General features: G+C 36.8%; 77 protein-coding genes and 1 tRNA gene. 70 read left to right on the forward strand and 8 right to left on the reverse strand.

All coding sequences use genetic code 11. The features are described 5' to 3' along the window. Positions 1-190: 190 nt before the first annotated feature. The 25 genes from bgsA to AB3I72_RS11325 all read left to right on the forward strand — a co-directional run bounded on the left by bgsA (position 191) and on the right by AB3I72_RS11325 (position 20,584). Positions 191-1,195, forward strand: a complete 1,005-nt coding sequence (bgsA, locus tag AB3I72_RS11205; protein ID WP_002356269.1) for a cell wall glycolipid biosynthesis glucosyltransferase BgsA — start codon at positions 191-193, stop codon at positions 1,193-1,195. A 46-nt stretch (positions 1,196-1,241) separates the two neighbouring features. Then, entirely contained in the window at positions 1,242-2,465 is a 1,224-nt protein-coding gene (gene bgsB, locus AB3I72_RS11210) for a cell wall glycolipid biosynthesis glucosyltransferase BgsB (RefSeq protein WP_002389260.1), read from the forward strand. A 72-nt stretch (positions 2,466-2,537) separates the two neighbouring features. Then, positions 2,538-3,428 (forward strand): NAD(P)-dependent oxidoreductase, encoded by an 891-nt coding sequence (locus tag AB3I72_RS11215; RefSeq protein ID WP_002359377.1) that lies wholly within the window; start codon positions 2,538-2,540, stop codon positions 3,426-3,428. A 100-nt stretch (positions 3,429-3,528) separates the two neighbouring features. Next, positions 3,529-3,759: a YkuJ family protein gene (locus AB3I72_RS11220; RefSeq protein ID WP_002379802.1), complete on the forward strand. Its 231-nt coding sequence runs from the start codon at positions 3,529-3,531 to the stop codon at positions 3,757-3,759. Positions 3,760-4,148: 389 nt separating this feature from the next. Then, entirely contained in the window at positions 4,149-4,589 is a 441-nt protein-coding gene (locus tag AB3I72_RS11225; protein WP_002362455.1) for a MarR family winged helix-turn-helix transcriptional regulator, read from the forward strand. A 15-nt stretch (positions 4,590-4,604) separates the two neighbouring features. Next, positions 4,605-5,570, forward strand: a complete 966-nt coding sequence (locus AB3I72_RS11230) for a beta-ketoacyl-ACP synthase III (protein ID WP_002359378.1) — start codon at positions 4,605-4,607, stop codon at positions 5,568-5,570. A gap of 52 nt (positions 5,571-5,622) precedes the next feature. Beyond that, entirely contained in the window at positions 5,623-5,850 is a 228-nt protein-coding gene (locus AB3I72_RS11235; protein WP_002356278.1) for an acyl carrier protein, read from the forward strand. A 136-nt stretch (positions 5,851-5,986) separates the two neighbouring features. Next, entirely contained in the window at positions 5,987-6,943 is a 957-nt protein-coding gene (fabK, locus tag AB3I72_RS11240; RefSeq protein ID WP_061100631.1) for an enoyl-[acyl-carrier-protein] reductase FabK, read from the forward strand. A 32-nt stretch (positions 6,944-6,975) separates the two neighbouring features. Then, positions 6,976-7,905, forward strand: a complete 930-nt coding sequence (gene fabD, locus AB3I72_RS11245) for an ACP S-malonyltransferase (RefSeq protein ID WP_061100630.1) — start codon at positions 6,976-6,978, stop codon at positions 7,903-7,905. A 3-nt stretch (positions 7,906-7,908) separates the two neighbouring features. Further along, a complete protein-coding gene (gene fabG / locus AB3I72_RS11250; RefSeq protein ID WP_002356283.1) occupies positions 7,909-8,646 on the forward strand; it encodes a 3-oxoacyl-[acyl-carrier-protein] reductase in 738 nt (245 codons plus the stop codon). An 18-nt stretch (positions 8,647-8,664) separates the two neighbouring features. After that, a complete protein-coding gene (fabF, locus tag AB3I72_RS11255) occupies positions 8,665-9,900 on the forward strand; it encodes a beta-ketoacyl-ACP synthase II (protein ID WP_002356284.1) in 1,236 nt (411 codons plus the stop codon). 1 nt (position 9,901) lies between these two features. Beyond that, positions 9,902-10,390, forward strand: a complete 489-nt coding sequence (gene accB / locus AB3I72_RS11260) for an acetyl-CoA carboxylase biotin carboxyl carrier protein (protein ID WP_002397489.1) — start codon at positions 9,902-9,904, stop codon at positions 10,388-10,390. Between the two features lie 3 nt (positions 10,391-10,393). Further along, positions 10,394-10,819: a 3-hydroxyacyl-ACP dehydratase FabZ gene (gene fabZ, locus AB3I72_RS11265; protein WP_002356286.1), complete on the forward strand. Its 426-nt coding sequence runs from the start codon at positions 10,394-10,396 to the stop codon at positions 10,817-10,819. Between the two features lie 7 nt (positions 10,820-10,826). Then, positions 10,827-12,197, forward strand: coding sequence for an acetyl-CoA carboxylase biotin carboxylase subunit (locus AB3I72_RS11270; RefSeq protein ID WP_002367303.1), 1,371 nt, complete (start codon positions 10,827-10,829; stop codon positions 12,195-12,197). A 94-nt stretch (positions 12,198-12,291) separates the two neighbouring features. Beyond that, positions 12,292-13,158 carry an acetyl-CoA carboxylase, carboxyltransferase subunit beta gene (accD, locus tag AB3I72_RS11275; RefSeq protein ID WP_002356293.1) on the forward strand — a complete coding sequence of 289 codons (867 nt, stop codon included), beginning with the start codon at positions 12,292-12,294 and terminating at the stop codon, positions 13,156-13,158. A 1-nt stretch (position 13,159) separates the two neighbouring features. Continuing rightward, on the forward strand, positions 13,160-13,948 hold the full coding sequence (locus AB3I72_RS11280) for an acetyl-CoA carboxylase carboxyl transferase subunit alpha (protein WP_002362363.1): 789 nt from the start codon (positions 13,160-13,162) through the stop codon (positions 13,946-13,948). Between the two features lie 221 nt (positions 13,949-14,169). Further along, the gene (locus AB3I72_RS11285; protein WP_002356296.1) at positions 14,170-14,697 is read left to right on the forward strand and encodes a YqeG family HAD IIIA-type phosphatase; all 528 of its coding nucleotides are present in this window, start codon (positions 14,170-14,172) and stop codon (positions 14,695-14,697) included. Next, entirely contained in the window at positions 14,694-15,803 is a 1,110-nt protein-coding gene (gene yqeH, locus AB3I72_RS11290) for a ribosome biogenesis GTPase YqeH (RefSeq protein WP_002381381.1), read from the forward strand. The genes AB3I72_RS11285 and yqeH overlap by 4 nt, the downstream gene beginning before the upstream one ends. A gap of 23 nt (positions 15,804-15,826) precedes the next feature. Next, entirely contained in the window at positions 15,827-16,138 is a 312-nt protein-coding gene (gene yhbY / locus AB3I72_RS11295; protein WP_002356298.1) for a ribosome assembly RNA-binding protein YhbY, read from the forward strand. Positions 16,139-16,155: 17 nt separating this feature from the next. Further along, positions 16,156-16,815, forward strand: coding sequence for a nicotinate-nucleotide adenylyltransferase (locus AB3I72_RS11300; RefSeq protein WP_002365150.1), 660 nt, complete (start codon positions 16,156-16,158; stop codon positions 16,813-16,815). Further along, the gene (gene yqeK / locus AB3I72_RS11305) at positions 16,793-17,383 is read left to right on the forward strand and encodes a bis(5'-nucleosyl)-tetraphosphatase (symmetrical) YqeK (RefSeq protein WP_002380850.1); all 591 of its coding nucleotides are present in this window, start codon (positions 16,793-16,795) and stop codon (positions 17,381-17,383) included. The genes AB3I72_RS11300 and yqeK overlap by 23 nt, the downstream gene beginning before the upstream one ends. 46 nt (positions 17,384-17,429) lie before the next feature. Beyond that, positions 17,430-17,768, forward strand: coding sequence for a ribosome silencing factor (gene rsfS, locus AB3I72_RS11310; protein ID WP_033072556.1), 339 nt, complete (start codon positions 17,430-17,432; stop codon positions 17,766-17,768). Between the two features lies 1 nt (position 17,769). After that, complete coding sequence (locus tag AB3I72_RS11315) at positions 17,770-18,510, forward strand: class I SAM-dependent methyltransferase (RefSeq protein ID WP_002356302.1); 741 nt, start codon at positions 17,770-17,772, stop codon at positions 18,508-18,510. Positions 18,511-18,590: 80 nt separating this feature from the next. Then, on the forward strand, positions 18,591-19,778 hold the full coding sequence (locus tag AB3I72_RS11320) for a nucleotidyltransferase (protein ID WP_368023928.1): 1,188 nt from the start codon (positions 18,591-18,593) through the stop codon (positions 19,776-19,778). Between the two features lie 86 nt (positions 19,779-19,864). Beyond that, positions 19,865-20,584, forward strand: coding sequence for a YebC/PmpR family DNA-binding transcriptional regulator (locus AB3I72_RS11325; RefSeq protein ID WP_010827749.1), 720 nt, complete (start codon positions 19,865-19,867; stop codon positions 20,582-20,584). A gap of 18 nt (positions 20,585-20,602) precedes the next feature. Here AB3I72_RS11325 and AB3I72_RS11330 read toward each other — a convergent pair whose 3' ends face one another. Next, positions 20,603-20,746: a hypothetical protein gene (locus AB3I72_RS11330; protein ID WP_368023929.1), complete on the reverse strand. Its 144-nt coding sequence runs from the start codon at positions 20,744-20,746 to the stop codon at positions 20,603-20,605. A gap of 74 nt (positions 20,747-20,820) precedes the next feature. Between AB3I72_RS11330 and AB3I72_RS11335 the strand changes: the two genes are divergently transcribed. Continuing rightward, positions 20,821-21,651 (forward strand): DUF6287 domain-containing protein, encoded by an 831-nt coding sequence (locus tag AB3I72_RS11335; RefSeq protein WP_368023930.1) that lies wholly within the window; start codon positions 20,821-20,823, stop codon positions 21,649-21,651. A 426-nt stretch (positions 21,652-22,077) separates the two neighbouring features. On the opposite strand, the gene AB3I72_RS11340 is transcribed toward AB3I72_RS11335, so the two are convergent. Together AB3I72_RS11340 and AB3I72_RS11345 are read right to left on the reverse strand one after the other, a co-directional pair. Next, positions 22,078-23,022: an endo-beta-N-acetylglucosaminidase gene (locus AB3I72_RS11340; RefSeq protein ID WP_002382461.1), complete on the reverse strand. Its 945-nt coding sequence runs from the start codon at positions 23,020-23,022 to the stop codon at positions 22,078-22,080. A 157-nt stretch (positions 23,023-23,179) separates the two neighbouring features. Further along, entirely contained in the window at positions 23,180-23,761 is a 582-nt protein-coding gene (locus AB3I72_RS11345) for a YdcF family protein (RefSeq protein ID WP_002359392.1), read from the reverse strand. A 121-nt stretch (positions 23,762-23,882) separates the two neighbouring features. On the opposite strand from AB3I72_RS11345, the gene AB3I72_RS11350 reads away from it, so the two are divergent. The 6 genes from AB3I72_RS11350 to rpmG all read left to right on the forward strand — a co-directional run bounded on the left by AB3I72_RS11350 (position 23,883) and on the right by rpmG (position 31,593). Beyond that, complete coding sequence (locus tag AB3I72_RS11350; protein WP_368023931.1) at positions 23,883-24,746, forward strand: aminoglycoside 6-adenylyltransferase; 864 nt, start codon at positions 23,883-23,885, stop codon at positions 24,744-24,746. 146 nt (positions 24,747-24,892) lie between these two features. Further along, positions 24,893-26,338, forward strand: a complete 1,446-nt coding sequence (locus AB3I72_RS11355; protein WP_010817630.1) for a L,D-transpeptidase family protein — start codon at positions 24,893-24,895, stop codon at positions 26,336-26,338. A gap of 165 nt (positions 26,339-26,503) precedes the next feature. Further along, positions 26,504-26,683 (forward strand): 2-hydroxymuconate tautomerase, encoded by a 180-nt coding sequence (locus AB3I72_RS11360; RefSeq protein ID WP_002356318.1) that lies wholly within the window; start codon positions 26,504-26,506, stop codon positions 26,681-26,683. 396 nt (positions 26,684-27,079) lie between these two features. Further along, positions 27,080-29,017 (forward strand): threonine--tRNA ligase, encoded by a 1,938-nt coding sequence (gene thrS / locus AB3I72_RS11365; RefSeq protein ID WP_002359397.1) that lies wholly within the window; start codon positions 27,080-27,082, stop codon positions 29,015-29,017. Between the two features lie 165 nt (positions 29,018-29,182). Further along, positions 29,183-31,318 carry a peptidoglycan D,D-transpeptidase FtsI family protein gene (locus tag AB3I72_RS11370; RefSeq protein ID WP_368023932.1) on the forward strand — a complete coding sequence of 712 codons (2,136 nt, stop codon included), beginning with the start codon at positions 29,183-29,185 and terminating at the stop codon, positions 31,316-31,318. A 125-nt stretch (positions 31,319-31,443) separates the two neighbouring features. Next, positions 31,444-31,593: a 50S ribosomal protein L33 gene (rpmG, locus tag AB3I72_RS11375; RefSeq protein WP_002356321.1), complete on the forward strand. Its 150-nt coding sequence runs from the start codon at positions 31,444-31,446 to the stop codon at positions 31,591-31,593. Between the two features lie 102 nt (positions 31,594-31,695). Here rpmG and AB3I72_RS11380 read toward each other — a convergent pair whose 3' ends face one another. From AB3I72_RS11380 to AB3I72_RS11395, 4 genes are all read right to left on the reverse strand, one after another. Then, positions 31,696-32,877 carry a site-specific integrase gene (locus AB3I72_RS11380; RefSeq protein ID WP_002400775.1) on the reverse strand — a complete coding sequence of 394 codons (1,182 nt, stop codon included), beginning with the start codon at positions 32,875-32,877 and terminating at the stop codon, positions 31,696-31,698. Between the two features lie 129 nt (positions 32,878-33,006). Then, positions 33,007-33,912: a DUF4352 domain-containing protein gene (locus AB3I72_RS11385; RefSeq protein ID WP_025194231.1), complete on the reverse strand. Its 906-nt coding sequence runs from the start codon at positions 33,910-33,912 to the stop codon at positions 33,007-33,009. A gap of 92 nt (positions 33,913-34,004) precedes the next feature. Then, a complete protein-coding gene (locus AB3I72_RS11390) occupies positions 34,005-34,430 on the reverse strand; it encodes an ImmA/IrrE family metallo-endopeptidase (RefSeq protein WP_002365134.1) in 426 nt (141 codons plus the stop codon). Between the two features lie 17 nt (positions 34,431-34,447). Continuing rightward, on the reverse strand, positions 34,448-34,768 hold the full coding sequence (locus tag AB3I72_RS11395) for a helix-turn-helix domain-containing protein (protein WP_002365133.1): 321 nt from the start codon (positions 34,766-34,768) through the stop codon (positions 34,448-34,450). Between the two features lie 296 nt (positions 34,769-35,064). Here AB3I72_RS11395 and AB3I72_RS11400 point away from each other — a divergent pair, with 296 nt between their 5' ends. The 30 genes from AB3I72_RS11400 to AB3I72_RS11545 all read left to right on the forward strand — a co-directional run bounded on the left by AB3I72_RS11400 (position 35,065) and on the right by AB3I72_RS11545 (position 48,961). Further along, positions 35,065-35,247 carry a hypothetical protein gene (locus tag AB3I72_RS11400; RefSeq protein WP_002365132.1) on the forward strand — a complete coding sequence of 61 codons (183 nt, stop codon included), beginning with the start codon at positions 35,065-35,067 and terminating at the stop codon, positions 35,245-35,247. Positions 35,248-35,259: 12 nt separating this feature from the next. Further along, a complete protein-coding gene (locus AB3I72_RS11405) occupies positions 35,260-35,529 on the forward strand; it encodes a hypothetical protein (protein ID WP_002365131.1) in 270 nt (89 codons plus the stop codon). Positions 35,530-35,563: 34 nt separating this feature from the next. After that, positions 35,564-35,734 carry a hypothetical protein gene (locus tag AB3I72_RS11410; protein WP_016618969.1) on the forward strand — a complete coding sequence of 57 codons (171 nt, stop codon included), beginning with the start codon at positions 35,564-35,566 and terminating at the stop codon, positions 35,732-35,734. Next, positions 35,735-36,151 carry a hypothetical protein gene (locus AB3I72_RS11415; RefSeq protein WP_368023933.1) on the forward strand — a complete coding sequence of 139 codons (417 nt, stop codon included), beginning with the start codon at positions 35,735-35,737 and terminating at the stop codon, positions 36,149-36,151. Between the two features lie 86 nt (positions 36,152-36,237). After that, positions 36,238-36,537 (forward strand): hypothetical protein, encoded by a 300-nt coding sequence (locus tag AB3I72_RS11420; RefSeq protein WP_368023934.1) that lies wholly within the window; start codon positions 36,238-36,240, stop codon positions 36,535-36,537. Continuing rightward, complete coding sequence (locus AB3I72_RS11425) at positions 36,534-36,758, forward strand: hypothetical protein (RefSeq protein WP_002358104.1); 225 nt, start codon at positions 36,534-36,536, stop codon at positions 36,756-36,758. Before AB3I72_RS11420 ends, AB3I72_RS11425 begins: the two co-directional genes overlap by 4 nt. Before the next feature lie 2 nt (positions 36,759-36,760). After that, positions 36,761-37,117: a hypothetical protein gene (locus tag AB3I72_RS11430; RefSeq protein WP_010774955.1), complete on the forward strand. Its 357-nt coding sequence runs from the start codon at positions 36,761-36,763 to the stop codon at positions 37,115-37,117. A 92-nt stretch (positions 37,118-37,209) separates the two neighbouring features. Further along, complete coding sequence (locus AB3I72_RS11435) at positions 37,210-38,181, forward strand: recombinase RecT (protein WP_142668136.1); 972 nt, start codon at positions 37,210-37,212, stop codon at positions 38,179-38,181. Continuing rightward, on the forward strand, positions 38,144-38,959 hold the full coding sequence (locus AB3I72_RS11440) for a PD-(D/E)XK nuclease-like domain-containing protein (RefSeq protein ID WP_002371605.1): 816 nt from the start codon (positions 38,144-38,146) through the stop codon (positions 38,957-38,959). The genes AB3I72_RS11435 and AB3I72_RS11440 overlap by 38 nt, the downstream gene beginning before the upstream one ends. A gap of 14 nt (positions 38,960-38,973) precedes the next feature. Beyond that, complete coding sequence (locus AB3I72_RS11445) at positions 38,974-39,753, forward strand: DnaD domain-containing protein (protein ID WP_010707146.1); 780 nt, start codon at positions 38,974-38,976, stop codon at positions 39,751-39,753. 11 nt (positions 39,754-39,764) lie between these two features. Further along, positions 39,765-40,616: an ATP-binding protein gene (locus AB3I72_RS11450; RefSeq protein ID WP_368023935.1), complete on the forward strand. Its 852-nt coding sequence runs from the start codon at positions 39,765-39,767 to the stop codon at positions 40,614-40,616. 138 nt (positions 40,617-40,754) lie between these two features. After that, positions 40,755-41,024 (forward strand): hypothetical protein, encoded by a 270-nt coding sequence (locus AB3I72_RS11455; protein WP_368023936.1) that lies wholly within the window; start codon positions 40,755-40,757, stop codon positions 41,022-41,024. Positions 41,025-41,172: 148 nt separating this feature from the next. Next, positions 41,173-41,643 carry a DUF1064 domain-containing protein gene (locus tag AB3I72_RS11460; protein ID WP_368023937.1) on the forward strand — a complete coding sequence of 157 codons (471 nt, stop codon included), beginning with the start codon at positions 41,173-41,175 and terminating at the stop codon, positions 41,641-41,643. A gap of 19 nt (positions 41,644-41,662) precedes the next feature. After that, entirely contained in the window at positions 41,663-42,271 is a 609-nt protein-coding gene (locus AB3I72_RS11465; RefSeq protein ID WP_368023938.1) for a hypothetical protein, read from the forward strand. A gap of 5 nt (positions 42,272-42,276) precedes the next feature. After that, positions 42,277-42,669, forward strand: a complete 393-nt coding sequence (locus AB3I72_RS11470; RefSeq protein ID WP_141410318.1) for a hypothetical protein — start codon at positions 42,277-42,279, stop codon at positions 42,667-42,669. 9 nt (positions 42,670-42,678) lie between these two features. After that, entirely contained in the window at positions 42,679-42,885 is a 207-nt protein-coding gene (locus AB3I72_RS11475) for a hypothetical protein (protein WP_002395701.1), read from the forward strand. A gap of 17 nt (positions 42,886-42,902) precedes the next feature. After that, entirely contained in the window at positions 42,903-43,304 is a 402-nt protein-coding gene (locus AB3I72_RS11480) for a YopX family protein (RefSeq protein WP_368023939.1), read from the forward strand. Then, the gene (locus AB3I72_RS11485) at positions 43,305-43,613 is read left to right on the forward strand and encodes a hypothetical protein (RefSeq protein ID WP_368023940.1); all 309 of its coding nucleotides are present in this window, start codon (positions 43,305-43,307) and stop codon (positions 43,611-43,613) included. It begins immediately after the preceding gene. Then, the gene (locus tag AB3I72_RS11490) at positions 43,613-43,852 is read left to right on the forward strand and encodes a hypothetical protein (RefSeq protein ID WP_368023941.1); all 240 of its coding nucleotides are present in this window, start codon (positions 43,613-43,615) and stop codon (positions 43,850-43,852) included. The genes AB3I72_RS11485 and AB3I72_RS11490 overlap by 1 nt, the downstream gene beginning before the upstream one ends. Further along, positions 43,852-43,989, forward strand: coding sequence for a hypothetical protein (locus AB3I72_RS11495; RefSeq protein WP_368023942.1), 138 nt, complete (start codon positions 43,852-43,854; stop codon positions 43,987-43,989). The genes AB3I72_RS11490 and AB3I72_RS11495 overlap by 1 nt, the downstream gene beginning before the upstream one ends. Next, complete coding sequence (locus AB3I72_RS11500) at positions 43,986-44,195, forward strand: hypothetical protein (RefSeq protein ID WP_368023943.1); 210 nt, start codon at positions 43,986-43,988, stop codon at positions 44,193-44,195. The genes AB3I72_RS11495 and AB3I72_RS11500 overlap by 4 nt, the downstream gene beginning before the upstream one ends. Beyond that, on the forward strand, positions 44,192-44,422 hold the full coding sequence (locus AB3I72_RS11505) for a hypothetical protein (RefSeq protein ID WP_368023944.1): 231 nt from the start codon (positions 44,192-44,194) through the stop codon (positions 44,420-44,422). The genes AB3I72_RS11500 and AB3I72_RS11505 overlap by 4 nt, the downstream gene beginning before the upstream one ends. A gap of 89 nt (positions 44,423-44,511) precedes the next feature. After that, positions 44,512-44,979 carry an ArpU family phage packaging/lysis transcriptional regulator gene (locus AB3I72_RS11510; RefSeq protein ID WP_002358088.1) on the forward strand — a complete coding sequence of 156 codons (468 nt, stop codon included), beginning with the start codon at positions 44,512-44,514 and terminating at the stop codon, positions 44,977-44,979. A gap of 301 nt (positions 44,980-45,280) precedes the next feature. Beyond that, positions 45,281-45,352: transfer RNA gene (locus AB3I72_RS11515), tRNA-Trp, on the forward strand. 137 nt (positions 45,353-45,489) lie between these two features. After that, positions 45,490-45,804, forward strand: coding sequence for a hypothetical protein (locus AB3I72_RS11520; protein ID WP_113803333.1), 315 nt, complete (start codon positions 45,490-45,492; stop codon positions 45,802-45,804). Further along, the gene (locus AB3I72_RS11525) at positions 45,805-46,365 is read left to right on the forward strand and encodes a hypothetical protein (RefSeq protein WP_267592194.1); all 561 of its coding nucleotides are present in this window, start codon (positions 45,805-45,807) and stop codon (positions 46,363-46,365) included. After that, a complete protein-coding gene (locus AB3I72_RS11530) occupies positions 46,358-46,669 on the forward strand; it encodes an HNH endonuclease (protein WP_368023945.1) in 312 nt (103 codons plus the stop codon). The genes AB3I72_RS11525 and AB3I72_RS11530 overlap by 8 nt, the downstream gene beginning before the upstream one ends. 2 nt (positions 46,670-46,671) lie before the next feature. Further along, complete coding sequence (locus tag AB3I72_RS11535) at positions 46,672-46,857, forward strand: hypothetical protein (RefSeq protein ID WP_244322667.1); 186 nt, start codon at positions 46,672-46,674, stop codon at positions 46,855-46,857. 125 nt (positions 46,858-46,982) lie between these two features. Next, positions 46,983-47,282, forward strand: coding sequence for a P27 family phage terminase small subunit (locus AB3I72_RS11540; RefSeq protein ID WP_002391436.1), 300 nt, complete (start codon positions 46,983-46,985; stop codon positions 47,280-47,282). Then, complete coding sequence (locus tag AB3I72_RS11545) at positions 47,279-48,961, forward strand: terminase TerL endonuclease subunit (RefSeq protein WP_021164522.1); 1,683 nt, start codon at positions 47,279-47,281, stop codon at positions 48,959-48,961. The genes AB3I72_RS11540 and AB3I72_RS11545 overlap by 4 nt, the downstream gene beginning before the upstream one ends. A gap of 33 nt (positions 48,962-48,994) precedes the next feature. On the opposite strand, the gene AB3I72_RS11550 is transcribed toward AB3I72_RS11545, so the two are convergent. Beyond that, positions 48,995-49,162: a YjzC family protein gene (locus tag AB3I72_RS11550; protein WP_002400743.1), complete on the reverse strand. Its 168-nt coding sequence runs from the start codon at positions 49,160-49,162 to the stop codon at positions 48,995-48,997. Between the two features lie 105 nt (positions 49,163-49,267). Between AB3I72_RS11550 and AB3I72_RS11555 the strand changes: the two genes are divergently transcribed. The 8 genes from AB3I72_RS11555 (at position 49,268) to AB3I72_RS11590 (ending at position 54,032) form a co-directional block, all read left to right on the forward strand. Beyond that, positions 49,268-49,435: a hypothetical protein gene (locus AB3I72_RS11555; RefSeq protein ID WP_208770227.1), complete on the forward strand. Its 168-nt coding sequence runs from the start codon at positions 49,268-49,270 to the stop codon at positions 49,433-49,435. 31 nt (positions 49,436-49,466) lie between these two features. Next, positions 49,467-50,630 carry a phage portal protein gene (locus AB3I72_RS11560; RefSeq protein ID WP_002396873.1) on the forward strand — a complete coding sequence of 388 codons (1,164 nt, stop codon included), beginning with the start codon at positions 49,467-49,469 and terminating at the stop codon, positions 50,628-50,630. After that, a complete protein-coding gene (locus AB3I72_RS11565; RefSeq protein WP_368023946.1) occupies positions 50,617-51,336 on the forward strand; it encodes a head maturation protease, ClpP-related in 720 nt (239 codons plus the stop codon). Before AB3I72_RS11560 ends, AB3I72_RS11565 begins: the two co-directional genes overlap by 14 nt. After that, a complete protein-coding gene (locus AB3I72_RS11570) occupies positions 51,333-52,520 on the forward strand; it encodes a phage major capsid protein (protein ID WP_031321168.1) in 1,188 nt (395 codons plus the stop codon). The genes AB3I72_RS11565 and AB3I72_RS11570 overlap by 4 nt, the downstream gene beginning before the upstream one ends. Before the next feature lie 76 nt (positions 52,521-52,596). Continuing rightward, entirely contained in the window at positions 52,597-52,878 is a 282-nt protein-coding gene (locus AB3I72_RS11575; protein WP_002380686.1) for a hypothetical protein, read from the forward strand. Continuing rightward, entirely contained in the window at positions 52,853-53,239 is a 387-nt protein-coding gene (locus tag AB3I72_RS11580; RefSeq protein ID WP_208770225.1) for a phage head-tail adapter protein, read from the forward strand. The genes AB3I72_RS11575 and AB3I72_RS11580 overlap by 26 nt, the downstream gene beginning before the upstream one ends. Next, entirely contained in the window at positions 53,236-53,640 is a 405-nt protein-coding gene (locus AB3I72_RS11585) for a hypothetical protein (protein ID WP_002374156.1), read from the forward strand. The genes AB3I72_RS11580 and AB3I72_RS11585 overlap by 4 nt, the downstream gene beginning before the upstream one ends. Further along, a complete protein-coding gene (locus AB3I72_RS11590) occupies positions 53,637-54,032 on the forward strand; it encodes a hypothetical protein (protein WP_368023947.1) in 396 nt (131 codons plus the stop codon). Before AB3I72_RS11585 ends, AB3I72_RS11590 begins: the two co-directional genes overlap by 4 nt. Positions 54,033-54,046: the final 14 nt, after the last annotated feature.

Raw genomic sequence — 54,046 nt, forward strand, 5'->3', positions numbered from 1 at the left:
GAGCAAAAGCAAAAACCAACTTGGTTTTTGCTTTTTTTGTTTTATTCACTATTTTTTGATAAGCTTGAAGAAAGGACCTTAAAAACATTTATAAGATTAAAAGGATCCTACTGAAGAATGAATACATCAAATTTTAGCTATGGTATAATGTGTTTATTATAGTTAGTAAAGCAGAAAAGGAGGAGCGGGTTTGAAAATATTGTTATATTTTGAAGGTGAGAAAATCTTAGCTAAATCAGGTATTGGTCGAGCATTAGATCACCAGAAACGAGCGCTCTCTGAAGTTGGAATAGAATATACATTAGATGCTGATTGCAGTGACTATGATATATTGCATATTAATACATACGGCGTAAATAGCCATCGTATGGTCAGAAAAGCACGCAAACTAGGAAAAAAAGTTATTTATCATGCCCATTCGACAGAAGAAGACTTTCGTAATTCCTTTATTGGGTCTAATCAACTAGCACCATTAGTAAAAAAATATCTTATCAGTTTGTATTCTAAAGCGGATCATTTAATTACACCAACACCGTATTCTAAAACATTGCTAGAAGGATATGGCATTAGAGTGCCTATTTCGGCGATCTCAAATGGTATTGATTTATCACGCTTTTATCCTTCAGAAGAAAAGGAACAAAAATTCCGAGAATATTTTAAAATAGATGAAGAGAAAAAAGTAATTATTTGTGTTGGATTATTTTTTGAACGCAAAGGAATCACTGATTTTATTGAAGTTGCACGACAGTTACCAGAGTATCAATTTATCTGGTTTGGTGATACACCAATGTATTCTATCCCTAAAAATATTCGACAATTAGTTAAAGAAGATCATCCAGAAAATGTTATTTTCCCAGGTTATATTAAAGGAGATGTCATCGAAGGGGCCTATGCGGCAGCGAATCTCTTCTTTTTCCCTTCTCGTGAAGAAACGGAAGGAATTGTTGTTTTAGAAGCTTTAGCTAGTCAGCAACAAGTTTTAGTGCGTGATATTCCAGTTTATCAAGGCTGGCTAGTAGCTAATGAAAATTGTTATATGGGTCATTCTATTGAAGAATTTAAAAAATATATTGAAGGCTTATTAGAAGGAAAAATACCTAGCACTAGAGAAGCAGGCTATCAAGTAGCAGAGCAAAGAAGTATCAAGCAAATTGGTTACGAGTTAAAAGAAGTCTACGAAACAGTCTTATCTTAACAAATTTTGAAGGCAGTTATTGTTAGATGAAATGGAGGTAATGAGAGTGAAAATTGGTTTTTTTACTGATACGTATTTCCCGCAAGTGAGTGGGGTAGCGACTTCTATTAAGACCTTAAAAGATGAATTAGAAAAGCACGGCCATGAAGTGTATATTTTTACGACAACCGATCCTAACGCGACTGATTTTGAAGAAGATGTCATACGAATGCCTAGTGTGCCATTCGTGTCTTTTAAAGATCGCCGAGTAGTGGTTCGCGGCATGTGGTACGCCTATTTAATTGCCAAAGAATTGGAATTAGATTTAATTCATACACATACTGAATTTGGTGCGGGTATTTTAGGGAAAATGGTTGGGAAAAAAATGAAAATTCCTGTCATCCATACGTATCATACGATGTATGAAGATTACTTACATTATATTGCTAAAGGAAAAGTTGTCCGTCCATCACATGTTAAATTCTTTTCAAGAGTGTTTACAAATCATACGACAGGTGTTGTTTGTCCCAGTGAACGTGTAATAGAAAAATTACGGGATTATGGAGTGACCGCACCAATGAGAATTATTCCAACAGGGATCGAAATTGATAAGTTTTTACGTCCCGATATTACTGAGGAAATGATCGCTGGAATGCGTCAACAACTAGGTATTGAAGAGCAACAGATTATGTTGTTATCGTTAAGTCGAATTTCTTATGAAAAAAATATTCAAGCAATTATTCAAGGGTTACCACAAATTATTGAAAAATTACCACAAACTCGTTTAGTAATAGTTGGAAATGGTCCCTATCTAGAGGATTTAAAAGAATTAGCAGAAGAACTAGAAGTCAGTGAATACGTTCAATTTACGGGTGAAGTGCCAAATGAAGAAGTCGCCATTTATTATAAAGCTGCTGACTATTTTGTCAGCGCCTCAACGTCGGAAACACAAGGCTTAACTTATACAGAAGCGATGGCTGCTGGCGTTCAATGTGTTGCAGAAGGGAACGCCTATTTAAATAATTTATTTGATCATGAAAGCTTAGGCAAAACTTTTAAGACAGACAGTGATTTTGCCCCAACATTGATTGACTATATACAAGCAAATATTAAAATGGACCAAACTATTTTAGATGAAAAATTATTTGAAATTTCTTCTACAAACTTTGGCAATAAAATGATTGAATTTTATCAAGATACATTGATTTACTTTGATCAACTTCAAATGGAAAAAGAAAATGCGGACTCAATAAAAAAAATTAAAGTAAAATTTACATCTTTAAGAAAATAAACTGCAAAACTTTCCTCCTTCGTTTATACTGAAGGAGGAAAGTTTTTTATTTTAAGAACGGAGGAAGCTACTATGTCTAAAATCGGCTTTATTGGAACGGGTGTCATGGGGAAATCAATTATTCGTAATATGATGAAAAACAATTTATCTGTCAATGTTTATAATCGAACAAAAAGTAAAACAGATGATTTAGTTGCTGAAGGAGCAGTTTGGTATGATACGCCAAAAGCAATTGCGGAAGCCAGCGATATCATTTTTACAATGGTTGGCTTTCCTTCAGATGTTGAAGGCGTGTATTTTAATGAAACAGGGATTTTTCAAGCAGATCTTACAGGTAAAATAGTAGTAGATTTAACCACAAGTACGCCCACCTTGGCTGAAAAGATTGCCAAAAAAGCAGCAGAAGTGGGTGCTCATGCGTTGGATGCGCCAGTTTCTGGTGGTGACTTAGGTGCTAAAAATGGTACTTTAACAATTATGGTTGGTGGCGATCAAGAAAGTTATGAGACCGTCTTACCAATTTTCAAAACATTTGGTAAAACATTTATGCTACATGGCTCAGCTGGAAAAGGGCAACACACTAAGATGGCGAATCAGTTAATGATTGCAGGCACAATGACCGGTTTGACTGAAATGCTCGTTTACGCAAATGCGACAGGATTAACTTTAGAAAAAGTTCTGGAAACAGTCGGTGGTGGCAGTGCTGCAAACTGGTCATTAAGTAATTATGGACCACGTATTTTAAAAGAAGATTATACGCCAGGCTTTTTTGTTAAACATTTTATCAAAGATTTAAAGATTGCGTTAGATGAAGCAAAAAAACTTGACCTTCCATTACCAGCGACGCAAAAAGCGACAGAATTATATGAAAGCCTTGCAGATAAAGGGTTTGAAAATGATGGCACACAGGCCTTAATTAAGCTTTGGTGGACAGATGGCAAGCAACCAACGAATAAAAATTAAAGAACAACAAAAAAATCAAAAAAAATGACGAAAAATCATGCAAGTTAGGCAATGTTTTGTTACAATGGTACAGAACTAGTTTGCAAAAGGAGGCCCACTGATGAAACATTCACAACTTGTGGCGATTATTAAGAGACTGGAAGCAATGATCGAAGCAGCAGATAATGAAGTACAAGTACGCCGCTTTGAACGTGAAGGCGTAGAGAAATGTATTGTAAGTTTTGATAAATCAACAGAAACATTTGAATTAACAGAATCTGATACGCACCAAAGCTATCAATTCGATAACATCGATATTGTAGCAATGGAAATTTACGACTTAATTCAATAATTAATCGTCCTACATTTTAATAAGGGAGTGGAGTAGAAGCACCAAAGCTTCTGGTTCACTCTCTTCTCGTATTATCCAGTCAAGTTGTAGCAATAGCTTAGTGGGAGTTTAAGAATTATATAACAAAAATCACTGGCACTTCTCAATCAGGGGAGTGCCAGTGATGCTTTTTAGTTGCACTTCTTTCCTTTTTCTGTGAAAATAGTTTGGGTATCAAAGTAATTGATCCTTTTTTTAAAAGCCTCGTCCCTTGAAAATGCGCCTTTTTTGAAATGTTTGAAGAATATTTCATTAAAAATATAGAAAATTCTCTTGCATTCTTTGCTTATTTACGATATAGTTTGAACATCAAATGTTTTGATAATCAAAGTATATGGATGGTGCACAGAATGGAACCTAATTTAGAAACAGTCAACGATTACTTAGTCAGTGTCTTTAATGACATCTTAACGATTGAAGAATCTGAATTGAAAAAATCACAATTTAATGATTTATCCATTACGGAGATGCACACAATCGAAGCAATTGGTATGTACAAGAAAAAAACGTCTTCAGAAGTAGCCAAGGAACTGTCAATTACCGTCGGAACACTTACTGTAGCGATTAACAACTTAGTTAAAAAAGGCTATGTTGAACGTTTGCGTAGTGAAGATGATCGACGTGTAGTAAAGCTTGGCTTAACTAAAAAAGGAAAATTACTTTTTAGAGTCCATCAGCATTTTCATCGTGAAATGGTTAAAAACATTTTGAAAGGCATGGAGCAAGAAGAAGAACAAGCGCTGTTAAGAGCACTAAAAAATCTTCATGATTTCTTGCAAGAATACAAATAAAAAGTGAGGATCCCCATGAAGAATTATGCACGAATTAGTTGTACAAGCCGTTATGTTCCAGAGAATTGTGTCACGAATCACCAACTGAGTGAAATGATGGATACCTCTGATGAATGGATACATTCGCGAACAGGCATTAGTGAACGTCGCATCGTTACGCAAGAAAATACGTCTGATTTATGTCATCAAGTCGCAAAACAGTTATTGGAAAAATCTGGAAAGCAAGCAAGTGAGATTGACTTTATTTTAGTTGCAACAGTGACACCAGATTTCAATATGCCTTCTGTTGCTTGCCAAGTGCAAGGCGCAATTGGCGCCACTGAGGCCTTTGCTTTTGACATCAGTGCAGCGTGTTCTGGTTTTGTCTATGCCTTAAGCATGGCAGAAAAACTAGTCTTAAGTGGTCGTTATCAAACAGGTCTAGTAATTGGTGGCGAAACATTTTCCAAAATGTTGGATTGGACCGATCGCTCCACAGCGGTGCTTTTCGGTGATGGGGCTGCCGGCGTCTTGATTGAAGCGGCTGAGACACCGCATTTTCTAAATGAAAAATTACAAGCAGATGGACAACGGTGGGCGGCTTTAACGTCAGGCTACACGATCAACGAAAGTCCTTTTTATCAGGGGCATGAGCAGGCTAGTAAGACGCTACAGATGGAAGGACGTAGTATTTTTGATTTTGCGATTAAAGATGTTTCACAAAATATTTTATCACTCGTGACGGACGAAACTGTGGATTATCTTCTACTACATCAAGCAAATGTGCGCATTATCGATAAAATTGCACGTAAGACGAAGATTTCCCGCGAGAAGTTTTTAACGAATATGGATAAATATGGCAATACCTCAGCTGCTAGCATTCCTATTTTGTTGGATGAAGCAGTTGAAAATGGGACCTTAATTTTAGGTTCCCAACAACGCGTGGTGCTAACAGGATTTGGCGGCGGCTTAACATGGGGCTCACTGCTCCTAACGCTGTAAAAAACTGTTCACATATAAATGAAGAAAATGACTATTTTGGAGGAATATACACATGGTATTTGAAAAAATTCAAGCAATTATCGTAGAAGAATTAGGAAAAGATGCTGAAGAGGTACAATTAACTACAAACATTCAAGAAGAATTAGATGCGGATAGCTTAGATTTATTCCAAATCATTAACGAAATCGAAGATGAATTTGATGTGAAAATCGAAACAGAAGATGGCATCCAAACCGTTCAAGATTTAGTAACATATGTAGAAAAACAACAAGCAAACTAATACATGAAAATAGGGGGCTGGGACATTTAATTGCTAAATGACCCAGTCCCTAAAAAAACAAGTAAATAAGCCGAAAAAATCCTTTTTTACTTGAATGAAGTGTACTTATCTTAGAACTAAAGGACGTATAAAATCAATGAATCAACAGTTATGTGAGTTGCTTGGAATCAATTATCCCATTTTTCAGGGCGGTATGGCTTGGGTAGCCGATGCTTCATTAGCAAGTGCCGTGTCAAACGCTGGTGGATTAGGGATTATTGCTGGCGGCAATGCCCCAAAAGAAGTCGTAAAAAAAGAAATTAAAAAAGTTAAAGAATTAACGGAACAACCCTTTGGTGTCAATATCATGTTACTTTCACCTTTTGCCGATGAAATTGTCGATTTGGTTTGTGAAGAACAGGTTCCTGTCGTAACGACAGGTGCGGGCAATCCAGACAAATACATGGCTCGTTTTAAAGAACATAACATTAAAGTAATCCCAGTAGTTCCTTCTGTTGCTTTAGCAAAAAGAATGGAAAAGATTGGTGCCGATGCTGTCATTTTTGAAGGAATGGAAGCTGGTGGACATATTGGCAAGTTAACCACTATGAGTGGCTTACCGCAAATCGTTGACGCTGTGTCAATTCCTGTGATTGCAGCAGGTGGGATTGGTGACGGTCGTGGTATGGCTGCGGCCTTTATGTTAGGTGCTGAAGCAGTCCAGTTAGGCACACGTTTTTTAATTGCCAAAGAATGCAACGTTCATTCAGATTATAAACAGAAAGTTTTAAAGGCACGTGATTTAGATGCAGTAATTACCTGTCAACATTTTGGCCATCCAGTGCGTACTTTAAAAAATAAATTAACCGCTCAATATAATCAATTAGAAAAGCAAGAACTCCAAAAAGAAGTGCCTGATTTAGAAATGTTTGAAAAAATTGGTCAAGGCGCTTTGCGCAAAGCTGTCGTTGATGGGGATATGGATTACGGTTCCGTCATGGCGGGACAAATTGCTGGGTTAATAAAAAAAGAAGAAACAGCCCAAGAAATCATTGATTCACTCATGTCTGAATGCAGAGCGATTGTACATAAGATGAATCAGCGTTGGGGCTAAGTGAATAATTTTAACAAAAAATGAGGTGTCGTATGAAAACAGCGATTTTATTTAGTGGACAAGGAGCCCAGTATCAAGGGATGGGTGAAGAATTATATCACCAAGAAGCGATTGTTCGGGAAACCTTCGATGAAGCAAGTCATATCTTAGGTTATGAGATGGCAGAACTTTGTTTTACTGAAAATGAACGTTTAAATGAAACAGAATATACGCAACCTGCTATTTTGACAGTCAGTGTCGCATTTTACCGTCTTTTGCAACAAAAAGGACTAACGCCTGATGTCGTAGCGGGTTTAAGCTTAGGGGAATATAGCGCATTGGTTGCCAGCGGGGCTTTGCGTTTTTCAGAAGCAGTGGCCTTGGTCCAAAAGCGCGGTCAGTACATGACAGACGCAGCACCACAAGGAACTGGCAAAATGGTTGCTGTCATGAATGCTGAGCGTGAAGTAATTGAAAAAGCCTGTCAAGAAGCCAGTGCTTTCGGAATTGTGGCTCCAGCAAATTATAATACACCACAACAAATCGTGATTGGTGGTGAGGTTACTGCTGTTGATCAAGCGATGACACTTCTCAAAGAAGCTGGTGTAAAGCGAATGATTCCGTTAAATGTGAGTGGCCCTTTCCATACGGCGCTGTTACAACCAGCATCAAAAAAATTGGCTCAGGATTTAGCAAAATTGAACTTTCAAACGATGCAAATTCCTGTCATTAGTAATACGACTGCCGAAATTATGCCCCAAGAGGCAATTCAAGCGTTATTGGAAAAGCAAGTCATGTCTGCGGTACGTTTTGAAGACAGTATCGAAACGATGAAGGCTATGAACGTGGGAACGATGATTGAAGTTGGTCCAGGGAAAACATTAACTGGTTTTGTTAAAAAAATTGACAAAACAATTGAAATGCACCGTGTGGAAAATGTTGCAACATTAACAGAAACGTTAACAGCACTTACTGGGAGGTAAAAAATGGAATTAACAGGAAAAAACGTATTTATTACTGGAAGCACTCGTGGGATTGGCAAAGCAGTTGCGTTGGCTTTTGCGAAAGAGGGCGCCAATATTGTTTTAAACGGTCGGAGTGAGATTACACCAGAACAACGACAAGAAATTGAAGCCTTTGGGGTAAAATGTATTGGCCTTTCTGGAGATATTTCCGATTTTGATGCAGCAGGTGAGATGATTCAAGCAACTGTTGACCAATTAGGCTCGATTGATATTCTGGTGAATAACGCTGGGATTACGAATGATAAATTATTATTACGAATGACAAAAGAGGATTTTAATGCCTGTTTAGATATTAACTTGGTAGGAACTTTTAACATGACTCAACAAGCGGTTAAACGTATGATGAAACAACGAAGTGGTCGGATTATTAATATGGCTAGCGTTTCTGGTTTAATGGGAAATGTTGGTCAAGCAAACTACGCTGCGAGTAAAGCAGGTGTCGTTGGTTTTACTAAATCGGTGGCACGAGAAGTTGCGCCGCGCGGTATTACCTGCAATGCGATTGCACCAGGGTTTATCCAAACAGAAATGACGGATGTTTTATCGGAAAAAGTTAAAACACAAATGAATGCGCAAATTCCCTTACAAACGTTTGGGCAAGTCGAAGATGTCGCAGCTACAGCGATTTTCTTAGCTAAAAGTCCCTATATTACTGGGCAAGTCGTGAATGTTGATGGCGGCTTAGTCATGCACGGATAAACGAAAGGAGTCAAAAGGATGAATCGAGTAGTTATTACTGGTTACGGTGTCACCTCGCCGATTGGCAATGAACCTGAGACTTTTTTAGAAAGTTTGAAAACAGGGAAAAATGGTATCGGACCGATTAGTAAATTTGATGTTAGTGAAACAGGTGTCACCTTAGCAGCTGAAGTGAAAGACTTTCCAATGGAAAAATATTTTGTTAAAAAAGATGGCAAACGCATGGATAAGTTTTCGTTATTTGGCATTTATGCGGCCTTAGAAGCAATGGCTATGAGTGGCTTGGATACCAGTCAACTAGATGTGGATCGGTTTGGCGTTATGGTGGGTTCCGGGATTGGTGGTTTGGAAACAATTCAAAATCAAGTAATTCGGATGCACGACAAAGGACCTGAACGTGTGGCACCGTTATTTATTCCAATGGCGATTGGAAACATGGTGGCGGGAAATATTGCTTTACGTGTTGGTGCCAAAGGAATTTGTACTTCAACAGTGACAGCTTGTGCTAGTGCAACTCATTCAATTGGGGAAGCGTTCCGCAATATCAAACATGGCTACTCCGATGTCATTATTGCTGGTGGAGCAGAAGCGCCTATTACAGAAATCGGTATTTCAGGATTTGCTTCCTTGACCGCTTTAACAAAGGCGACTGACCCAGAAAAAGCCTCAATTCCCTTTGATAAAGAACGTAGTGGATTTGTGATGGGAGAAGGTGCGGGTGTCTTTATTTTAGAATCATTAGATCATGCTCTAGAACGAGGCGCAACTATTTTAGGTGAAGTGGTTGGCTATGGTGCTAATTGCGATGCCTATCATATGACATCACCAACACCAGATGGGAGCGGCGCAGCGAAAGCCATGGTACTAGCAATGGAAGAAGCGGGGATTTCTCCAGAAAAAATTGGCTATATTAACGCCCATGGAACAAGCACACAAGCTAATGACAGTGCAGAATCTAAAGCAATTGAATTGGCTTTAGGTGATGCCGCAAAAACGGCGTATGTAAGTAGTACGAAGAGTATGACGGGACATCTCTTAGGTGCCGCTGGTGGAATTGAAGGAATTGCTACCCTAAATGCTTTACAACATCAATTTATTCCGCCAACCATTAATGTGGAAAATCAAGATGAAGCAATTACGGTGAACGTTGTTTTAAACGAAAGCAAAGAGCATAAATTTGATTATGCTTTAAGTAACTCGCTAGGCTTTGGTGGCCACAATGCAGTTATTTGCTTAAAACGCTGGGAGGATTAACATGCAGTTAGAAGAAGTAAAAGCACTATTAACACAATTTGATCAATCAACTTTAACCGAATTTGATTTACGAGAAGGCTCGTTTGAATTATATATGAATAAAAATACAGTTTCTGGGCGAAGTGCCGTAGAACCAGTGGCGCAACCACAAGAAACACCAGTAGCCGCTAGTGGTGTGTCAGTGCCTGTTGAAACAGTTTCTGTCGTTGAAGAAACGCCAACTAATACACCGACAGCCAATGAAAAGACAGAAGAAATTACGTCACCTATTGTAGGAATCGTTTATTTACAACCAGCACCAGATAAAGAGAACTTTGTCAAAGTAGGAGACACTGTTAAAACGGGTGACGTTGTGTGTATCGTTGAAGCGATGAAATTAATGAATGAAATTACGGCGACAGTTGACGGTGTGATTACTGAAGTGTTAGTCAACAATGAAGATGTGGTTGAATTTGGTCAGCCGCTATTCCGAGTTGCTAAAGGAGAATAAAACATGAAATTAACAATTACAGAAATTCAAGAAATTTTACCACATCGCTATCCCTTTTTATTATTAGATAGTGTTGAAGAAGTCATTCCCGGGGAACGCGTTGTAGCGAAAAAGAATGTAACGGTTAATGAGCAAGTTTTTCAAGGTCATTTTCCTGGGAATCCTGTTTTGCCAGGAGTTTTAATTATTGAATCGTTGGCTCAAGCAGGCGCCGTGGCATTACTTTCAATGCCTGAATTCAAAGGGAAAACGGCATACTTTGGTGGATTAGATAAAGCAAAATTTAGACAAAAGGTAACACCAGGCGACACATTAATTTTAGAGGTTGAACTTTTAAAAGTCCGCGCTTCTGCTGGAATGGGTAAAGGTGTGGCAAAAGTTAATGGAAAAAAAGTTGCCGAGGCTGAATTAACCTTTATGATTGGATAGGTGAAAAATGTTTTCGAAAGTATTAATCGCAAACCGCGGAGAAATCGCTGTTCGTATTATTCGTGCCTGTCGCGAATTAGGCGTTCAAACAGTTGCTGTTTACTCTGAAGCGGATCAAGAAGCGTTACACACACAGTTAGCAGATGAAGCCATTTGTATTGGACCGGCGAAAGCAACTGATTCTTATTTAAATGTTCAAGCTGTTTTAAGTGCAGCGATTGTTACCAATGCTGAAGCGATTCATCCAGGGTTTGGTTTCTTATCTGAAAATAGTCAATTTGCTTCAATGTGCGAAGAATGTAACATTACTTTTATCGGTCCTAAAGCAGAAACGATTGATGCAATGGGCAATAAAATAAATGCACGTCAACTGATGCAGAAAGCCAAGGTACCTGTTATTCCTGGGAGTGATGGCGTCATTGATTCTGTCGAAGAAGCGTTGACGATTGCTGAAGAAATTGGTTACCCAGTGATGTTAAAGGCAGCTGCTGGTGGTGGCGGAAAAGGAATCCGAAAAGTTCTTTCAAAAGAAGAGTTACCGAAACACTTTACTTCAGCGCAGCAAGAAGCCAAAGCCGCATTTGGTAATGATGATATGTATTTAGAAAAAATTATTTATCCAGCACGTCATATCGAAGTGCAAATTCTAGGTGATCAATATGGGCATGTGATTCACTTAGGGGAACGTGATTGCTCACTACAAAGAAATAATCAAAAAGTGTTAGAAGAATCACCATCGATTGCTATTTCTGAGGAAAAGCGTCAGATGTTAGGCGAAACGGCCGTTCGAGCAGCACAAGCTGTGCATTATGAAAATGCTGGAACCATTGAATTTTTGATGGATCCAGCTGGCGACTTTTATTTCATGGAAATGAATACCCGCATCCAAGTCGAACATCCAGTTACGGAAATGGTAACAGGGATTGATTTAGTCAAAGCACAATTAGAAATTGCTTCAGGTGAACCTTTAGGCTATACCCAAGAGGATGTTACCATGACTGGGCATGCGATTGAGTGCCGAATTAACGCTGAAAATCCTGCCTTTAATTTTGCTCCTTCACCAGGTAAAATTCAAAATCTCTTGTTGCCTAGTGGTGGAATGGGCTTGCGTGTAGACAGCGCTATGTATTCAGGGTATTCAATTCCGCCTTATTATGATTCAATGATTGCGAAAGTCATCGTACATGGTGAAAATCGTTTTGATGCCTTGATGAAAATGCAAAGGGCTTTAAATGAAATTGTAACAGAAGGTATTATTACGAATGCCGAATTCCAATTGGATTTAATTACACATGACAATGTTTTGACAGGTGACTATGACACAAGCTTTTTACAAGAAACATTTCTACCAAATTGGGAGCCAGAAAGCAATCATTAAAGAAAGAACGCCGCAAGAGCTCTCTTGCTTGGAAAGATCAGTGATCTTTTGAAAGGAGCTGAGCTCTTGCCGCTAAAATACGAGGAGTAAGCAAATGGCATTATTTAAAAAGAAAAATTACATTCGCATTAATCCAAATCGTGCTGATGCAAATGATGCATCAAAGAAGCCTTCTGTTCCAGATAATATGTGGGCAAAATGCCCTTCTTGTAAGCGAACACTGTATACAAAAGAAATGGGTGCAGAAAAAATCTGTCCGCATTGCGGCTATAGTTTTCGGATTGGTGCATGGGAACGATTAGCGATAACCGTTGATGAAAAAAGTTTCCACAATTGGGACAGTGAATTAGTGACAAAAGATCCACTAAATTTTCCTGGTTATCTTGAAAAAATTGAAAAAATGCAAGAAAAAACTGGACTAGATGAAGCTGTCTTGACGGGAGAAGCAACAATTGAAGGACAAGCTGTTGCAATTGGAATCATGGACGCTAATTTTATCATGGGCAGTATGGGAACGATTGTTGGTGAAAAAATCACACGCTTGTTTGAGCGGGCGACAGAAAAGCATTTACCAGTAGTGATTTTCACTGCATCTGGTGGTGCCCGTATGCAAGAAGGAATTTTTTCATTGATGCAAATGGCGAAAATTTCGGCCGCTTTGCAACGGCATAACAAAGCAGGGCTGCTGTATCTTACGGTATTGACTGATCCAACGACTGGCGGTGTTACCGCAAGTTTTGCGATGGATGGCGATATTATTTTGGCAGAGCCTCAGAGTTTAATCGGTTTTGCTGGCCGCCGTGTAATTGAACAAACGATTCGTCAAGAGTTGCCAGATGATTTTCAAAAGGCCGAGTTTCTTTTAGAACATGGTTTTGTAGATCAGATTGTGCCAAGAAATCTTTTGCGTCAACGATTGAGCGACTTGTTACGTTTACATTCTTTGGAAGGGTGGCGCTAACATGGAAAAGAAAACAGCCAATGATGTTGTTACCTTGGCAAGAGCCCAAGATCGTTTGACAACTTTAGAATATATAGAAGCAATTTTTGAGGACTTTTTAGAATTTCATGGGGATCGTTACTTTGCCGATGATTTAGCTGTAGTCGGTGGTGTTGCTACTTTGCAAGGGAAACCAGTTACAGTGGTAGGTATCCAAAAAGGTCGAAATCTACCAGAAAATATTGAACGTAATTTTGGTTCACCTAATCCTGAAGGGTATCGCAAAGCGTTACGTTTAATGAAACAAGCGGAAAAATTTAATCGTCCAGTCATTACCTTTGTGAACACTGCTGGTGCCTATTGTGGGATTGGTGCCGAAGAGCGGGGAGAAGGGGAAGCCATTGCGCAAAACCTGTTAGAGATGTCTGATTTGAAAGTGCCAATCATTTCAGTCATCATTGGTGAGGGCGGTAGTGGCGGTGCTTTAGCTTTAGCAGTCGCAGATGAAGTTTGGATGTTGGAACACACGATTTATGCGGTTCTTTCGCCAGAAGGTTTCGCCTCTATTTTGTGGAAAGATGGCAGTCGTGCGAAAGAAGCAGCAGAATTGATGAAAATTACAGCGACAGAGCTGAAGGAATTAGCTATTGTAGATAAAGTAATTCCGGAAGTTATGAACGGTCAGCCTCTGGAACAAGCAAAAATTAATCGCATGTTACAAAAAGCGTTCATTTCAAAATTAACTGAATTAGCTAAATTAGATACGGAAACGTTACTAGAAAAAAGATACCAACGTTTTCGCAAATATTAGAAGTTACTACTCATCAACGAACTTTTCAGGGGTTGATGGGTGGCTTTTTTTATTTTTTCTTTTATTTTACTTGTTCTTTTACAAGGAACGACCGTCCTTTATAGAAATTTTCAGTAAAATGCAGTATAATACAATAGGTAGAGACTGAAGCATAATTGTTTAGTTATGTTTCAGTCTCTTAAAATCGAAGAAACTACATAGTGTCAGTGAGAGGAGTCACGATGTTTTCAAAATATAAACCGACATGGATGATTGATGCGATTTATAAAATTACCCCCGCACAATTAAAAAAACTGGGGATTAAGGCAGTACTAACTGACTTAGATAATACGTTAATTGCTTGGAATAATCCCGATGGAACAGAAGAATTAAAAACTTGGTTATTAGAGATGAAAAATGCAGGAATTACCGTCCTTGTTGTTTCAAACAACAAAGACAGCCGGATTAAACGCGTTGTTGAAAAGTTTGACTTAGATTATGTAGCACGTGCCTTGAAACCAACCGCACGTGGCTTCAAATTAGCAGAAAAAAAATTAGGCTTGAAGCCATCTGAAATGTTAATGGTCGGCGATCAGATTATGACAGATATTCGGGGAGCTAACGCAGCGGGTATACGCAATGTTTTAGTTCAACCGATTGTCGATACAGATGGCTGGAATACTAGAATCAATCGGTTCTTTGAACGGAAAATTATGAAATACTTATCAAAAAAACATCCAGAAATGACATGGAGAGGCGGATTAGAATGACAGAGGCAATTCATTGTATTGGCTGTGGTGCGATTATCCAAACGGAAAATCCTCATGAATTAGGCTATACACCAAAAACAGCTTTCGAAAAAGGAATGGAAACAGGGGAAGTTTATTGCCAACGTTGTTTTCGCTTAAGACATTATAATGACATTCAAGATGTCCAATTAACAGACGATGACTTTTTACGTTTATTGAATGGTTTAGGAACAGAAGATGCACTGATTGTGAACGTAGTGGATATTTTTGACTTTAATGGCTCTCTTATTCCAGGACTACATCGTTTTATCGGAGATAATCCTGTGTTGTTAGTTGGTAATAAAGTGGATATTTTGCCTAAATCATTAAAAAAACCTAAAATGGTTCAATGGATGAGAGAACGGGCCCATGAAGCAGGATTACGCCCTGTTGATGTTTTACTAACAAGTGGCAAGAAACCACAAGAAATGCAAGAATTATTAGATACGATCGAAAAATATCGTGAAGGCCGAGACGTTTATGTCGTAGGTGTGACCAATGTTGGAAAATCAACATTAATCAATCAAATCATTCAACAAACAGTGGGTGTTCAAGATGTGATTACGACATCACAATTTCCTGGAACAACGCTAGATAAAATTGAAATTCCATTAGACGATGGTCACTTCTTAATCGATACGCCCGGAATTATTCACCGTCATCAAATGGCACATTACCTAGGTAAAAAAGACTTGAAAATTATTGCACCGCAAAAAGAAATCAAACCGAAAGTTTACCAATTAAATGCTGAACAAACCTTGTTTTTAGGTGGCTTGGCTCGCTTTGATTATGTCCAAGGTGCTAAAAGTTCCTTCATTGCCTACGTTTCCAATGACTTAAATTTACACCGAACAAAAACAGCAACCGCCGATGCTTTTTATGAAAAACATGTTGGTGGCTTATTGCAGCCTCCACGTGCCGATGAAGTCGCTGAGTTTCCTGAATTAGTGCGCTTTGAATTTTCCGTGAAAGAAAAAACGGATATTGTGTTTGCTGGTCTAGGTTGGATTACTGTCACAGAACCTGGTGTAGTCGCTGGTTGGGCGCCTAAAGGTGTCGATGTTTTACGTAGAAAAGCATTAATTTAAATTTTAGAGAGAAGGCAAACAATTTGAAACTTAGAGGAAAACAAAAACGTTATTTACGTAGTCAGGCACACCATTTACAACCTATTTTTCAAGTAGGCAAAGGTGGTTTGAATGACGCAATGATTACACAAATTGATGAAGCGTTGGAAAAACGTGAATTGATTAAAATTACGTTATTACAAAATACAGATGAAGTAGCAGAAGAGGTTGCAGAAGAACTAACAGCAGCCATTCATTGCGATGTGGTACAAATTATTGGTCGCGTGTTGGTCTTATTCAAGCCATCAAGTAAAGAAAAATATCAAAAAATTTCAGCAGCAGTCAAAGAGATTTAATATTGGAGGGATGAACAATGGGAGAAAAAAGACAAGCGCGTCAAGGAGCGGACGTTCTCTTGCAAGAGGAACCGTTACGTTTTCAAACAAGAAAGCAAGTCGGCTTGTTAGGTGGTAATTTTAATCCCGTTCATTTAGCACATCTTGTCATGGCCGATCAAGTTCAAAATCAACTAGGTTTGGACAAAGTTTACTTAATGCCTACGTACTTACCACCACATGTAGACGAAAAGAAAACAATTAGCAGTGAACATCGGTTAGCGATGTTAGAACTAGCAGTAGCTGATAATCCCTGCTTAGATATTGAGCCAATTGAGTTAATTCGCAAAGGCAAAAGTTACACGTATGATACGATGAAAGCTTTAAAAGAAGCCAATCCAGATACTGATTATTATTTTATAATTGGTGGAGATATGGTGGAATACTTGCCCAAATGGCATCGGATTGATGACTTACTCCATTTAGTTCAATTTGTCGGCATTCGGCGTCCTAATTATCCAACGGAATCTACCTATCCAATTATTTGGGTCGATGTTCCGCAGATGGCGATTAGTTCCACTTTGATTAGACAAAAAGTCAAAAGTGGTTGCTCAACACGCTATCTTCTTCCAGAGAATGTGATAAACTATATTCAAGAGAAGGGACTGTATCAAGATGAGCTGGATAACAAATTATGATGCTGCACAACGTGAATTATTAATGCAAAAAGTTCAAATGCAAATGAGTGAACGTCGCTTTCGCCATGTGTTAGGAGTCGAGGAAACAGCTGTGGCCTTGGCAGCGAAATATGGTGCCGATGAAGCGAAAGCCAGTATTGCTGCTTTGACGCATGATTACGCCAAAGAACGTCCAAACGATGAATTCGAGTTGATTATTCGCCGAGATGGTTTTGATTTGGCTTTATTAAACTATGGCAATGAAATTTGGCATGGCTTAGTTGGGGCGGATATTGTTCAACGGGAATTAGCCATTGATGACGAAGAAATCTTGCAGGCAATTCGTGTGCATACAACTGGGGCTGCTAAGATGAGCTTGCTAGATAAAATTATTTATGTCGCAGATTACATTGAACCAGGACGTGATTTTCCAGGTGTGAAAGAAGCCCGTGAAATTGCCCTTGTTGACTTAGATGCAGCAGTTGCATATGAAACGAAACATACCTTGTTATATTTGATTGAACAAGAACATAAAATTTATCCAAAAACGTTAGAGACCTACAATCAATGGGTCGTTAATCAAAAATAAAAGAAGAAAGAATTACTAGGAGGGAACTATCATAGATAGCCAGAAAATTTTAGAAATTGCTGTCAAAGCAGCAGATTCAAAACGAGCAGAAGAAATTGTCGCATTAGACGTAAGAGAGATTTCATTATTAGCAGATTATTTTTTAATTTGCCAAGCCAATAGTGAACGTCAAATCAATGCGATTGTTGATGAAATTAACGAACAAGAAGCCAAAAATCAAGTAGAAGTCAAACGTGTGGAAGGTAAAGAAGGCGGAAAATGGATTTTAATCGATTTAGGCGATGTTATTGTCCATGTATTCCAATCTTCAGAACGTGCCTTTTACAACTTAGAAAAATTATGGTCAGATGCCCCAATGGTTGATCTAAGCGCTTGGGTCGACTAAAATGGCCTATGAAACGTTTGCTTTCGTCTATGACGAAGTGATGGACGAAAGCCTATACCAAAAATGGTTGGATTTTTCCAATCGTCATCTCCCACAAGGAACCCAACAAATTCTTGAAATGGCTTGTGGTACAGGCGCTTTAGCAGTTGATTTTGCAAAAAGTGGTTACGATGTGACGGCCTTAGACTTATCAGAAGAAATGTTGATGATTGCTAGTGAACGAGCTTTTGAAGAAGAAGTGCCAGTTCAATTTGTTCAGGGAAATATGCTAGATTTATCTGAAGTGGGACAATACCAAGCCATCACTTGTTTTTCTGATTCACTGTGCTACATGGCTAATCGCCAAGAAGTACAACAAGTGTTCGATGAAGTTTATCAAGCGTTAGAAGAGGAAGGAACGTTCATTTTTGATGTTCATTCTACTTACAAAATTGATTCAGTTTTTCCAGAATATAGCTATCATTATCAAACAGAAGAATTTGCTTTTCTATGGGATAGTTACGCTGGTGAAAAAGAACACAGCATCGAACATTTCTTAACATTTTTTGTGAAAGAACAGGAAACAGATGAGCACTTTGTTCGGTATGATGAATTGCATCAAGAACGAACCTATTCGTTAGATAACTATTTACGAATGTTAGAAAGTGCTGGTTTCATGAACGTCAAAGTTTATGCAGACTTTACAGATGAAGCACCAACTGAAACAAGTGAACGCTGGTTCTTTGTTTGTCAAAGAGATTAATAAGATTTGGCTTATGAGCTTGGGACAGCGCTTAAAAACGTTTGTCTCTTTGCTGATAAGTCCATTTTTTTATAACGGAGGTGGCTAGAGTGAAAGCCTGTGGCATTATCGTGGAATATAATCCCTTTCATAATGGACATCGCTATCATGCCCAACAAGCTCGCCAACAAAGCGGAGCTGAAGTAGTGATTGCTATAATGAGTGGAAATTTTTTACAAAGAGGAGAACCAGCCTTACTAGATAAGTGGGCCAGAACAGAAGAAGCTTTGCAAAATGGTGTGGATTTAGTCATTGAATTACCGACAGCTTGGTCGGTACAGTCTGCGGATTACTTTGCCAAAGGCGGTATAAAGTTATTGCAGGCGTTGCAATGTGAGAGCTTATGTTTTGGAACAGATAGTACAAGCGCAATTGATTATGCGGCTTTCGGCCAGTTTGTCCAAGAAAATCAATCCTTAATTGATCAAACGTTCCACGCATTGACAGACAAACAATTGAGTTATCCACAAAAAATGACTGCTGTTTTTCGTCAAGTATATCCTGAAAGCAGGTTCGATTTTTCTTCGCCTAATCATATTTTGGGGATGAGTTATGCAAAAGAGAATGCCACGTATCCAACTCCGATGACGCTCTACCCAATTGCTAGAAAACAAGCGGGCTTTCATGATGCAACGATTTCTGGGAAAGTTGCTAGCGCCACGGCGATTAGGCAAAGTGTTTTTCAACAAGAAATAACGCAAGTGCTGCCAACGGTTCCTTCTATGACCGCACAACATTTACAAACACAAGCAATGATTTCATGGGAAAACTACTGGCCCTTCCTAAAGTATAAAATTGTTCAATCCTCGTTAGAAGAATTACAAGCCATTTACCAAATGAAGGAAGGACTTGAATATCGACTAAAAGATCAAATCCAAGCAGCAGGTTCTTTTCACGAATTAATGGAACGTATGAAAACGAAGCGTTATACTTGGACAAGGTTGCAACGATTAGCAACCTATATATTGTTAAATATGACCAAAGAAGAAGTTGAAACTGTTTGGCAAAACAGTTATCTCCATGTGCTAGGATTTACGCCAAAGGGACAAGCTTATCTAAAAGAAACCAAAGCACAGATTCAATTGCCGGTAATTTCCAAAGTATCTAAAGAAAACCGCGCAATGCTTTCATTAGATATTCGCGCCAATCAACTATATCAGATGGGAGATTCTTCTTTAAAAGAACAAAATTTTGGTCGGTTTCCCTTACGATTTTCGCCAGATACCTAAAAAATACTTAACAAAAATCAGTTTCCCCAGTATAATAAACAAGGGATAAGATACTAACAACAAATCAGAGAAAGCGAAGTGAGAATATGGGCCGTAAATGGGCAAATATTAAAGAGAAAAAAGCTGCCAAAGACGCAAACAATAGCCGTGTTTATGCAAAATTCGGGATTGAAATTTACGTAGCAGCGAAGTCAGGAGACCCTGATCCTCATGCAAACCAAAAATTACGGTTTGTAATCGAACGCGCCAAAACATACAATGTACCAAAACATATTATTGATCGCGCTATTGAAAAAGCAAAAGGTTCAGCAGATGAACAATATTCTGAATTACGCTATGAAGGATTTGGGCCAAATGGTTCAATGGTCATTGTTGATGCTTTAACGAACAACGTGAACCGAACAGCAGCAGATGTGCGGGCCGCATTTGGTAAAAACGGCGGAAACATGGGTGTCAGCGGTGCTGTTTCCTACATGTTTGATAATACAGGTATCATTGGCTTTGCTGGTGACGATGCGGATGAAATTTTAGAATACTTAATGGAAAAAGATATTGATGTTCGCGATGTTATTGAAGAAGACGGTCAAATTATCGTTTACACAGAACCAGAAGATTTCCACCATGCACAAGAAGCGTTAAAAGAAAAAGGCATTGAAGAATTCACGGTTACTGAGTTAGAAATGGTTCCACAAAACGAAGTAACATTAGAAGGCGACGATTTAGCGAACTTTGAAAAAATGTTAGACGTTTTAGAAGATTTAGAAGATGTTCAAAAAGTCCATCATAATGTAGATTTACCTGAATAATCCATTTGTTCGTTTGTTTTAGGATTTAGAAAGTGAGCCATCGGTCATTTTGACTGATGGCTCACTTTTTGTTTCATATAATACATAGAAAAAAGAAAGTTGATTGATAGGTCCATGTGACACAAAGCATTCAATGACAGGATTAACTTTTGTCTGTTCCATAAATATTTGTCTAAACAGTTGAATTAATAGTACAATAGTCTAGTAAGATAGATCATTGAACGGGGTGAATAGGCGTGAAAAAGGGAATGCTAGCGTTTTTTGTCGGGCTAGCGGTTTTATCATTAACTGCTTGTCGGGAACCAAAAGAAAAGAAAGTAACCGCTTCAACTGAGACATCCTCTAAAGTTGAAGAGACGAATGAAAAAACGAGTGAAACAATTGATAAGACAAACGAACAAGCGAGCAGCAGTGTCGAGTCTAACGAATCAGTGAAAAATGAAGAGCCGACAGCTGATGAAAACAATAGTCAGCTAACTGTAGCTGATTTAGATACTACAGCGATTAATGCTGGCGATTTTACTACTTTAGCTGGAACATGGAAAAATGGTAAAGGAGAGAGTTTGATCATTCATCCTGATGGTAGTACAAATACCGGAGGAATGATTACGAAGGATTTACCTACTGATGAGTCGCGACCAATTACAAGCTTAAGTATTAGGTGGGGGCCTACTGGTGCTGCGTTATTATTATATAAAATTGGTGTTGAAAATCCTAACGGCGACCAATCGGATAAGACGAAACCACGATTGTTAATTACTCAAGATAGTGGAAATTATCCTGCGGAAGAGTATTACTATCGTTCTTCTGAAGAGGAAAATCAAGACCAAAATGAAGAGGCAAAAATCATCGATACACAAGAAAAAGCAGAGACATATATTAGAAAGACACTGACCGATGCAGAAAATAATGATACGAACCTTGGATTTTTGGGTATGAATGGAAATGACTTCTTTTTTAGAGCCCAATCGAAACAGATGGTTGCAAATGGAGGGACAGGGACTGTCGGTTTTTACAGAGTATCACCACAAGGAGCAGTCAGAATAACGGATGCACGAGGCAACTAAAGATAGTCTCGTGGCAATCTATTTAATTCCTATAAAAGTAGCAAAATAAGAATGAAATGATCACAAAATCTTCACATTTAGTTTGTAAGATATAAGCATATCAACAAACAACCTTAACAACACAAAACACTTTTTCATTTTTAACTCCTTTCCCGTCCTTACCCAAAGGGCGGGTCTTTTTTTGTGTAAAACTATTCGCTCAAGATACCAAAAGAGCCTGGGACAAAAATCACTTTGGATTTTTGTCCCAGGCTTAAAAATTGATAAACGGCGGGAACAGAAGCAACTCCTTCGGAAATAAGCCGAAATTCTCCAAAAATTATAGAACAATTTTCGGAAATTCCTTCTTATTTCTCGGAGTTAAACGCTTCTGTCCCGACCTCTTTAACTCATTACATGTTGGCGCTTGTAGACACGAGATAATAATTAAGGTGTTGGAACAGTTGGTGAATAGTTCGTTTTTCGACCATAAAGTTCTTGTGTCGCCGCCGAGATATACGCAGATGAATCTTTTCCTGGGAGGTTATACATTAGATAAATACCATATTGCTCCGCTTTTGTACGTTTAGCATATTGCGCAGCTAGATTTTGATTGACACCAACTTCAACGGCAGAAGCACCTAAACGAGAAGCAGGCATCCCCGCAATTTGTGGCGGATTCCAGGTACTATAATAAGGGTTCCAAGCATAATCAATTAAAGAACTCATTTGAGGATTAGCTGAAGAGTTCGCAGCCGCTGGTCCAATATTATAAAAAGTAATTAATTTATCATTGCCTAAGCGATTTCTTAAGGCTTGAAGTAACCAAATGAACGAAGAATTATTTGGTTGAGGCGTCCCATTTTTTCCGTATTCAGCATACTCATCATCAAAATCAATACCATCTAAATGATACGTATTAACGACTTGTTCTAATTGAGCTGCAAAGGCATCCGCACTTTCGTAAGTTGGGAAGTTAGCAAAGCCAGCGCCTTCATGGTTGCCTAAAATAGACAATAGGACTTTAGTGCCGCGTGCTTGAACTGGACGAATTTGTGTTTCAGCTTCGTTTAAAGTTTGTTGGACCCGTTCATTGAGATATAAGTAAGGTTTTTTATTGACCGTATCATAATTAATATTGGCTGCAAAAATAATCCCCATATCAAAAGCAGGTTGATTGGTTCCAGCTAAAGTATATTTTCCCACATTGTTAAAATCGTGGTTGTTTACTTCTACATACATGACTGTTTTAGGTGTAACAGTTGATGCTGCTTGTACTTCAAATGCAGGTAGTGCAAATAATAACCCACCGACTAAAAGGATCAAACTTAAAAAAGTTGAAATAATCCCTGTTTTCTTGTTAAAAAAATGAGTGCTCAATTGATGCCCCATAACTTTCTCCTCCTATAAAATAAATATTATTTGTAAGCGCTAACAAAGATATGTTATCATTTTTATAATTTAAACACAAGAAGAAGAGAACAAAAGTGAGCAAATCCACAGAATAAAAAAGCGTCCTTCGCAAAATGATCTTGCGAAGGACGCACTTTTACCAATCAAAGAGTAAGGCATAGCCTAAAGAAAGCAGCTCTCGACCAAAATTTTTGATATCTTTTGGAAAAGAAGAAGCCGCAGTGATGCCTGAAACATTTGAGATACCTGCTCGCTTGGCTAAAAGTTGCGAGCGATACATGTGAAAGTCACTAGTAACAATCACTAGCCGTTTAAAAGAAAGGAGTTTTTGTGAATTGACAATATTTTCTTTGGTGCGTGTGGCACGATTTTCTAAGAGAATCTGTTTTTCTGGAACACCTTTATTTAGCAAGTATTGTTTCATAACCGCGGCTTCCGTAGCCGGCTCATCTGCTCCTTGCCCTCCGCTAACAATAACGGGTGTCTCGGGGTGTTGTTTAATATAGGGGATAGCCACATCTAACCGAGCTTGCAAAACACGGCTGGGCAGTGCGGTTTCTTTAGACGTTCCTAAAACACGGGCCCCTAAAATTAAAATAGCATCTGGTTTATCGGTGGGTTGCGTATTTTTGCCAGTAAAAATAAGTAGACCTAAAATCAAAAGAATACAAAAGCCAAAACTGACAATGGATAAACTTGTTATTTTTAACCAATGCATGAAACATCCCTCCTTGTAATGTTAGTGTATACGAAGTACCATAGAAAAAGCGATAGAAAACAAAAGACTTATAAAAAAATCTATGTTTTAATAGAAACTTTTGAAGAGAGGGAGCGAATGCATGCGTACAGAAGAAGAAATGTTTCAACTTATTATGGATGTAGCAAAACAAGAAGAACACATTCGAGCTGTGGGAATGGTGGGTTCTCGCACGAATGTGAAAGCGCCAAAAGATAGTTTTCAAGATTTCGACATTGTTTATATTGTAGAACCATGTGCTGAGTTTTTTGAAACAGCAACGTGGACAGCAAAATTTGGTCAACCATTAATTATGCAACGTCCCAAGGAAATGACCTTATTTCCCACAGAACCGAAGACGCGGGAAACATTTTTAATGTTATTTGAAGATGGTCAACGTATCGATTTAACGTTGTGTCCTCTCGCAGAAAAAGACAATTGGCATGAAGGCGATTCTTTAGCAATTATCTTGTTAGACAAAGATGAAAATTTGCCGCCTTTACCTGTAGCATCTGATAAAAATTATATAGTAACAGTTCCGAATCAGCAGCAGTTTAACGATTGTTGCAATGAATTTTGGTGGGTTAGTACGTATGTAGTTAAGGGGCTTTGTCGGAATGAACTATTTTACGCTGTCACACATCTCTATGAATATTGTCAGCAGGAACTGTTGCGCTTGCTTTCTTGGCAAGCGGCTTGGCAGGAACCGGAGCCAATTTCTGTTGGGAAACAATTTAAGTATCTGAAAAATTATGTCACCCCTGACACGATGGATCAATTAGCATCGTTGCTGGATTTTTCTAGTAAAGAAGCTTGTTGGAACAGCTTAATAAAGACACAAGCCTTTTTTGACGTCGTCGCTCAGGATTTTGCTAAAATGGCCCAGTTTACGTATCATTTACAAGAAGCAAAAAAAGTCACAGAGTATACAAATTCTTTAAGATTAAAGGATTTACAAGGAAAATAAGCTGAAAACAACGTAAAAATAGTGTATAATTGAAAAAATTAATCTGCGAGAGAAAGGGAAGTTTTTTTGATTGTAGATCACCGCAGTTGTTTGTTGCCTAGACTCTAAGAAATAAACCTAAAATTATTGATATAAAGGATGAACAAATGAAAAAAGAAGAAATGCAAATGCGTAATACACGTCGTCAAAAATCAGGAAAAAATAATAAAAAGAAAGTAATTATTACTTCTTTGGTTGGACTAGCTCTGGTTGCTGGGGGCAGCTATGTTTATTTTCAAAGTCACTTTTTACCAACCACAAAAGTAAATGGAGTTTCTGTAGGCTGGTTAAATGTAAATGCTGCAGAAGAAAAATTAGCGCAAGTTAATCAAACCGAAGAAGTTGTGGTTCAAACGGGTGCAAAAGAAGAAAAAATTCAACTTCCTAAAAAATACCAATTGGATCAAAAATTTTTAAAAGACCATTTACACAGTAGCAAGGTGAAGCTACCGTTAAACGAGGCATTCAAAAAAGAACTAGAAGCCAAATTAGCGACTTTAAGTTTTCCAGAGGGGAAACCAAGCAAAAATGCGAGTATTCGTCGAGGCAATGGCACTTTTGAAATTGTTCCCGAAGAACAAGGCACAGTAGTGGACACACAGCGCTTAAATCAGCAGATTATTGCGGATGTTGAAGCGGGAAAAGGCAACTATCAATACAATGCCAAAGATTTTTATAAAGCCCCTGAAATTACAAAAGAGGATCAAACGTTAAAGGCAACATTGACAACGCTCAATAACAAGTTAAATAAAACAATTACAGTTGATATTAATGGTGAAAAAGTAGCCTTTGATAAAACACAAATTCAAAACGTGCTGAATGATGATGGCACAATCAACAAAGAAAAACTAACTACTTGGGTGACACAATTAGAAACAACATATGGTTCTGCTAATCAACCAGTTTTATTTACAGATGTTCACGGCACGACACGTCGTTTTAAAAACAACGGAAGTTATGGCTGGTCGATTGATGGGGCCAAAACGCAAGAACTACTAGTAAACGCGCTGAATAGCCAAGAACAAACGAATGCAATCACTGCTCCGTTGGTTGGCGATACCAAAGAAAATAGTAAAATTGCCAATAATTACATTGAAATTGATTTAAAAGATCAAAAAATGTATTGTTTCATTGATGGCAAAAAAATAGTCACCACAGATGTCATTACTGGCAGATATAACAAAGGAACCGCAACAGTACCAGGATTCCATACAATTTTATATCGGACAACCGATGTGAATTTAGAAGGTCAAATGCTTGATGGTTCTCGATACAGTGTGCCAGTAAAATATTGGATGCCGTTATTAAGTCAAGGGGGCGTTGTCACACAAATTGGGATTCATGACTCCGACCATAAATTGGATAAGTATGGCGATAAAGAAGCCTTTAAAACCGATGCTGGTAGTAATGGCTGTATCAATACGCCAGGAACAGAAGTTTCAAAAATCTTTGATGTATCCTATGACGGAATGCCGGTAATTATTTATGGACATATCTATGATGATGCACCAGGTGAATTTGATAAACCTGTAGATTACGGCGAAGAAGTATAAAAAGAGATATTAGGCAAGACCGTACTTTGGTCCAGCTGTGTATCTGAAAAGTAAAAATTGGAGACGTCAACCGTAACGATTGACGTCTCCAATTTTTTATTGACAAGCGTCATAACCCGCTCTATGATACAAACAGAACAAGCAATTTAAATTGGGGGAACGAAGATGCCATTTGTACATGTAGAATTAATTGAAGGCCGCACAGAAGAACAGTTAACTAATATGGTCAAAGATATTACAGAAGCTGTGTCAAAAAATGCTGGTGCACCAAAAGAGAATATCCATGTGATTGTCAATGAATTGAAAAAAGACCGCTATGCACAAGGCGGCGAATGGAAAAAATAAGTTTTCAGAGAATTTCTGTTGAATCACTTGCTTTTTCTGAAAATAAGTGGTTAAATAAGTGCATAAATGATTGATGAGAAAGACAACTGAACTTGCCCGCGATCTATTAGAGAGGAAAATCTTGGCTGAAAATTTTCCAGATTGGCACAAGGGATGACCACTTTCGAAACCTTTGTTGAAACAAAGGCGGTCGCACCGTTAACACGCTAGAGGAACACAGATTATTTGTGTTCAAAATTAGGTGGAACCACGATATTTTCGTCCTAGTATTCGTTAGAATACTAGGACTTTTTGTTTTTTAACAAGGGGAACAGGTGGCTGTTTCGTTTCATTGTGAAAAACAGGAACACAATGAAACGCTTCAAATCAAAAAAATTAAAAGGAGAGAATTTTATTATGTCTATTCACATTACTTTTCCAGATGGCGCTGTTAAACCGTTTGATTCTGGGGTTACAACATTTGATGTTGCTAAAAGTATTAGCAACAGTTTAGCCAAAAAAGCTTTAGCTGGTAAATTCAATGGTGTTTTAATCGATTTAGATCGTCCTATCGTAGAAGATGGTTCGCTTGAAATCGTGACACCTGATCATGAAGATGCTTTAGGAATTTTACGTCATTCATCAGCTCATTTAATGGCTAATGCCTTACGCCGTCTTTTCCCTAACATTAAATTTGGCGTAGGTCCTGCGATTGATTCTGGGTTCTATTATGATACAGATAATGGAGAATCCCCTGTGACAGCGGAAGATTTACCTGCAATTGAAGCCGAAATGATGAAAATTGTGAAGGAAAATAACCCAATCGTTCGTAAAGAAATCTCACGTGCAGAAGCGTTAGAATTATTTGCTGATGATCCTTACAAAGTTGAATTAATTACAGATTTACCAGAAGATGAAATCATCACTGTCTATGATCAAGGCGATTTTGTTGATTTATGTCGTGGTGTTCACGTCCCTTCAACAGGACGGATTCAAGTCTTTAAATTACTTTCAGTAGCTGGTGCTTATTGGCGCGGAAACTCTGACAATCACATGATGCAACGGATTTATGGCACTGCCTTTTTCGATAAAAAAGATTTAAAAGAATTTATCAAAATGCGCGAGGAAGCCAAAGAACGTGACCACCGTAAATTAGGAAAAGAATTAGATTTATTTATGGTTTCACAAGAAGTTGGTTCAGGGTTACCTTTCTGGTTACCAAAAGGCGCAACCATTCGTCGTACAATTGAACGTTATATTGTGGACAAAGAAATTAGCTTAGGTTATCAACATGTGTATACACCAATTATGGCAGATGTGGAATTATACAAAACATCTGGTCACTGGGATCATTACCATGAAGATATGTTCCCACCAATGGATATGGGCGATGGCGAAATGCTGGTATTACGTCCAATGAACTGTCCACACCATATGATGGTTTATAAAAATGACATTCATAGTTACCGCGAATTGCCAATTCGAATCGCTGAATTAGGGATGATGCACCGCTATGAAAAATCTGGCGCATTATCAGGGTTACAACGTGTTCGTGAAATGACTTTAAACGATGGCCATACTTTTGTTCGTCCTGACCAAATTAAAGACGAATTTAAACGTACTTTGGAGTTAATGGTGGCAGTCTATGCTGACTTTAACATTACGGATTATCGTTTCCGCTTAAGCTATCGTGATCCAAATAATACAGACAAATATTTTGATGATGATGCGATGTGGGAAAAAGCGCAAGCGATGTTAAAAGCTGCCATGGATGAATTAGAATTAGATTACTTTGAAGCAGAAGGCGAAGCTGCCTTTTACGGTCCGAAGTTAGATGTTCAAGTAAAAACAGCTTTAGGAATGGAAGAAACATTATCAACCATCCAATTAGACTTCTTATTACCAGAACGTTTTGACTTAACTTATGTTGGCGAAGATGGTGAAAATACACATCGCCCAGTTGTTATCCACCGTGGTATTGTCTCAACAATGGAACGATTTGTGGCTTACTTAACAGAAGTTTACAAAGGCGCTTTCCCTACTTGGTTAGCACCAATTCAAGCAACTATTATCCCAGTTTCTGTAGAAGCGCATTCTGAGTATGCTTATGAAATCAAAGAACGTTTACAAGCACAAGGCTTACGTGTTGAAGTCGATGATCGTAACGAAAAAATGGGCTACAAAATTCGGGCCTCTCAAACCCAAAAAGTACCTTATCAATTAGTGGTCGGGGACAAAGAAATGGAAGACGCAACGGTGAACGTCCGTCGTTATGGAAGCAAAGAAACGTCTGTCGAAGATTTATCAATTTTCATTGACAGCATGGCTGCTGAAGTTCATAATTACAGCCGTTAAAAAAAGAGAAAAAGTCAAAAGGACTTCTGAATTCAGAAGTCCTTTTGACTTTTTTTTAACAAAAAAATAATTAAATATTTCCTTAGAGCTGGGAATAATCCTGATTTTTTGACTATTTTTTGTTACAATGAGAATGCGAAACTTTTTAGTGAAGGGACTAGAGGTATGAAGAAAAACTCATTTATAGATAAAATAAAAAAAATAGATGCCGCAGCAAAGAGTCAACGAGGTAGAAAGCCACATATTCCTTTTCGATTGAACTTATTATTTTTTGTGATATTCACTTTATTTGTTTCATTAATTGTCCGTTTAGGGTATTTACAGATTGTAGAAGGAGAAGAGTTTAACAAAAAAATTACTGCCAATTCTTCACTACAAATCACGACACCATCCCCTCGAGGACAAATTTATGATTCACAAGGAAAAGTCTTGGTTTCTAACAAAGCCAATTTAGCAATCACTTACACACGAGGAAAAAATATTGAAGGAAAAGATATTTTACCGATTGCGAATAAAGTCAACGAACTTATTAACGTTCCAGTTGATCCAAACTTAACGGACCGTGATAAAAAAGATTATTGGTTAGCGAATCCTGAAAATTTAAAAGCAGCCCAAGCCCGTTTAACCGATCAAGATAAAGAAGATGAAAAAGGCAACAAAATTACGGACGAAGGCACATTATATGCCAAAGCAGTTGAAAAAGTCACCCCTGAAGAAATTGCGTTTGATGACCGAACCTTACAAGCAGTGACGATTTTTAAACGAATGAATGCAGCGTCACAAATGAACACGGTCTTCATCAAGAATGAAGGGGTAACAGAAGGTGAAATTGCGACAATTGGTGAACACACAGCGGAAATATCTGGTGTTTCAACAGGGACTGATTGGACGCGTGATTATTCTCAAAGTGGCGCATTACGTAGCCTGTTGGGCACCGTTTCAACTGAAAAACAAGGATTGCCAGCCGAAGAAGTCGATGAATATTTGAAAAAAGGCTATGCACGAAATGACCGTGTTGGAACTAGCTATTTAGAAAAACAATATGAAGACGTACTACAAGGTAAAAAAGCAAAATCAGAAGTCGTTTTAGACAATAACGGAAATATTGTTTCACAAACCCCAATTTCCAAAGGGGAAAAAGGTTCCAATTTAAAATTAACGATTGATTCAAATTTCCAAAACAAAGTTGATGAAATTTTACAACGAAACTATTCACAAATAGTCAAAACCATTGGACCATACTCAGAAAATGCGTATGTCGTTGCTATGAACCCTCAAACAGGAGCTATTTTAGCGATGTCAGGATTTCATCATGATTTAGCAACTGGAGAAGTCACACCTAATCCTTTAGCACCTATTTTGAATTCTGAAGTTCCTGGATCAGTTGTGAAAGCAGGTACTTTAACAGCTGGTTATGAAACAGGCGTCATTAAAGGCAATGATGTTTTAACAGATGAAGCTATTTTACTAGCAGGTAGTAATCCAAAAGCTTCTTGGTGGAATGCTTCTGGTGGAACAACCATGCAATTAACTGCGGAGCAAGCGTTAGAATATTCTTCGAATGCTTATATGATGAAATTAGTCTTTAAAATGATGGGTGTGAATTATTATCCCAATATGATTTTCCCTTATGAAGTAGGAGATGACACTGTCTTTAAAGAATTAAGAAAAGCTTTTGCAGAATATGGTATGGGAACGAAAACTGGAATTGATATACCAGGAGAAACAACAGGAATTCAAAACAAGGACTTTAAGGATTCGTCATCTGCGCCACAAGGCGGTAATCTTCTTGACCTATCTTTTGGACAATATGATACCTATAGCGCGTTACAATTAGCACAGTACGTTTCCACTGTCGCAAATAATGGTATCCGCGTGCAACCCCATGTGGTAGAAGGAATCTATGGCAATGATGAAAATGGAGCTTTAGGAAAAATTTTGAAAGAAATCGAACCAAAAGTTTTGAATAAGGTGAATATTTCTGAAGACCAGATAGGAATTCTTCAACAAGGTTTCTATAATGTGGTAAATGGAACTAGTCAATTTACTACGGCACCGGGTTTAAAATCAGACAAGTTTTCGATTGCTGCTAAAACAGGGACCGCCGAAACGCAAGCAACGGATGCTAACGGAGTTGTTCACACAACGGTTAATAGTAACTTGGTGGCTTATGCGCCGTACGAAAACCCTGAAATTGCAATTAGCGTTGTTTTACCACACTTAAATGACGAAGAATCCAAACCAAACCAAACGATTGCCAAAGAAGTTTTAGAAGCGTATATGGAAATGTACAAAAAATAAAATTTGTAAAGTAGAACTACTTTACAAATTTGCCCAAAAGGGTAGTCAAATGAAAAAAAAAATGGTATGATATTCAAGTCTAAGAAATCTCTTGGAAAGATCAATTATTAGTAGGAGGGGAAAACATGCGCGTAAACATCACTTTAGAGTGTACTTCTTGTAAAGAACGTAACTACTTAACAAATAAAAATAAACGTAACAATCCTGATCGTTTAGAAAAACAAAAATATTGCCCACGTGAAAGAAAAGTTACTTTACACCGTGAAACTAAATAATTTATTTAGATAGAGCCTAGAATCCTTATCCAACAAGGATTCTAGGCTATTTTTTTGTTGTTAGTAATTTACTGATTTAGTTATTGATGTAGATTTGCTATTTTAAAAATTTACATAGCTACTGAAAGCATCTGTTGCTTCTTTAGTAACTTCATCAGAAACATGAGTGTAAGTATCCATAGTTATTTGTAAAGAAGAATGTCCTAAACGTTCTTGGATTATTTTAGACCTAACATTATCTGATTCGAATAATAATGTTGCGTGTGTATGCCGAAAACCATGACAACCAATAGAATGTAAGTTAGCTTTTTCTGCCAATCTTTTGGAACGTTGGTAAATGTCTTGACTTCGGAACATGGTACCATCAATTTTTGTAAAAATAAGCTGTGTTTTAAACCCACCTTTTTTCATTAAAGCCTCACGCTGTCTAAGTTTCCATTTTTTTAAGATATAAGCAGTCTTGTTATCAAAAGAAATTTTACGAATAGAATTGGGAGTTTTAGGATCGTTTATAGTCAATCCATTTGTACTGATAGCAGTAGTTTTATTTATATTAACTACCTGCTCTTTAATATCAATATCATTCCAATTCAATGCTAAAGCTTCACCAACACGTATACCAGTAAAAGAAAGTAAGCGAAAAATAGCACAGTCTAAGTCAGCATAGTATTTTAGAACTAAACTTTCTTCTTTGGCTTGATTGGCAATGCTATCAGCTGTATTTAAGAAATGTTCCAGTTCGTCTTTTGTATAGAACTTTCTTTTTGTATTCTTTTCTACTTTCTTTAGCGAACTAGGCTTAGTTATTTTCTTAAATGGGTTTGAGTCTATTATTTCTAAACCAACAGCATAGTCACAAACACGAGAAGCATAACTCAAAAGTACTTTTCCCATTTCATTCTTTTTATACCATTCATTAACAGATTTTTGCACGATCTTGACTGTTAAACGCTCAAGTCGCATTTTCCCGAATGTGGGTAAAATGTGTTTTTTCATACGTCGTTCAGTAGCTATGAATGTGGATTCCCTAACTGTTTTTTTGTATTCGTCCAACCACATATAATAAACTTCTTCAAAAGTGGTTAAACGAGTATGCTCGTTAGCTAGATTTCCATTATCAAAATCTAATTTTTTTTGATTAAGCTTGAGCTGTGCTTCTTTTTTTGTATTACAGTTTCTGATAGTGACATTAATTTGTTTTCCAGTTAAATAATCTACGCCTAAATAGGCAGTTACTTTCCAGTATTTTTGTCCTTTTTTTGTATATTGTTTAAAAGTTGCCATTTTTTATCCTTTCCACTTGGGCAAGCGAATAGAAGGAATGACAAATTTCTAGCACCTCCTTATTAAATTTTAAAGCCCCTAGCATGAATCGAACATGCTAGAACTCACCAGAGAGGGGATAAGAAAAAATTAATAGCTACCCTTCCAAGAGCTGTCTGCAAAGAAAACTTCAAACGAATTCCCATCATTGGTAATATCGAAGTATGCGGATCCATTTGCAGATTTGCCGGCTTGTATATTTTCAGAAAAATAATCCCAAGAATCCAGATTAGATTTTACATTGTTGGAATCATAAAACTCGAACATATGCGCATTCACATCAAAAGGTTTAGTTCCTGTATTTTTAACTGAAAAATCCACTTTGGCATAGTATAGTCCTTCTGGTTTATGCCAATCGTCTCCATTACTTTTTGTAACAGAGTTAATTGTTACTTCTAAACTATCATTTGTCTGCTGATTAGAAAACGAAATAGTGTCTCCGACAGTAGCTGTTTTATTATTTATATCTATACTATTAGTTTCTTCAGTAGTTTTTTCATCAGAAGATTCTTCAGGATGTTGGCCATTCTGATCTAAATAATTTCGTTCACTTAAATATACAACTTTATCTGTTTTAGGATTTATCCAAATTAGAAAAGTAGAAGTAGAAGTTTTATCTTCAAATGCATACTGTAACATCTTAAGATTTTTTATGTCTTTTGCCGATTCTCCATGTTCAGATAACTTCTTATACTTTGGAACAAGTTTTTCATTATCTTTACCGTCTAATAAATCAATCATTAATTTGTCCCTATTCACAGCATTATTAAGTTCATCATAAACAAAATTAGTATCCCATTCTTTCATAGGTAAACCTAATTTTTTATAAACAGTTTTGGATGAATTTCCAACTTTTATAAGTTCAATATCACTACGTGAGAGTTCTTTTTTCTCATATATTTCACTAGAGCTACTTTTACTTTCTTGTGCATTTTTAGAGTTGCATGCTGATAATGATACTCCAAATAAACTTAAGATTATTACCCCAAAAAACATCTTTTTCACTAAAAATTCCTCATTTCTGTTATAATATGTTTGCAGTAAATCTCTAAATGAGGTTTTAAGTCCGTGTTGTCGCACGGGCTTTTTTACTGTGCGTAAGAATAATTTTTTTTGAAGTATGAATGACAAACATCGAAACATTCCGTTCTTAAATTACTATTTATAGAATAAAAATCCATAAAATTATCTAATTTAAATTGTGATTCATCCGTTAGTTCATTTTCTACAAAAATGTTTAATAGAATTATAATTGCTATTTTATTAGCTTCTGCCTCAAATTTTGAATGAAAAGTATTAGAGCGACTATCATATAACGTTGTATATTTATAGTGTGAAGCGATAAAATGACCGAGCTCATGTGCTAAGTGAAAGGCTTCTGCTCTGTCCTCATGTAATTTTTCGTTTAAAAATACGATTCTTGGCTTAGGGTAATAGAATCCAGATTCTTCCATTTCCATATAAACCAATTTTAAATTATAATCACTTAGCAATTCTTTCAGTTTTAAATACATACCAACTACCACTCCAATTACTCGTTTTCTTCCAAAGCTTTAGCAATAGCAATTGCTTTACGCATTGTCTCCTTTGAAATTTCTTTTCCATCAAATGAAAATACAGTATCATCTTCTGATAAATCTACTCTCTTCGATATGTTCTTATTCTCTCTTCCGAGTAAGTAGTCAACAGATACATCGAAGTAGTCTGCTATGCGACTTAATTCATCTGAATTAGGAGTGTTTACTCTCCATTTTGCAAGATAACCGTTCGAATATCCTAAATTCATTTCTAATTGTCTAATCGATAACTTTTTTTGCTTTGCCAATTCTTTTATTATTTCATAAGAATTCATTGATTTATCAACCTTTCTAAATGCTTACAAAAAAAGTTTAGAAAAATAAGCAGAATTTAGTTGATTAATTCTGAATAATAAGCTATACTATTTTTTGTAAACGAGTTTAACAACTAAAAAGACAACAAAAAATATTATTGATAATAAAACGCCTACCGCCAAGAAAGCTTTTAAATCAATATATTAATGCCTTATTTAACTATGCTCATAGTATAGAGTAATACTCAGCGTATGTCAACTAAATATAGAAAATAGTTGTTAAATTTGTTTACAAATTTATAGAAGGGAGAAAAATCATGGCAAATGTTCAAGAAACACGTCAAAAAATTTTAGACCATTTTAAATCTAACGATTGGGAAATTCCTGATGTAGCGAGTGCGTTAGGGATTACAGAACAATATCTACGAAAAATCCTAAACAATCCAGAAAAACATCTGAAACAAATGACCGATATTATTGCTTATTACAAAATCAGATAGGAGGTGTAAAAAATGGAAGTGATTTTAACTCCAGAAAATGAAGCTTCTCTAAGAGATTTTGTACACGGAATTATTGTTGATGAAATAGAAAAAGCACGAAGAGATACCGCAGTTGATAAGCGAGTCTTAAATCAAACAGAGATTGCAAAATATTTCAATGTTTCCACAACAACAATAAGGGAATGGGAGAAGCTAGGGCTTCCGCATGGATCAGTAAGTAAACAAGGGAAGTTCTACGACAAAGAAGAGTGTCGCAGATGGCTTCTATCACAAAAAAGATAAATCTTGGGCAAGCGAAATTTAGGGAGGAAATAATATGAAAAAAATATATCACTTAAGACGTATAGCGGCACTGTTGATTGTGTTCGGACTAGGTCTATTGGTAGGTGGAAATATTGGACCATTAATCCAAAACATTTATATAGCGGTTTTTATCATTTGGCTTTTAATTTATGATTTAGCGCTGGAAGATCGCGAGGTGAAGTAAATGAATGTCTTCGACGTAATAGGAATAGTCGCAATTCCAGTAGCTATCTTATGTTTTCATAATTGGGTAATTAGTGAGCGATTAAGTGAAGCTGAAAACCGAATAAATAGTTTAACCATTCAACAAATGAACTCACGACCAACATTACAAGATAGTAGGACAGGAGCTGTTTTACCAACTCGACAACAAGCTATACCACCACGTATGAAAACTAAGACTAAATCGGTTTTGAATGAGCATGAAACTGAAATGGTTAAAGAAGTAGTGCTAGAAAAAATCGATGTATTGAAGAATAATTTGCAATTTATGCAATCTAATCAACGTAAACACAATAGCGTTTATACATTAAATCAGCTTGAAAGACAATTGAATTTGTATGAAAGAATTTACAAAAAGGTGTCTGATGATGAGGAATGAAAAGATGGAACAATAAATAAAGACCCACTTCGACGGCCATCAAAGTAGGTCAATTACAAATATCAAATTCAAGGAGAGTGTACCACATGAATAAAGAAATTGAAAGAATGATTATTGAACTTGAAAAAGAATGTAAGGCAGAGAATGTTGAACTTCTTCTATGTGCTACAAATTTTGAAACAGGCCAAGGAAGTACTGCGTTTTGTGGTTCAGTTATCGGGTTAGCTATACTCTTGCAAAAACTTGTAGGTGATCTAAAAGAGCAATTAAGTATAAGCGAATCTTGTGATTGTCCAGAATGCGTAGCAGAAAGAGCCGAAGATGCTGCAAATGAAAAATCTATGGATGAATTACTAACTGCATTTTTACGAGGTGAACTGCAATGATTGAAGTAAGAGGTTTAAGTGATGATGTTTACGAATTAATGTTAGCGAATGCTCAAAATAGAATTGTTCAATCAATTCGAACTGCAGCATCAAATGGTAATACAAGTTGCGTGGTGAATAGTAAAGGTCTTACATCAACGTTTTTATCTCAATTAGAAACAGAAGGATTTGATCACGTTGAACTTGAAGAAAACAAAACCAAAATATTTTGGGAGTGGTAAACATGGGAGTAATTGATGTTGCAAATAAAAAGCTTCTGTATTTAGAAAATTTGATTGGCCAGATCAAAGAAGCGGAAGAATATTTAGTGAGTTTAAAGAACCCTGCTTTAAATAATAAAAAAGAAGTGATGTCAGATATAGAAATTGGTATCCCTACACACTTTATGGGGTCTGGATTTTTCAGAGAAGAAGGACATAGTCGTTGGCACAAAGTTCGGCTAGAAGAAGATTTAGGGATAGTTGGAATTCAAGCAGATATCAAGGAACTAGTTGAAAATGCTGTAAATGACAGGATAACAGAGATGAAAGACGAACTAAGAAAATCGATTAGTAAATTGGAGGTAGATTGTCACGAATGAATTTGATTCATTAGGGGCTAGACAAGAGCCGCCAGAAGAAAAAGAAGCATTAGAGCCAACATGGGAATATGACGAAGAAGAGGAGAATGACAATGAGTAACGATTTAACACAAATGACACAACGATCTTTAGATGAACAAGTCATCGGAAATTTAAATAGATTGCAAGAGCAGGGATTAGAAATGCCGCCAGGCTATAGTCCACAGAATGCTTTGAAAAGTGCTTTCTTTGAACTAACCAACAATTCAGGAGGGAACCTTCTTCAGTTGGCAGCTAACAACCCAGAAACAAAAACATCTATTTCTAACGCGTTACTAGATATGGTCATCCAAGGATTATCACCAGCAAAAAAACAATGTTATTTCATCAAATATGGAAATAAAGTACAGCTTATGCGTTCATATTTCGGAACCATGGCTGTATTAGATCGAGTAACAGGAGGGGCAGATATCACGCCTGTTGTAGTAAGAGAAGGCGATGTATTTGAAATTGCTATGGACGGCCCCGACTTAGTTGTTGCTAAACATGAAACATCCTTCGAAAACCTAGACAACGACATCAAGGCTGCTTATGTGGTCATTAAACTATCAAATGGTAAAGAAGTAACAACCGTCATGACAAAGAAACAAATTGATAAATCATGGAGTAAAGCAAAAACAAAAAATGTTCAAAACGATTTCCCAGAAGAAATGGCAAAAAGAACAGTCATCAATCGAGCTGCTAAATATTTAATTAACACTAGTAACGATAATGATTTATTTGTGCAAGCTGCTAAAGACACGCTCGAAAATGAATTCGAACGAAAAGATGTGACACCAGAGCGAGAAGAACAAACAGCGGTACTCGAAGAAAAAATATTTACCAACAATAAAAAAGTTATTGAGCAAGAAAACGATATTGAACAAGCCAAACCAGTTGAAAAAGATGATTTAACGAAAGTGGCGGACCAAATTTTAGAAGAACCAGTTCAGGAAACTTTAGATGTGATGGCTGGTTATGAAACCAATCAGAAAGAGAGTGAAGCTGATGTCTCAACGATTGAAGAAGACGATTATCCTTTCTGATGAAAATTATTATTCACAAGAAGCGGACCTAGCTTATATGTCTGTCTCTCAATATAAAAAATTTCTTGAATGTGAAACTGCAGCTCTTGCCAAGTTAAAAGGTGAATGGACACCAGAGAGTGATCCAAAAGCCTTGCTAGTTGGTAATTATGTTCATTCTTACTTTGAATCACCAAAAATTCATGAAGCATTTAAAGAAGAAAATAAAAGCAAGATGTTTTCTTCAAGAAAACCGTTTGGTCTACTGAAAGATTTCCAAATTGCGGAGCAGATGATTGAAAGATTAAAACAAGAAGAAGCCTTTTTAAATATTTATCAAGGCGAAAAAGAAGTGATCGTCACAGGTGAAATTGGCGGTGCAATGTGGAAAGGGAAAATCGATTGTTTAAATTTAGAAGAAAAGTATTTTGTAGACATCAAAACAACCAAAGATATGCATGAGAAGAAATGGGATGAACGTTTAAACAGAAAAGCAAACTTCATTGAACGCTTCGGTTACGTGTTACAAATGGCTGTTTATTGCGAACTGCTTCGGCAACAATATGACAAAAATTTTCTTCCTCTCATCGCAGCTGTCTCTAAGCAAACACCTAGTGAAGCAAAACTAATCACTCTTAGCGAAGAAAAAATGATTTACGAATTAGAAGAATTAAAAGAAAACATCGAGCATGTTGTGCGAGTGAAAAACGGCGAAGAAGAACCAGTTAGTTGTGGGATTTGTGAATATTGTAGAGGACACAACAAAATTACCAATTTTACCAGTATGGACGATTTATAGGAGGTGCATAACGAATGAATACTGGATATATAAAATTGTATCGGAAAGTGACCAATTCATTCGTTTGGACCAACGCTAATATGTTTAAACTTTGGTCTTTATGTTTAATGAAGGCGAGCCATAAAGAAAGTAGATTTATTTTTAATGGTCAAGAGATAGCTGTGTCCAGCGGTCAATTCGTCACAGGGCGCGCCGTTATTGAGAAAGAGTTCAATGAAGGTGTTCCACGTGACCAACAGATTGTCGGGCGTACGTTATGGAGATGGTTAAAAAAATTTGAAAACGAGCAAATGTTGTCCATCTCGTCAACTCCGAAATACAGCGTTATAACAATAAATAATTGGGATGACTATCAAGTCAATGACCAACAAGTGTCCAACAACCGTCCAACAAGTGTCCAACAGTTGTCCACATACAAGAATGAAAAGAATGATAAGAATGAAAAGAATATTAATAACAACAATAAAGGGTCGTCCATTCGTTCAATTTGGGAAAACAACGGATTTGGATTGATGTCGTCTAAAACTATGACTGATTTTGATTATTGGATTTCTGATTTTGAAAAAATCGGAGCTAGTCAAAAAGATGCTGAACAATTAATTGTTAAAGCTATTGAAATTGCTATTGATGCAAACGCAAGAAACTATAACTATATCAATGCCATATTGAAAGATTGGGAACAAAGAGGGTTCAAATCTGTTGATGAACGAGAAGCGGCAAGGAAGCAAAAGAATACAACCAAGCAACAGAAATCAAATACAGGTCATTCGGATTACGATGATCTTGGATTTTAGGAAGTGAAAGAATGCAGTCAGCATCAGATGGATTTTCAAAAATGATTAAAACGTTGCTTTATATCACACCTGATCCATGTCCAGAGTGCGGAGGAAATCTTTATGCTTGGCGTGCAAAAAACAAGGATGGGTCCGATAGATGTCCGCCAACTTGCATGGAATGTGGCTATAAAGCACGCAAAAAAGCAGAAGACCTTGAAACAGAAAAAATGTTTAACGATAGTTTGAAAGCTAGAGCGATTAATTACCTGAAATATAGCTCGCTTTATACCGACAAAAATTTAATTAATTGTCGTTTTAAAACTTACAAAACAGTAGACACAGAAACCAAGCTTGCTTTTGAAATTGCCAATCGAGCCACAACTGAAATTCTTTTGAATAAACCAATTCATATGATTCTTTCAGGCAAAAGCGGTGTTGGTAAAAGTCATTTAGCTATGTCAACGGCTTGGGAAGTGTTGGAGAAATCAAACTATGATAAACGCTGTCTGTTCATTAGCTATGCGGAACTCTTAGAACAACTAAAATTTGCGATGAAAGATGAACAAGCCAGAAAGACAATAACAGGAACCTTAATGGCAGAGATAAAAAGCGCTGATTTAGTAGTTCTGGACGATTTAGGAGCCGAGTTGGGAGTTAAACAAATTGATGATAGGAATAAAAGTACTAACTTCAATAACGACACCTTGAATCGCATTGTAGAAGCTCGGCAGAATAAAGCAACTATTTTTACTACGAACTTAACAGGTAAAGAAATGAGCCAAGCTTATGGGGAGAGAATTCTTTCTCGCATCATGAGTAATTCACAAGGTTTTGTGATGAAAATTGAGGGTACATCAGACAAACGAGTAGCAGGTATCTAAAATATTATTTTTAGCGAATATATTCAGCGTAGAGCAGTTTTACAATCAAGTGAATATAAATAGATGCAAAGAAAGAAAAACGGCTTAAAACGCATTTTAAAGCCTTGAAAATAAATCAATAGAAAGGGGAATCATTCAATGCCGTATGTAGTGAAAATTTCAGCTTATCTTGGCAAAGATGGTCGACCAGTAGCCAACTTAAAAGATGCAGTGCTATTTGAGCATAAAGAGACAGCAGCTATTGCAACAATCGTATCTGGCGGAACTATTTCAGAAGTAAAGGAAGCCATCATAATGCCAGAAAAACCGAATAGATATACAGCAAAATCTACCAAAGTAGATTTTAAAAAGGAACCAATTGAAAAAGCAACAAAAGATAACCAAGCTTGGATGAAAGGGGCTAAATGAGAATGAAGTGTGTTAGATGTCAAGATCAGCGTGTGATTTGGGGAAAAGACAGATTTAATTATGCAACACCTATTCCATGCCCAGAATGCAACAAAGATGGAAAAGCAGTTCGAGCGGAAACTGCGACCAAAGAAAGGGAGTTAAAACAATGCAATCACCAACAGCCCTGAATAAACGAGGAAATAAAGTCACGATTGATGGTTACACATTTGATAGTCAGAAGGAAGCTAACTTTTATACAAAGTTTGTCAAAAATTGTGGATTACCTTTTGAAGTTCATCCACGTTTTAAACTAACCGAACTTACACCAACTGCAGATGGTATAGGCAAAATTTCGGCGATAGCTTATTCACCTGATTTCATCATAAAAAACTTAGATGGGAGTTGGAAACATGTCATTGATATTAAAAATTCTTTTGGCGTGTATGGCATTGACCAATCCGTTAAGCTTCGTTTTCGTCTATTTGCCCTTAGATATGGTCATCCAGTTGAAGCGATTGTTGTTCGTGCTAGAGATTTTAAAGTGATCACACAAGGCGTAACTAAGCCTTTAAACGAAAAAAGACCATTCATAACCGATAATTTCGATTACGAATGGAAAGATGCAACTAATTATTAAACGAAAGTAGGAAAATAAAATGACAAAACAAGTAAATTTTAGACCAGAAGTAAAGAAAGTGACATCTAAATCAAACGGAAATATCGAAGTGCTATTAGTGGTTAGCAACGCTTCATTAAAAGGGAAATATGAAAGTTTAAACGAATTTTTAGGCAAAACAGTATCAACGACCATTGAGCCAGAAACAGTAGAATACAAGTTACCAGTTAACAAGCAGACGAATAAACCAAATGTCGAATATATTGTAAATAACGACGGAACAGTTGAAGTTCTAAAAGAAGAACAAACTTCTTTAGAAATGGGCGATGATGTGCAAGAAGTCGAAGAAGTTGCTGTGCAAGTATCGAAAGAAACCATTGACGAATTCATCAAGAAGGCAACAACCATCGAATGGCCAGAATCAGTAACAATCAACGTTCGTGGCGTGTTGCATCGAATCGATGAAGGTGAAGCGCTAGAAGAAATTGCAGCTGATCATGATGTTTCAGTTGAAAATCTAATCAACCAAGTAGAAATCGCACGCCAACATTTTGCACCGTTTGCAGATTCTTGGAGCAAAAACAAAGAGAACATCATTTTCCCTGAAAAGACAGTTGAAGATGATGAAGAAGAAAACGGAAGGGGTTAAAGGATATGTGCTATTACGATATAAACTATGGTGAATACGATCACTTTAAAGAATTGTTGATAAATAAACGTATTGTGGAATGGAATGAAGACAGTCTAATTTTGGAAGATGGAACAGAAATTACTATAGAGTGTTCTGAACAAGACTGCTGTGCGGGAGCTTATGGCAAATTTAAAAATGTAAAATTGGATGCTATGATAACGGATGTTTCTTTGCCGCAAATTACCAATATTCCAGATGACGATACGATTGTTAACCAAGCAAAAGTTACAATTTTTCACAACCAAAATCCAATTGCTATTGCTGATTTTTATGCTGATGCTGGCAATGGTGGCTATTACTATAGTGTTGCCTCTTTTGTTATTAAAGATGTTCACTATAAAGTTGTTGAAGCATAACGAAAGTGAGTGTTCATTTTGCTGGAGATTTATTATACGCCAACATCAGCAATAATTGCGGATGCATTGGCTAAAACATATGAAGTCGTTTCTTTAGAAACAGCTAGAAATATTGCCAAGAAATTTAAGGCTAGTTTAAAGCAGAAAACGGACCTTTATGTGATTGAGGGAATTTTGATTGATGCTGGTTATAAAAAAGAGCCAGTGAATTTGTAAGAAAGCGGGTGAATAAGATGGTTCCAAAGTTTAGAGCGTGGGATAAGCGAGAAAACACAATGAGAGATGTAGCTGTCTTACATTTTACTAAAGGTGGTAAGGTCAACAGTATCGAATATTGGAAGACACCTTCCGAATTGAAATCATACCATGTACGAAATTTAGTCCTCATGCAATCTACAGGGTTGAAAGACAAGAACGGCGTTGAAATTTTTGAGGGTGATGTAGTTAAGGTCACAGTGAATAATTATGGAACTGGTGAACGATTTGAACAAATAGATAAAGTTGTTTATGAAGACTGCAGATTTTGTTTTAATGACGACTTTTATTACTCAGAAACTATCAAATATTCTGGATATGAAAATAAAGAAGTCATCGGAAATGTCTACGAAAATCCAGAATTATTGGAGGGAAATTAAATGCATGAACTAATAAAAGAAATTGAACGTCAATTAGAAATGGATCGCATTGAAGAAGGTAATATGTCAGCTGAAGATGTTTTATACATCGTCAAAGGTTTTAAAAGACCATATCTAAACGAAAATCAGCAGGTTGTACTAGATTGGTTGAAAGAGGATTATTCTAAAAACAGTTATATGTCGCCTTTTGGGACAATTTACGACACAATTCGCTATCGTGAAATTAAAATCAGAACGTTATCAAAAAAAGAACAAGCGGAAGTCTTACAAGCGTTTAGCCAGTGGGCCCTTGAACAGGAGGAAGAGTGATGTTCAAATGTGTGGCTGTAGTAAATGATTCGACAGGTGAATTTGCATATATACTAAGCGACTATATTTCGAGATTCCCATCAAAGGTTCCTGTATATGCAACAAATATTGAACAGTTAAAACAATATGGAGAATTTGGCGAGAACGAATTATATAAAGTGGAAACGTGCGATGGTTTTTACCATATCGTAAGCTCAGAAAAATATTCGTTTATTTTCGATGAACAGGAGGAAGGATAATGGGAGAAATTGCAGAAATGATGTTGGAAGGTGTCTTATGTACAAGTTGTGGTGTATTCCTTGATGTATATGGGAATGGCTATCCTGAATATTGCGAGGATTGCCAAGAACAAATAATCGAGGAGGACCATCGATGAATAAACAAGAATGTCAAATATGTGACAAAAATCATTTTTTAGAAGACAGCTGTGGCGGTAAATGGAGTCTAAAAGACGACACGCTAATAATCAAACAAAGTTTTCAAGAATACGCAGGTGGTCCCTTTGTCGAAGAAATTGTTACGCAGAAAATAAATTATTGTCCGATGTGTGGTCGGAGATTGAAAGGTGATGGTGGTGAATGAATACAAGTAATTATACAGGCGTCGCAGAGAACCTAATTCAAAGCTTTGGAAATTTAGCAGAATCTGTCAGAAAAGGATTTGGAATTTTTAGTGAACAAGAGAACCGAAGAATTCACTATTTATGCAGTAGGGGTTTTTCTCTTGAAGATGCGAAGATTGTTACTAAATTGGAAAGCGGATATGCCGTTTCGTACAAAGAGTTAAAACAATTTGCGAATTTATTATAATTAGAAAAGTAATAAAAAAAGCCGGATTCCTCCGACCGTTGGTAATATTCTCGACACGAATATTATACCATAAAAGGGGGAATCAAAGGATGGTACTTTTTGACGTAAAGAAATATGAAACACCAGATGCAAAAGATGTAGATATGGAACAAACGAAACATAACGTCAGTGTGTTCTTATCTGCCTATCTTGCTGCTAGATGTCGTGTTGGCCAGCCGAGGGAACCAAAAGTAACAGCTTCATTCTCTTTGGTTCCACCATCAACGGCCAAAAACACTTTTGAAGCCGAGCAAATGTTAATCCAGAAAGAAGAAGCTCAAGAAGAATTTGATTACCTTCACAAGCTTTTTGTTAGAGGTTATTCTGCGATCCAACATCCGCACAAGCCAGATGTAACCGAGCGAAGAAAAAGAATCTTCTATGATCGATACATCAACGGCAATCCAATCTATCTAGCAGCGCAACGAAACTGTATCAGTGAGGAATCAGTGAAACAAGAATCTAACATGATCATTGTTCAATTTGCTTCAGCACTAGAACTGGTTGCTTTTAAGTAGCCATTTATTACACTTTTTATACCTCTTTTATACACTTTATCTACACTTCATATACCTTCTAAACGAGTTATTATGATAGTGTCAAAAAAATAAGAAATGCGACACACTTACACAAATACATTAACGGAACGATTGCCTACTTATTTTTTTGATTTGAGATTACAAGGAAGTAAAAAAAATCTACTTTCTTCGTTTAGTCACTTGTGATCTCATTTAGATTCTCTCGCAAACCACCAATTATAAAACTAAAGAAGTGAGGTGAATTTCCTCTCTCTTTTTTCTACAGGTTTGCGAGAGTTAATGGAGCATAGCTTAATCGGCAGAGCAGCGGTCTCCAAAACCGTTGGTATAGGTTCGAGTCCTATTGTTCCAGTAAGTGGCATAAGCTGCTTAAATAAAATAGATCGTCAATAAATGTTCGGACAAACATATTGGCGCTACTACCTTTCACGAGGGCTGCATTTCTATGCAGTCCTTTTTACATAATTTTATAAGGAGGTTGTTACATCTATGAGTAAAAAAGAACAGATTAAAAAGCAACAAGCACAGTTCTTAGAAATCATGAAGAAGGTTCGTGAAGAGAAAGATATAGATGCGCTTGCAGAACTGTTTATTGAAATCATTTCGGTATATGGGCTGAAAATGGATGAGACATCAGCATTACTTTATTACGTCCAGAAAGAAACGCTTGAAGCTGATCACAATGCACAGTTCTTAAACGAACGATTGAAACTCGATGTTAAGTCGCTAGGTATCGAAGGAGTGTTACAAGTTCAACGTGCTTTGGTTAACACTTATATAGATGGATTGAAGAAAGGGAAGTGAATGGATATGACGGATAGAATTTTCACGTTAGAAGTCAAGGATGAGTATTCAGAAACTAAAACAAACGTTGATGAAACATTCAATGATGATGTAAATTTTGTTGTTTTATCTAATGGCACGATGATCGTTAAGAATCCAAAAGTCACAAAGTATATTGAGAAATTGATTGAACAAGCAACACGAAGAACAATACTTAACGATGGTTATTTCACTTCTTATTGTAGAAATAAGCCGTGGGAAAGAGATACAGATTGCCTTAAATATGATGCGGAAATTCAAAAGAAGATGAAAGAACACGCTCAAAAAGAAAGTTCAGATGTACCATTACCGAAAGAAACAACGGCTGATTTACTTGAAATCAAACTAAAAGATACTGATTCAGTTCCAGAAGTTTACTACAAAGGCGAACGTATAGACGAGATGCCAAAAGGATTAGTAGATGTATATTTTTATTGGAGAACAAAAACAGCGGATAGTTTAGGCGATGCCCAAGTTAGAGTTAAATATTGCGATAACTTAGAAGAAATAACTTGTATACACAATAAATTAACTAATGATTGATGTCACATCAAAACAAGCGCGAGCGAAGTTCTATGGTTCGTCAGAGTGGAGAAGATTAAGGCAGCAGTGTTTAGAGCGTGACCACTATGAATGCCAGTGGTGTAAACAAGAAGGTAAGCTGACAACTCAATATGATTCTATTCTTGAAGTGGATCACATTAAAGAGTTGGAACATTATCCTCAGCATGTCTTGGATATAGACAACCTACGCACGTTGTGCAAAGACTGTCACAATAAAAGACACGGAAGATTTAACTATAGAGAATCGAAAAGAAAAAAGAAATGGGATGATGAATGGTGGTAAGCATGGAAGAAGTAAGAGCATCTGCGTTTTGTATGATTAACAACCATCAACACAACGAAATAAATGAAAAGCTAGGTGTGAGATATATAGCACGAGCTGAGGTGTTCTTCCCACCTTGTAAGTGGAAAGAACAGAGAAACGAAGTTGTGGAAAATGATTTGCAAAAATCAACAAAAAGTGGGGGATAGCATACCCCCCATCGAAATATTTTGCCCTAAAGTGGGGGCTGCGGGAACCGGTGGATGGGGTCAACTGTCCAAATATAAGAGATAATTTTTTTACTAGGGGGGTGTAGGACATTAGGATAGCAGATTTGAAAAAACAATTATTAAAACAAATTGATGAAAATGATCAGATTGAACTTGAAAAAGTTGAAAGATATATTGATTTAGTAAAGCTTTATCGGAAAATGAATAGTTCAATAACTAAATTCGGAGCAATAGTTGAGGTGGAAAATGGTACGCAAAAATTTGTAAAACCTAATCCTGCAATCGCTGAAAAAGTGAAAATATCTCGTGCATTAATAACGCTTGGTAAAGATTTAAATTTGGATCCACTGGATCAAACGATTACCGCTCCAGATGATGATTATGATGAGAGTGATTTAACATGATACATCAAAAACACGTTGATTTTTATATTAATCAATTCAAAACTGGTCAGATTAAATTCAATCAGGAGCGGAAGGATTTAATTGAATATTTAGAGCGTGATGTACTCAGTCGTGACGATGTTTATTTTGATGATGAGATGATCGATAAATGTATCGCCTATGGAGAAAAATGGTTTTTTCCAATGCAGCCATTCCAAAAATTTTTAATTGCGTTTGTCTTTTTCTTTTTCAAGAAAAATGACCGTCGGGTGTATAGAAAGTTTCTTTGGATGTTTGGACGTGGGGGTGGCAAGAATGGTTTGCTATCTGTGGTTCTAAACTTTTTACAAACCGAGGTACATGGAATAATGGATTACAACATATCGATTGTTGCAAACTCAGAGGAGCAAGCTAAGACGTCATTTGAAGAAATTTACAATACAATCAAACGAAATAAAACGTTGCAGAAAGCTTTTGAATATGGAAAATCAGTTATCACAAGCAAGAAAACTGGCAGCAAACTTAAGTATCGAACGAGCAACGGAGAAACAAAAGATGGTTTGCGAGATGGCGCAGTAGCATTCGATGAAATTCATCGGTACGAATCGAATAAAGATGTAAAGGTCCATATTAGTGGTTTGGGCAAAAAACCAAATTCAAGGGAGTTTTATTCTGGAACTGACGGATATGTTCGAGAAGGGTTCTTGGATAGTATGAAAGAAAAAGCGAAAAGAGTGTTGAATGGTTCAGTCCGTTTCAATGCTCTTTTTCCATTCATTTGTAAACTTGATTCAGAAGATCAAGTGAATGATCCTGAAAACTGGGAACTTGCGAACCCGATGTTTCATAAACCGTTATCTAATTATGCTGAAGAACTGTATGAAACGATCATGGAAGAATATGAGGACTTAGAAGACGATCCAAGTAACAGGGAAGAATTCATGACTAAACGTATGAATTTACCTGTCACAGACTTAGAAAGATCGGTGGCTAGTCGTGAAGAAATTCTAGCGACCAACAGACCATTCCCAACTAACCTAATTGGAAAACAAGCCATTGGCGGTTTAGACTATGCCAGTCTGCGTGATTTCGCCGCCTGTGGACTTTTGTTTCGTGATGGGGATGATTATGTATTCAAGACCCATTCGTTCGTTAGAAAGCAATTTGTGGACATTTACTATGGATATTCTCGTAAGACTTCTGAAACCACAAAAGAAAAATTTGCGCCGATACGTGAATGGGAAGAAAAAGGATTACTAACGGTCATAGATGGCCCCACAATTGATCCTAAAACAGTCGTTGGTTGGTTTGTTGAACAACGGGAAAAATATGGCATAACAAAAGTAGTAGCTGATAATTTTCGTATGGATCTTTTGCGGCCTTTGTTTTTGAAAGAAGGCTTCGAAATCGAAGTAATCAGGAATCCAACAGCTGCTGATAATTTGCTAGCACCTAGAATTGAAGATGCTTTTGCTAACAATCACATTATTTTTGGCGATAATCCGCTCATGCGTTGGTATACAAACAATGTACTTGTTAAGACCAATGGCGATGGTAATAAATCATATAAGAAGAAAGAAGAGGTAAGGCGTAAGACAGACGGATTCAAGGCTTTTGAATATTGTTTATGGCGTGTTGATGAAATCGTAAATTACAACTATGAAGATGCCTTTGACATATTGGATGAAATTGAGTTTTAGAAAAGAGCTAGGTGCTAGCCTAGCTCTAGTAAATTACTTTTTAGTCCATTTATTACCGGGCTTTTGAGTTGGGGGTAATCTATCACCAGAATCGATTTTAACTTCTCTTGGTTTTGATACTTCGCCACCTCTAGGACCGACTTCTTTATAAGTGCCTGGTCTTTGGTTGTCTGTGCCAGGCGGTATTAATTTGTCTGCCATAGTGAGTATCCTCCTTGCTTTATTTCAGTTTATTACAACTGATAACTTTATTATATCACCTATGGTAATGCTTACAAATTAAATCTTAGAAAGGAAGTAATTATTATGTATAAACCGCAATATCTAAACATTGTTAGAACAACAAAATCAGCTTATGGCAACAATATTGCTTATTTCAAAAAGACATTTGTTGCTCATAACGGCTATAAGTGGGATGTACCAACGAAAAAAGAAAAAAAATCGGGTCGTCATTTTTTAGGAAAAATAAAATAACGTGTAACTACAACAGAAAGGGGGTGAATGAGTGAGTTTATTCGATGTCTTCAAACTATCAGTAAAAAATGAAGAACCGTCCGACTGGCTTCCAGATTTTGTTGCAGGGGATGAATTAGCTACACGGTCATATTTAAAAATAATGGCTAAAAATACCGTTATAGATTTTGTTTCAAGGACTATGTCCACATTAGAAATAAAATTCAAAAGTACAGGAATGGAAGATTGGGACTATATATTAAACGTTCGGCCTAACTCGGATATGTCTGCTACCACATTTTGGCAAACCTTCTTCTTTCGCTTGTTAGATGAAAATGAAGTGTTGGTTATTTTAAAAGATGACCAACTTTTAATAGCTGATGACTATACAAGAGAACAAAAAACAATCACAGATGATTGCTTTAGCAACGTTTACGTTAAAGACCAAGTGTTTACAGAAAAATTTTACATGTCAGATGTTATTTATTTAAAGTACAACAGTAAAGAGCTTGATTCATTTACTAAGGGTTTATTTAATGACTATTCGGAATTGTTCGGACGAATACTAGAAATCTCCATGCGAAATAATCAGATTCGTGGTTCTGTTTCAATTGAAGCCACTGGATCAATGAATGAAGAAAAAGGAAAAGATGGCAAAACACGTTCGGAAAGATTACAAGAGTATGTAAATAAAATTTATCACGCTTTTAGCACTAAAGCAGTTGCTATAGTCCCAAAAGTTAAAGGATTTGATTATGAAGAATATACGAACAAACAAGGTTCTTCTAATCAGTCTCTTGAGGAATTAAATAAAATGAAATCATCGTTAATTGATGATGTAGCCAACGCCATAGGAGTACCTACGGCGCTTATTTATGGTGAAAAATCAGAACTTGATTCCAATATCAAAGCTTTTAGAAAACTATGTATTATTCCTTTAATGAAAAAGCTGCAAGATGAATTAACTGCAAAAGTTCTTACACGCCAAGAGTATAAAAATGGCGAACGAATTAAAGTAACTAAAGTTTTACCTGTAAGTATTCTAGAAAATGCAACTCAAATTGACAAAATCGTCTCTAGTGGAACATTCCTAAGAGATGAAGTGAGGGAAGAAACGGATTATGATTCGTTGCCAGATGGAGAAGGTAAGAAGCTAATTATGACTAAAAATTATGCACTCGTGAAAGGGGGTGAGGAAGAGAATGACAAAGACTAGAAACGTGCCGTTTCGGTTTTCTAACGAGTTAGTTGAAGGTAAAAGAGTTTTAACTCTTTCGGGAAATATCAGAAAAAAATATTGGTCCGATGATGATGTTATTGATGCGAAAAGCATCAGGGAAACTTTAGATGGAGTGACAGACGATATTACCATTAAATTAAATAGCCCAGGCGGAGATGTGTTTGAAGGTGTTGAAATTTACAATTATTTAAAAGATCACCCCTCAAAAGTAACGGTAGAAGTTACTGGTGTAGCAGCTTCAGCAGCAACATTCATTTTGTCGGCAGCTGATGAAGCGATTATGAATGTAGGGACTTCAGTTATGATTCATGAAGCTTCGACTTTTACATGGGGAAATAAACAAGATATTCAAAAGACTTTGAATGCTTTGGAAACTATCGATGATTCCATTCTTTCAATTTATTCACAAAAAACAGGTCAAACAATAGATCAATTAGAAACTTGGATGAAGGAAGAAAAATGGTTCACAGCTGAAGAAGCTGTAGAATATGGTTTTGCAACAGAAGTTAAGAAAAACACCGAAAAAAATTCAACTGATTCAAAGGAAAATATAGCTGAAATGGTGAAAAATGCTGTTGCGGAAGCTATGTCTTTAAACCAACAAGCTGTGACGAATGAAGCAAAACAAGAATCAAAACCAAAACAAAAATCTTTAATAAATAGATTAACTAAAGGAGCATGATTATGACATTAACATTAAAAAACAAAACAGATGAAGCGAAGAAACAATTTAATGCAGTATCAACAAATGAAGAGGCGACATCAGAACAGGTAAATGCTGCTTTAGAAGCATATGTTACTGCTGTTGCAGAAGATGCAGGAAAGCAAGTACGAGCTGAATATGAAGAGCTGAAAAATGTAACAGATAACCGTGTGCTTGAAGCTCGCGGCATTCACACTTTAACTAATGAAGAAACAAAATTTTATAACGAAGTTGAAAAAGCGGGTGGATTTGATGAAGATTTAGTCTGGCCAGAAACAATTTTAGAACGTGTTTTTGAAGGTTTACAAGAAGAACGTCCATTGTTAAAAATTATTAATTTTACACCTTCAGTAGGTAAAACTAAAATTACTCGTTCTCGTCGTAAAGGTGTAGCGGTATGGGGGCCACTTCATAAAGATATTGAAGGGAAATTAGATGCACAATTTGGTGCAACAGAATTTAATCAATTGGCTTTAACAGCGTTTTTCTTAATTTCAAATGACACTTTAGAATTAGGTCCACGCTGGGTTGACCGATACGTTCGTTTATGTTTATCTGAAGCAATCGCAGAAGCATGGGAAAAAGCAATTATCAATGGGTCTGGTCATAATCAACCTATTGGACTAACAAAAGATATGAATGCGGCAATTGATCCGACAAATGGATATGCTGATAAAGAATCAGCAGGGATCTTAACTTTTAAAGATTCACAGACAATGGTTAAAGAATTCGCAATGTTATTGAAGAAAGCTTCTAAATATACCGATAAAGTCGGCGATGGTGACGAGGGAGAGGAAAAAACAAGAAAAGTTAAAGGGAATGTATACTTAATTGTTAATCCATTGAACTATTACGATATTGTTGCTCGTGTCACTACGCAAAATGCAAATGGCGTATTCGTTTCAAACTTACCATTTATTTCTGAAGACCATATCATTGAATCTTTAGAAGTAAAAGAGAATAAATTGATTGCTTTTGTTGGTGGAGAATATGATGCTACGCAATCACGTGCAGAAAAAGTCTATGTTTATAAAGAAACATTTGCAATGAAACGTGCAACATTATACGCTGCCGACTTATTGGGCAATGGTGAGCCAGCTGATAACGATGCAGCGCAAATTTATGATATTAAAATTGACGATGGAGAACCAGCAACAAAGTAAACACCCCTGTTGTTAATAAGATAAACCCAACAACAGATGGGGCAACTATCGATTTGAAATAGCACGGGGGGATTAGATGGAATCATATTTAAAGGAGTTCAAAGAAAGAAATCAAATCTTTCATTCGTCAGACGATGACTCTATAAAAGAACAATTAAATGATTCCTTTGAAGATATTCGAACGCTTATAGGAGATTTTGATCCAAAAGTATATCGAAAAGGAAAAGAACTTGTTTTTGAAAGAACTCGTTATGTAAGAAACGAAGCCTTAGAATACTTTTATCCCAACTTTCAGCAAAGCATTATGGATGCTTCCATCGATATTTCAGGAGGTGAAGGATTTGGCAATACACCCTAATTATAAACGTCCCAAAATAGGAGCTGGCGAATTAAAAACGCCAGTTTCTTTTTTTCAGTTTATTCCGGGAGAAGGGCCTGAACCTGGCGAAATAGTAAAGAAAGAACTTCATTCATGTAAAGCGCAAATCTACAATCCGTCAATGAAAGACATAGAGATATTAAACGCCAAAGGAACTAAAGAAGGGCTGACAATTAAAATCCGTGATCCACACCAAGACTATATCCCAACAAATAAACATAAAGTTATTGTTGATGATTATAGGGTTTTGCCAACTGGAAAAGAATGGGAAATCGTAGACGTTTCACCAGATTTTGAAGATAACCGTTTTATCAAGATTGTTTTAGGGATAACGTCATGAGCGAAGTCACAGGAACTGAAGAGATTATCAAAAATATAGAATCAAAATTGGGGAAAGCAAGAACTAGTCGAATGGTAAACAAAGCTTTAAAAGTCACGGGAGATGAAATAGTTAAAGTGACTAAAAATGCTGTTGCTTATTACAAAGATTCTGGGGCCACCTATGATGAAGTTGTAAAGTCAAACGTAAAAGGTGCTTCCTATGGTATTAAAGAAATTGATGTAGGTTGGCGAGGAGATAAGAGCCGTTGGCGGTTAGTCCACCTGAATGAGTTTGGTTATACAAAAAGCGGCAGGTACATTCGCCCTCGAGGTATGGGAGCGGTGCAGAGGGCTGCTGACCAATCAAAAGCAATTGCAAGGAATAAAACACGTGAGGTATTGGAGGAATTAGCCAAGTGAAAGATATGATGATGTTCGTTTATAACGCATTGATTGAAAATGAAACAATTAAAGAGCTTGTGACACCTCAACGAATTAAGTTCTATGAAGTGCCAGAAACTTTAGATACTACCAAGCCCTTCATTATCATTGACAACTTTCTTGGTCCACAAACTAACGCTTATTTTGCCAACAACAAAGCTTTGTCAATTCGCTTCAATTATCAAATAAATGTTGAAAGCATGGACAGAATGGTAACCAAGCAAATTTCTAAAGCAGTTGAAGAAACGATGAAACAAATTGGATTTGGTCGCCTAGATGGTGGCTTAGATCAGTACTTTAACGAAACAAAACGTTTTGTAGATGCAAGACGTTACAGAAAAAATACACAAATTCACGACACCGACTATTAAGTTGGTGTCTATTT

It is taken from the genome of Enterococcus sp. GC34 (assembly GCF_040886645.1).
Taxonomy (GTDB): Bacteria; Bacillota; Bacilli; order Lactobacillales; family Enterococcaceae; genus Enterococcus; species Enterococcus faecalis.

Bases quoted from the DNA above. Each gene is read 5' to 3' on its own strand.
- AB3I72_RS11215 (WP_002359377.1), top strand. From the start codon at position 2,538: ATGTCTAAAATCGGCTTTATTGGAACGGGTGTCATGGGGAAATCAATT.
- AB3I72_RS11220 (WP_002379802.1), top strand. From the start codon at position 3,529: ATGAAACATTCACAACTTGTGGCGATTATTAAGAGACTGGAAGCAATG.
- AB3I72_RS11225 (WP_002362455.1), top strand. From the start codon at position 4,149: ATGGAACCTAATTTAGAAACAGTCAACGATTACTTAGTCAGTGTCTTT.
- AB3I72_RS11230 (WP_002359378.1), top strand. From the start codon at position 4,605: ATGAAGAATTATGCACGAATTAGTTGTACAAGCCGTTATGTTCCAGAG.
- AB3I72_RS11235 (WP_002356278.1), top strand. From the start codon at position 5,623: ATGGTATTTGAAAAAATTCAAGCAATTATCGTAGAAGAATTAGGAAAA.
- fabK (WP_061100631.1), top strand. From the start codon at position 5,987: ATGAATCAACAGTTATGTGAGTTGCTTGGAATCAATTATCCCATTTTT.
- fabD (WP_061100630.1), top strand. From the start codon at position 6,976: ATGAAAACAGCGATTTTATTTAGTGGACAAGGAGCCCAGTATCAAGGG.
- fabG (WP_002356283.1), top strand. From the start codon at position 7,909: ATGGAATTAACAGGAAAAAACGTATTTATTACTGGAAGCACTCGTGGG.
- fabF (WP_002356284.1), top strand. From the start codon at position 8,665: ATGAATCGAGTAGTTATTACTGGTTACGGTGTCACCTCGCCGATTGGC.
- accB (WP_002397489.1), top strand. From the start codon at position 9,902: ATGCAGTTAGAAGAAGTAAAAGCACTATTAACACAATTTGATCAATCA.
- fabZ (WP_002356286.1), top strand. From the start codon at position 10,394: ATGAAATTAACAATTACAGAAATTCAAGAAATTTTACCACATCGCTAT.
- AB3I72_RS11270 (WP_002367303.1), top strand. From the start codon at position 10,827: ATGTTTTCGAAAGTATTAATCGCAAACCGCGGAGAAATCGCTGTTCGT.
- accD (WP_002356293.1), top strand. From the start codon at position 12,292: ATGGCATTATTTAAAAAGAAAAATTACATTCGCATTAATCCAAATCGT.
- AB3I72_RS11280 (WP_002362363.1), top strand. From the start codon at position 13,160: ATGGAAAAGAAAACAGCCAATGATGTTGTTACCTTGGCAAGAGCCCAA.
- AB3I72_RS11285 (WP_002356296.1), top strand. From the start codon at position 14,170: ATGTTTTCAAAATATAAACCGACATGGATGATTGATGCGATTTATAAA.
- yqeH (WP_002381381.1), top strand. From the start codon at position 14,694: ATGACAGAGGCAATTCATTGTATTGGCTGTGGTGCGATTATCCAAACG.
- AB3I72_RS11300 (WP_002365150.1), top strand. From the start codon at position 16,156: ATGGGAGAAAAAAGACAAGCGCGTCAAGGAGCGGACGTTCTCTTGCAA.
- yqeK (WP_002380850.1), top strand. From the start codon at position 16,793: ATGAGCTGGATAACAAATTATGATGCTGCACAACGTGAATTATTAATG.
- AB3I72_RS11315 (WP_002356302.1), top strand. From the start codon at position 17,770: ATGGCCTATGAAACGTTTGCTTTCGTCTATGACGAAGTGATGGACGAA.
- AB3I72_RS11325 (WP_010827749.1), top strand. From the start codon at position 19,865: ATGGGCCGTAAATGGGCAAATATTAAAGAGAAAAAAGCTGCCAAAGAC.
- AB3I72_RS11330 (WP_368023929.1), bottom strand. From the start codon at position 20,746: ATGGAACAGACAAAAGTTAATCCTGTCATTGAATGCTTTGTGTCACAT.
- AB3I72_RS11340 (WP_002382461.1), bottom strand. From the start codon at position 23,022: ATGGGGCATCAATTGAGCACTCATTTTTTTAACAAGAAAACAGGGATT.
- AB3I72_RS11345 (WP_002359392.1), bottom strand. From the start codon at position 23,761: ATGCATTGGTTAAAAATAACAAGTTTATCCATTGTCAGTTTTGGCTTT.
- AB3I72_RS11350 (WP_368023931.1), top strand. From the start codon at position 23,883: ATGCGTACAGAAGAAGAAATGTTTCAACTTATTATGGATGTAGCAAAA.
- AB3I72_RS11355 (WP_010817630.1), top strand. From the start codon at position 24,893: ATGAAAAAAGAAGAAATGCAAATGCGTAATACACGTCGTCAAAAATCA.
- AB3I72_RS11360 (WP_002356318.1), top strand. From the start codon at position 26,504: ATGCCATTTGTACATGTAGAATTAATTGAAGGCCGCACAGAAGAACAG.
- thrS (WP_002359397.1), top strand. From the start codon at position 27,080: ATGTCTATTCACATTACTTTTCCAGATGGCGCTGTTAAACCGTTTGAT.
- AB3I72_RS11370 (WP_368023932.1), top strand. From the start codon at position 29,183: ATGAAGAAAAACTCATTTATAGATAAAATAAAAAAAATAGATGCCGCA.
- rpmG (WP_002356321.1), top strand. From the start codon at position 31,444: ATGCGCGTAAACATCACTTTAGAGTGTACTTCTTGTAAAGAACGTAAC.
- AB3I72_RS11380 (WP_002400775.1), bottom strand. From the start codon at position 32,877: ATGGCAACTTTTAAACAATATACAAAAAAAGGACAAAAATACTGGAAA.
- AB3I72_RS11385 (WP_025194231.1), bottom strand. From the start codon at position 33,912: ATGTTTTTTGGGGTAATAATCTTAAGTTTATTTGGAGTATCATTATCA.
- AB3I72_RS11390 (WP_002365134.1), bottom strand. From the start codon at position 34,430: ATGTATTTAAAACTGAAAGAATTGCTAAGTGATTATAATTTAAAATTG.
- AB3I72_RS11395 (WP_002365133.1), bottom strand. From the start codon at position 34,768: ATGAATTCTTATGAAATAATAAAAGAATTGGCAAAGCAAAAAAAGTTA.
- AB3I72_RS11400 (WP_002365132.1), top strand. From the start codon at position 35,065: ATGGCAAATGTTCAAGAAACACGTCAAAAAATTTTAGACCATTTTAAA.
- AB3I72_RS11405 (WP_002365131.1), top strand. From the start codon at position 35,260: ATGGAAGTGATTTTAACTCCAGAAAATGAAGCTTCTCTAAGAGATTTT.
- AB3I72_RS11410 (WP_016618969.1), top strand. From the start codon at position 35,564: ATGAAAAAAATATATCACTTAAGACGTATAGCGGCACTGTTGATTGTG.
- AB3I72_RS11415 (WP_368023933.1), top strand. From the start codon at position 35,735: ATGAATGTCTTCGACGTAATAGGAATAGTCGCAATTCCAGTAGCTATC.
- AB3I72_RS11420 (WP_368023934.1), top strand. From the start codon at position 36,238: ATGAATAAAGAAATTGAAAGAATGATTATTGAACTTGAAAAAGAATGT.
- AB3I72_RS11425 (WP_002358104.1), top strand. From the start codon at position 36,534: ATGATTGAAGTAAGAGGTTTAAGTGATGATGTTTACGAATTAATGTTA.
- AB3I72_RS11430 (WP_010774955.1), top strand. From the start codon at position 36,761: ATGGGAGTAATTGATGTTGCAAATAAAAAGCTTCTGTATTTAGAAAAT.
- AB3I72_RS11435 (WP_142668136.1), top strand. From the start codon at position 37,210: ATGAGTAACGATTTAACACAAATGACACAACGATCTTTAGATGAACAA.
- AB3I72_RS11440 (WP_002371605.1), top strand. From the start codon at position 38,144: ATGTCTCAACGATTGAAGAAGACGATTATCCTTTCTGATGAAAATTAT.
- AB3I72_RS11445 (WP_010707146.1), top strand. From the start codon at position 38,974: ATGAATACTGGATATATAAAATTGTATCGGAAAGTGACCAATTCATTC.
- AB3I72_RS11450 (WP_368023935.1), top strand. From the start codon at position 39,765: ATGCAGTCAGCATCAGATGGATTTTCAAAAATGATTAAAACGTTGCTT.
- AB3I72_RS11455 (WP_368023936.1), top strand. From the start codon at position 40,755: ATGCCGTATGTAGTGAAAATTTCAGCTTATCTTGGCAAAGATGGTCGA.
- AB3I72_RS11460 (WP_368023937.1), top strand. From the start codon at position 41,173: ATGCAATCACCAACAGCCCTGAATAAACGAGGAAATAAAGTCACGATT.
- AB3I72_RS11465 (WP_368023938.1), top strand. From the start codon at position 41,663: ATGACAAAACAAGTAAATTTTAGACCAGAAGTAAAGAAAGTGACATCT.
- AB3I72_RS11470 (WP_141410318.1), top strand. From the start codon at position 42,277: ATGTGCTATTACGATATAAACTATGGTGAATACGATCACTTTAAAGAA.
- AB3I72_RS11480 (WP_368023939.1), top strand. From the start codon at position 42,903: ATGGTTCCAAAGTTTAGAGCGTGGGATAAGCGAGAAAACACAATGAGA.
- AB3I72_RS11485 (WP_368023940.1), top strand. From the start codon at position 43,305: ATGCATGAACTAATAAAAGAAATTGAACGTCAATTAGAAATGGATCGC.
- AB3I72_RS11490 (WP_368023941.1), top strand. From the start codon at position 43,613: ATGTTCAAATGTGTGGCTGTAGTAAATGATTCGACAGGTGAATTTGCA.
- AB3I72_RS11495 (WP_368023942.1), top strand. From the start codon at position 43,852: ATGGGAGAAATTGCAGAAATGATGTTGGAAGGTGTCTTATGTACAAGT.
- AB3I72_RS11500 (WP_368023943.1), top strand. From the start codon at position 43,986: ATGAATAAACAAGAATGTCAAATATGTGACAAAAATCATTTTTTAGAA.
- AB3I72_RS11505 (WP_368023944.1), top strand. From the start codon at position 44,192: ATGAATACAAGTAATTATACAGGCGTCGCAGAGAACCTAATTCAAAGC.
- AB3I72_RS11510 (WP_002358088.1), top strand. From the start codon at position 44,512: ATGGTACTTTTTGACGTAAAGAAATATGAAACACCAGATGCAAAAGAT.
- AB3I72_RS11520 (WP_113803333.1), top strand. From the start codon at position 45,490: ATGAGTAAAAAAGAACAGATTAAAAAGCAACAAGCACAGTTCTTAGAA.
- AB3I72_RS11525 (WP_267592194.1), top strand. From the start codon at position 45,805: ATGGATATGACGGATAGAATTTTCACGTTAGAAGTCAAGGATGAGTAT.
- AB3I72_RS11530 (WP_368023945.1), top strand. From the start codon at position 46,358: ATGATTGATGTCACATCAAAACAAGCGCGAGCGAAGTTCTATGGTTCG.
- AB3I72_RS11535 (WP_244322667.1), top strand. From the start codon at position 46,672: ATGGAAGAAGTAAGAGCATCTGCGTTTTGTATGATTAACAACCATCAA.
- AB3I72_RS11545 (WP_021164522.1), top strand. From the start codon at position 47,279: ATGATACATCAAAAACACGTTGATTTTTATATTAATCAATTCAAAACT.
- AB3I72_RS11550 (WP_002400743.1), bottom strand. From the start codon at position 49,162: ATGGCAGACAAATTAATACCGCCTGGCACAGACAACCAAAGACCAGGC.
- AB3I72_RS11555 (WP_208770227.1), top strand. From the start codon at position 49,268: ATGTATAAACCGCAATATCTAAACATTGTTAGAACAACAAAATCAGCT.
- AB3I72_RS11565 (WP_368023946.1), top strand. From the start codon at position 50,617: ATGACAAAGACTAGAAACGTGCCGTTTCGGTTTTCTAACGAGTTAGTT.
- AB3I72_RS11570 (WP_031321168.1), top strand. From the start codon at position 51,333: ATGATTATGACATTAACATTAAAAAACAAAACAGATGAAGCGAAGAAA.
- AB3I72_RS11575 (WP_002380686.1), top strand. From the start codon at position 52,597: ATGGAATCATATTTAAAGGAGTTCAAAGAAAGAAATCAAATCTTTCAT.
- AB3I72_RS11585 (WP_002374156.1), top strand. From the start codon at position 53,236: ATGAGCGAAGTCACAGGAACTGAAGAGATTATCAAAAATATAGAATCA.